The sequence below is a fragment of the Microbacterium jejuense genome (genome assembly GCF_019511665.1).
Taxonomy (GTDB): domain Bacteria; phylum Actinomycetota; class Actinomycetes; order Actinomycetales; family Microbacteriaceae; genus Microbacterium; species Microbacterium jejuense_A.
The window spans coordinates 1-53,994 of the sequence record NZ_JAEUAW010000018.1; the positions used below are offsets into that span (position 1 = coordinate 1).

General features: G+C 70.6%; 59 protein-coding genes, 1 tRNA gene and 1 pseudogene (1 of these 61 only partly in view). 30 read left to right on the forward strand and 31 right to left on the reverse strand.

All coding sequences use genetic code 11. The features are described from left to right. Both JNB62_RS16945 and JNB62_RS16950 read left to right on the forward strand, forming a co-directional pair. The coding region (locus tag JNB62_RS16945) for a transglutaminase family protein (protein WP_220302080.1) at window positions 1-1,639 on the forward strand (1,639 nt) is incomplete at its 5' end. After that, a tRNA-Ser gene (locus JNB62_RS16950) sits at window positions 1,625-1,711 on the forward strand. The genes JNB62_RS16945 and JNB62_RS16950, both read left to right, overlap by 15 nt. Before the next feature lie 28 nt (window positions 1,712-1,739). Here the strand turns inward: JNB62_RS16950 and JNB62_RS16955 are convergent. The 4 genes and pseudogenes from JNB62_RS16955 to JNB62_RS16970 all read right to left on the reverse strand — a co-directional run. Continuing rightward, window positions 1,740-2,138 (reverse strand): annotated as a pseudogene (locus JNB62_RS16955) (arsenate reductase ArsC); the annotation flags it as partial. A gap of 42 nt (window positions 2,139-2,180) precedes the next feature. Beyond that, window positions 2,181-3,080: a metalloregulator ArsR/SmtB family transcription factor gene (locus tag JNB62_RS16960; RefSeq protein WP_220302081.1), complete on the reverse strand. Its 900-nt coding sequence runs from the start codon at window positions 3,078-3,080 to the stop codon at window positions 2,181-2,183. A 57-nt stretch (window positions 3,081-3,137) separates the two neighbouring features. Beyond that, window positions 3,138-3,659 (reverse strand): GNAT family N-acetyltransferase, encoded by a 522-nt coding sequence (locus tag JNB62_RS16965; protein ID WP_223231227.1) that lies wholly within the window; start codon window positions 3,657-3,659, stop codon window positions 3,138-3,140. Further along, complete coding sequence (locus JNB62_RS16970; protein WP_220302082.1) at window positions 3,647-4,963, reverse strand: FAD-dependent oxidoreductase; 1,317 nt, start codon at window positions 4,961-4,963, stop codon at window positions 3,647-3,649. Before JNB62_RS16970 ends, JNB62_RS16965 begins: the two co-directional genes overlap by 13 nt. An 87-nt stretch (window positions 4,964-5,050) precedes the next feature. On the opposite strand from JNB62_RS16970, the gene JNB62_RS16975 reads away from it, so the two are divergent. From JNB62_RS16975 to JNB62_RS16985, 3 genes are all read left to right on the forward strand, one after another. Further along, on the forward strand, window positions 5,051-5,401 hold the full coding sequence (locus JNB62_RS16975) for an ArsR/SmtB family transcription factor (protein WP_220302083.1): 351 nt from the start codon (window positions 5,051-5,053) through the stop codon (window positions 5,399-5,401). Then, complete coding sequence (locus JNB62_RS16980) at window positions 5,398-6,087, forward strand: aquaporin (protein WP_220302084.1); 690 nt, start codon at window positions 5,398-5,400, stop codon at window positions 6,085-6,087. Before JNB62_RS16975 ends, JNB62_RS16980 begins: the two co-directional genes overlap by 4 nt. A 105-nt stretch (window positions 6,088-6,192) precedes the next feature. Then, complete coding sequence (locus JNB62_RS16985; protein WP_220302085.1) at window positions 6,193-6,624, forward strand: YkvA family protein; 432 nt, start codon at window positions 6,193-6,195, stop codon at window positions 6,622-6,624. Between the two features lie 60 nt (window positions 6,625-6,684). Here JNB62_RS16985 and JNB62_RS16990 read toward each other — a convergent pair whose 3' ends face one another. Further along, entirely contained in the window at window positions 6,685-7,029 is a 345-nt protein-coding gene (locus JNB62_RS16990; RefSeq protein ID WP_220302086.1) for a hypothetical protein, read from the reverse strand. Window positions 7,030-7,146: 117 nt separating this feature from the next. Here JNB62_RS16990 and JNB62_RS16995 point away from each other — a divergent pair, with 117 nt between their 5' ends. After that, window positions 7,147-7,626 (forward strand): VOC family protein, encoded by a 480-nt coding sequence (locus tag JNB62_RS16995; RefSeq protein ID WP_220302087.1) that lies wholly within the window; start codon window positions 7,147-7,149, stop codon window positions 7,624-7,626. A gap of 57 nt (window positions 7,627-7,683) precedes the next feature. Continuing rightward, the gene (locus JNB62_RS17000) at window positions 7,684-8,040 is read left to right on the forward strand and encodes a DUF6804 family protein (RefSeq protein WP_220302088.1); all 357 of its coding nucleotides are present in this window, start codon (window positions 7,684-7,686) and stop codon (window positions 8,038-8,040) included. A 4-nt stretch (window positions 8,041-8,044) separates the two neighbouring features. Here the strand turns inward: JNB62_RS17000 and JNB62_RS17005 are convergent, their stop codons facing one another. Continuing rightward, entirely contained in the window at window positions 8,045-8,428 is a 384-nt protein-coding gene (locus tag JNB62_RS17005; protein ID WP_220302089.1) for a nuclear transport factor 2 family protein, read from the reverse strand. Window positions 8,429-8,528: 100 nt separating this feature from the next. Between JNB62_RS17005 and JNB62_RS17010 the strand changes: the two genes are divergently transcribed. The 4 genes from JNB62_RS17010 to JNB62_RS17025 all read left to right on the forward strand — a co-directional run bounded on the left by JNB62_RS17010 (window position 8,529) and on the right by JNB62_RS17025 (window position 11,137). Next, a complete protein-coding gene (locus JNB62_RS17010; protein ID WP_220302090.1) occupies window positions 8,529-9,197 on the forward strand; it encodes a winged helix-turn-helix transcriptional regulator in 669 nt (222 codons plus the stop codon). Continuing rightward, complete coding sequence (locus JNB62_RS17015) at window positions 9,194-9,559, forward strand: TfoX/Sxy family protein (RefSeq protein WP_220302091.1); 366 nt, start codon at window positions 9,194-9,196, stop codon at window positions 9,557-9,559. The genes JNB62_RS17010 and JNB62_RS17015 overlap by 4 nt, the downstream gene beginning before the upstream one ends. Before the next feature lie 9 nt (window positions 9,560-9,568). Continuing rightward, window positions 9,569-10,507 carry an RNA polymerase subunit sigma-70 gene (locus JNB62_RS17020; protein WP_220302092.1) on the forward strand — a complete coding sequence of 313 codons (939 nt, stop codon included), beginning with the start codon at window positions 9,569-9,571 and terminating at the stop codon, window positions 10,505-10,507. Between the two features lie 66 nt (window positions 10,508-10,573). Next, entirely contained in the window at window positions 10,574-11,137 is a 564-nt protein-coding gene (locus JNB62_RS17025; RefSeq protein ID WP_220302093.1) for a dihydrofolate reductase family protein, read from the forward strand. A gap of 68 nt (window positions 11,138-11,205) precedes the next feature. Here the strand turns inward: JNB62_RS17025 and JNB62_RS17030 are convergent, their stop codons facing one another. After that, window positions 11,206-11,730: a TetR/AcrR family transcriptional regulator gene (locus JNB62_RS17030; protein ID WP_220302094.1), complete on the reverse strand. Its 525-nt coding sequence runs from the start codon at window positions 11,728-11,730 to the stop codon at window positions 11,206-11,208. A 91-nt stretch (window positions 11,731-11,821) separates the two neighbouring features. Here JNB62_RS17030 and JNB62_RS17035 point away from each other — a divergent pair, with 91 nt between their 5' ends. Then, window positions 11,822-12,535 (forward strand): MBL fold metallo-hydrolase, encoded by a 714-nt coding sequence (locus JNB62_RS17035; protein ID WP_220302095.1) that lies wholly within the window; start codon window positions 11,822-11,824, stop codon window positions 12,533-12,535. Window positions 12,536-12,556: 21 nt separating this feature from the next. Here the strand turns inward: JNB62_RS17035 and JNB62_RS17040 are convergent, their stop codons facing one another. From JNB62_RS17040 to JNB62_RS17050, 3 genes are all read right to left on the reverse strand, one after another. After that, entirely contained in the window at window positions 12,557-13,948 is a 1,392-nt protein-coding gene (locus JNB62_RS17040) for an FAD-binding oxidoreductase (protein WP_220302096.1), read from the reverse strand. 85 nt (window positions 13,949-14,033) lie between these two features. Next, complete coding sequence (locus JNB62_RS17045) at window positions 14,034-14,525, reverse strand: bifunctional nuclease family protein (protein ID WP_141893719.1); 492 nt, start codon at window positions 14,523-14,525, stop codon at window positions 14,034-14,036. Between the two features lie 70 nt (window positions 14,526-14,595). Then, complete coding sequence (locus JNB62_RS17050) at window positions 14,596-15,813, reverse strand: MFS transporter (RefSeq protein ID WP_220302097.1); 1,218 nt, start codon at window positions 15,811-15,813, stop codon at window positions 14,596-14,598. Between the two features lie 122 nt (window positions 15,814-15,935). Between JNB62_RS17050 and JNB62_RS17055 the strand changes: the two genes are divergently transcribed. After that, on the forward strand, window positions 15,936-16,388 hold the full coding sequence (locus JNB62_RS17055; RefSeq protein ID WP_220302098.1) for a MarR family winged helix-turn-helix transcriptional regulator: 453 nt from the start codon (window positions 15,936-15,938) through the stop codon (window positions 16,386-16,388). A gap of 62 nt (window positions 16,389-16,450) precedes the next feature. Further along, window positions 16,451-17,479 (forward strand): LLM class flavin-dependent oxidoreductase, encoded by a 1,029-nt coding sequence (locus JNB62_RS17060; RefSeq protein WP_220302099.1) that lies wholly within the window; start codon window positions 16,451-16,453, stop codon window positions 17,477-17,479. 42 nt (window positions 17,480-17,521) lie between these two features. Here the strand turns inward: JNB62_RS17060 and JNB62_RS17065 are convergent, their stop codons facing one another. Further along, complete coding sequence (locus JNB62_RS17065) at window positions 17,522-19,219, reverse strand: Na+/H+ antiporter (RefSeq protein ID WP_220302100.1); 1,698 nt, start codon at window positions 19,217-19,219, stop codon at window positions 17,522-17,524. Window positions 19,220-19,383: 164 nt separating this feature from the next. Here JNB62_RS17065 and JNB62_RS17070 point away from each other — a divergent pair, with 164 nt between their 5' ends. Next, complete coding sequence (locus JNB62_RS17070) at window positions 19,384-19,719, forward strand: cupin domain-containing protein (protein WP_220302101.1); 336 nt, start codon at window positions 19,384-19,386, stop codon at window positions 19,717-19,719. A 16-nt stretch (window positions 19,720-19,735) separates the two neighbouring features. Here the strand turns inward: JNB62_RS17070 and JNB62_RS17075 are convergent, their stop codons facing one another. From JNB62_RS17075 to JNB62_RS17125, 11 genes are all read right to left on the reverse strand, one after another. Continuing rightward, on the reverse strand, window positions 19,736-21,979 hold the full coding sequence (locus JNB62_RS17075; RefSeq protein WP_220302102.1) for a glycoside hydrolase family 31 protein: 2,244 nt from the start codon (window positions 21,977-21,979) through the stop codon (window positions 19,736-19,738). Continuing rightward, a complete protein-coding gene (locus JNB62_RS17080) occupies window positions 21,976-23,139 on the reverse strand; it encodes a glycoside hydrolase family 15 protein (protein ID WP_220302103.1) in 1,164 nt (387 codons plus the stop codon). The genes JNB62_RS17075 and JNB62_RS17080 overlap by 4 nt, the downstream gene beginning before the upstream one ends. A gap of 70 nt (window positions 23,140-23,209) precedes the next feature. Continuing rightward, window positions 23,210-24,460: an ABC transporter substrate-binding protein gene (locus JNB62_RS17085; RefSeq protein WP_220302104.1), complete on the reverse strand. Its 1,251-nt coding sequence runs from the start codon at window positions 24,458-24,460 to the stop codon at window positions 23,210-23,212. A 55-nt stretch (window positions 24,461-24,515) separates the two neighbouring features. After that, window positions 24,516-25,331, reverse strand: a complete 816-nt coding sequence (locus JNB62_RS17090; protein ID WP_220302105.1) for a carbohydrate ABC transporter permease — start codon at window positions 25,329-25,331, stop codon at window positions 24,516-24,518. Beyond that, complete coding sequence (locus tag JNB62_RS17095; RefSeq protein ID WP_220302106.1) at window positions 25,324-26,280, reverse strand: carbohydrate ABC transporter permease; 957 nt, start codon at window positions 26,278-26,280, stop codon at window positions 25,324-25,326. The genes JNB62_RS17090 and JNB62_RS17095 overlap by 8 nt, the downstream gene beginning before the upstream one ends. Then, window positions 26,277-27,485, reverse strand: a complete 1,209-nt coding sequence (locus tag JNB62_RS17100; RefSeq protein ID WP_220302107.1) for an ROK family transcriptional regulator — start codon at window positions 27,483-27,485, stop codon at window positions 26,277-26,279. Before JNB62_RS17100 ends, JNB62_RS17095 begins: the two co-directional genes overlap by 4 nt. Window positions 27,486-27,580: 95 nt before the next feature. After that, window positions 27,581-28,087, reverse strand: coding sequence for a GNAT family N-acetyltransferase (locus tag JNB62_RS17105; protein WP_220302108.1), 507 nt, complete (start codon window positions 28,085-28,087; stop codon window positions 27,581-27,583). Window positions 28,088-28,120: 33 nt separating this feature from the next. Continuing rightward, complete coding sequence (locus tag JNB62_RS17110; RefSeq protein WP_220302109.1) at window positions 28,121-29,200, reverse strand: DNA glycosylase AlkZ-like family protein; 1,080 nt, start codon at window positions 29,198-29,200, stop codon at window positions 28,121-28,123. Then, complete coding sequence (locus JNB62_RS17115; RefSeq protein WP_220302110.1) at window positions 29,197-29,817, reverse strand: dihydrofolate reductase family protein; 621 nt, start codon at window positions 29,815-29,817, stop codon at window positions 29,197-29,199. Before JNB62_RS17115 ends, JNB62_RS17110 begins: the two co-directional genes overlap by 4 nt. A 99-nt stretch (window positions 29,818-29,916) precedes the next feature. Next, on the reverse strand, window positions 29,917-30,702 hold the full coding sequence (gene erm / locus JNB62_RS17120) for a 23S ribosomal RNA methyltransferase Erm (protein WP_220302111.1): 786 nt from the start codon (window positions 30,700-30,702) through the stop codon (window positions 29,917-29,919). Window positions 30,703-30,932: 230 nt separating this feature from the next. Continuing rightward, window positions 30,933-31,295, reverse strand: a complete 363-nt coding sequence (locus JNB62_RS17125) for a winged helix-turn-helix transcriptional regulator (protein WP_220302112.1) — start codon at window positions 31,293-31,295, stop codon at window positions 30,933-30,935. A gap of 107 nt (window positions 31,296-31,402) precedes the next feature. Between JNB62_RS17125 and JNB62_RS17130 the strand changes: the two genes are divergently transcribed. Beyond that, entirely contained in the window at window positions 31,403-32,278 is an 876-nt protein-coding gene (locus tag JNB62_RS17130) for an NAD(P)H-binding protein (protein WP_220302113.1), read from the forward strand. 69 nt (window positions 32,279-32,347) lie between these two features. Here the strand turns inward: JNB62_RS17130 and JNB62_RS17135 are convergent, their stop codons facing one another. After that, entirely contained in the window at window positions 32,348-32,749 is a 402-nt protein-coding gene (locus JNB62_RS17135; RefSeq protein ID WP_220302114.1) for a PPOX class F420-dependent oxidoreductase, read from the reverse strand. 61 nt (window positions 32,750-32,810) lie between these two features. Between JNB62_RS17135 and JNB62_RS17140 the strand changes: the two genes are divergently transcribed. After that, window positions 32,811-33,389 (forward strand): DUF2510 domain-containing protein, encoded by a 579-nt coding sequence (locus tag JNB62_RS17140; RefSeq protein ID WP_220302115.1) that lies wholly within the window; start codon window positions 32,811-32,813, stop codon window positions 33,387-33,389. A 6-nt stretch (window positions 33,390-33,395) separates the two neighbouring features. On the opposite strand, the gene JNB62_RS17145 is transcribed toward JNB62_RS17140, so the two are convergent. Continuing rightward, window positions 33,396-34,097, reverse strand: a complete 702-nt coding sequence (locus tag JNB62_RS17145) for an NUDIX hydrolase (protein WP_220302154.1) — start codon at window positions 34,095-34,097, stop codon at window positions 33,396-33,398. A 75-nt stretch (window positions 34,098-34,172) separates the two neighbouring features. Beyond that, a complete protein-coding gene (locus JNB62_RS17150) occupies window positions 34,173-35,474 on the reverse strand; it encodes a M18 family aminopeptidase (RefSeq protein WP_374451158.1) in 1,302 nt (433 codons plus the stop codon). A 247-nt stretch (window positions 35,475-35,721) separates the two neighbouring features. Between JNB62_RS17150 and JNB62_RS17155 the strand changes: the two genes are divergently transcribed. Further along, window positions 35,722-36,690: a lytic transglycosylase domain-containing protein gene (locus JNB62_RS17155; RefSeq protein ID WP_220302116.1), complete on the forward strand. Its 969-nt coding sequence runs from the start codon at window positions 35,722-35,724 to the stop codon at window positions 36,688-36,690. Window positions 36,691-36,780: 90 nt separating this feature from the next. On the opposite strand, the gene JNB62_RS17160 is transcribed toward JNB62_RS17155, so the two are convergent. Then, on the reverse strand, window positions 36,781-37,125 hold the full coding sequence (locus JNB62_RS17160; protein ID WP_220302117.1) for a DUF2200 domain-containing protein: 345 nt from the start codon (window positions 37,123-37,125) through the stop codon (window positions 36,781-36,783). A gap of 166 nt (window positions 37,126-37,291) precedes the next feature. On the opposite strand from JNB62_RS17160, the gene JNB62_RS17165 reads away from it, so the two are divergent. From JNB62_RS17165 to JNB62_RS17185, 5 genes are read left to right on the forward strand one after another with little or no spacing between them, the layout of a single operon-like run. Further along, window positions 37,292-38,923: a plasmid pRiA4b ORF-3 family protein gene (locus JNB62_RS17165; protein WP_220302118.1), complete on the forward strand. Its 1,632-nt coding sequence runs from the start codon at window positions 37,292-37,294 to the stop codon at window positions 38,921-38,923. Next, window positions 38,917-39,207: a type II toxin-antitoxin system Phd/YefM family antitoxin gene (locus JNB62_RS17170; protein ID WP_220302119.1), complete on the forward strand. Its 291-nt coding sequence runs from the start codon at window positions 38,917-38,919 to the stop codon at window positions 39,205-39,207. Before JNB62_RS17165 ends, JNB62_RS17170 begins: the two co-directional genes overlap by 7 nt. Beyond that, entirely contained in the window at window positions 39,204-39,617 is a 414-nt protein-coding gene (locus tag JNB62_RS17175; RefSeq protein WP_220302120.1) for a type II toxin-antitoxin system VapC family toxin, read from the forward strand. The genes JNB62_RS17170 and JNB62_RS17175 overlap by 4 nt, the downstream gene beginning before the upstream one ends. Before the next feature lie 50 nt (window positions 39,618-39,667). Then, window positions 39,668-39,964 (forward strand): DUF503 domain-containing protein, encoded by a 297-nt coding sequence (locus JNB62_RS17180; protein ID WP_220302121.1) that lies wholly within the window; start codon window positions 39,668-39,670, stop codon window positions 39,962-39,964. Between the two features lie 27 nt (window positions 39,965-39,991). Then, window positions 39,992-41,074: a hypothetical protein gene (locus tag JNB62_RS17185; protein ID WP_220302122.1), complete on the forward strand. Its 1,083-nt coding sequence runs from the start codon at window positions 39,992-39,994 to the stop codon at window positions 41,072-41,074. 12 nt (window positions 41,075-41,086) lie between these two features. On the opposite strand, the gene JNB62_RS19645 is transcribed toward JNB62_RS17185, so the two are convergent. Then, window positions 41,087-43,102, reverse strand: coding sequence for an acyltransferase family protein (locus tag JNB62_RS19645; RefSeq protein WP_308291839.1), 2,016 nt, complete (start codon window positions 43,100-43,102; stop codon window positions 41,087-41,089). 161 nt (window positions 43,103-43,263) lie between these two features. Between JNB62_RS19645 and JNB62_RS17195 the strand changes: the two genes are divergently transcribed. Continuing rightward, on the forward strand, window positions 43,264-44,766 hold the full coding sequence (locus JNB62_RS17195; RefSeq protein ID WP_220302123.1) for a SulP family inorganic anion transporter: 1,503 nt from the start codon (window positions 43,264-43,266) through the stop codon (window positions 44,764-44,766). A 9-nt stretch (window positions 44,767-44,775) separates the two neighbouring features. Here JNB62_RS17195 and JNB62_RS17200 read toward each other — a convergent pair whose 3' ends face one another. Continuing rightward, complete coding sequence (locus tag JNB62_RS17200) at window positions 44,776-46,437, reverse strand: alpha-amylase family protein (protein ID WP_220302124.1); 1,662 nt, start codon at window positions 46,435-46,437, stop codon at window positions 44,776-44,778. Beyond that, window positions 46,434-47,399, reverse strand: a complete 966-nt coding sequence (locus JNB62_RS17205) for a TIGR03885 family FMN-dependent LLM class oxidoreductase (protein WP_220302125.1) — start codon at window positions 47,397-47,399, stop codon at window positions 46,434-46,436. Before JNB62_RS17205 ends, JNB62_RS17200 begins: the two co-directional genes overlap by 4 nt. A gap of 174 nt (window positions 47,400-47,573) precedes the next feature. On the opposite strand from JNB62_RS17205, the gene msrB reads away from it, so the two are divergent. From msrB to JNB62_RS17230, 5 genes are all read left to right on the forward strand, one after another. Further along, entirely contained in the window at window positions 47,574-48,041 is a 468-nt protein-coding gene (gene msrB / locus JNB62_RS17210) for a peptide-methionine (R)-S-oxide reductase MsrB (protein WP_220302126.1), read from the forward strand. Further along, a complete protein-coding gene (gene msrA / locus JNB62_RS17215) occupies window positions 48,038-48,592 on the forward strand; it encodes a peptide-methionine (S)-S-oxide reductase MsrA (protein ID WP_220302127.1) in 555 nt (184 codons plus the stop codon). Before msrB ends, msrA begins: the two co-directional genes overlap by 4 nt. Window positions 48,593-49,147: 555 nt before the next feature. Further along, a complete protein-coding gene (locus JNB62_RS17220) occupies window positions 49,148-49,351 on the forward strand; it encodes a cold-shock protein (RefSeq protein WP_141885348.1) in 204 nt (67 codons plus the stop codon). Between the two features lie 160 nt (window positions 49,352-49,511). Further along, window positions 49,512-50,627: a fatty acid desaturase family protein gene (locus tag JNB62_RS17225; protein ID WP_374451163.1), complete on the forward strand. Its 1,116-nt coding sequence runs from the start codon at window positions 49,512-49,514 to the stop codon at window positions 50,625-50,627. Between the two features lie 85 nt (window positions 50,628-50,712). Beyond that, complete coding sequence (locus JNB62_RS17230; protein ID WP_220302128.1) at window positions 50,713-51,168, forward strand: SRPBCC family protein; 456 nt, start codon at window positions 50,713-50,715, stop codon at window positions 51,166-51,168. 43 nt (window positions 51,169-51,211) lie between these two features. On the opposite strand, the gene JNB62_RS17235 is transcribed toward JNB62_RS17230, so the two are convergent. Together JNB62_RS17235 and JNB62_RS17240 are read right to left on the reverse strand one after the other, a co-directional pair. Beyond that, window positions 51,212-52,903, reverse strand: coding sequence for an ABC1 kinase family protein (locus JNB62_RS17235; protein WP_220302129.1), 1,692 nt, complete (start codon window positions 52,901-52,903; stop codon window positions 51,212-51,214). Window positions 52,904-52,978: 75 nt separating this feature from the next. Then, on the reverse strand, window positions 52,979-53,542 hold the full coding sequence (locus JNB62_RS17240) for a PadR family transcriptional regulator (RefSeq protein ID WP_220302130.1): 564 nt from the start codon (window positions 53,540-53,542) through the stop codon (window positions 52,979-52,981). A 114-nt stretch (window positions 53,543-53,656) separates the two neighbouring features. On the opposite strand from JNB62_RS17240, the gene JNB62_RS17245 reads away from it, so the two are divergent. Next, a protein-coding gene (locus JNB62_RS17245; protein WP_220302131.1) for a MarR family winged helix-turn-helix transcriptional regulator crosses the window boundary here: on the forward strand, window positions 53,657-53,994 show its 5' portion. Its footprint extends 208 nt past the window's final position; 338 of the gene's 546 nt are visible here — the first part of the coding sequence; its start codon is at window positions 53,657-53,659; its stop codon lies beyond the right edge, outside the window.

Genomic DNA, 53,994 nt, shown 5'->3' on the forward strand with positions numbered 1-53,994 from the left:
GTCGCGTCGATCCCGGCGCCCGGCCCGCGCGGGCGGCGGCGGGTTCGGCCCGGGCGCCGGGATCGACGCGACCCTTCAGCTCGGCGACGACCTCCGCCGACCGCAGGACACCGTCGTCATCGAGCTGCGCACCGACGCCCCCGCCGTGCCCTACCTGCGCGCCACCACCCTCAGCAGGTTCGAGGGCGACGTGTGGGAGCCGGACCGTTCGCAGACCGTGGCGCTCACCAGCGACCGCGCGTTCGGCGAGATCGACCTTGCGGACGACATCGAGACCGCCGAGTACACGACCAAGATCGACATCGTGAGCCTCGACACGGTGTGGGCGCCGGTGCCCTACCCGGCCCAGGCGGTCACGGGCCTCGACGGACTGTGGGGAGCCGTCCCGTACAACCGCACCGTGGCCACGGCCAGCGGCACGACACAGGGCCAGTCCTACGAGGTCGTGTACGACCCGCCGCGCCCGTCGCTCGAGCAGATGCGCGCGCTCGTCCCGGGCGGCGATCAGGTGCGCGACGACACGACCCAGCTGCCCGAAGACCTGCCTCCGATCATCGGCGAGACGGCGGCGCAGGTCACCGCCGACGCCGCGACCGACTACGACAAGCTGATCGCCCTGCAGCGGTGGTTCCGCGGCGGCGAGTTCACCTACTCGCTCGAAGCGCCCGTCGAGGACGGCTTCGACGGCAGCGGGGCCGATGCCGTCGCGCAGTTCCTCGACGTGAAGAAGGGCTACTGCGTGCACTTCGCGTCGGCGTTCGCACTCATGGCGCGCACGCTCCACATCCCGTCGCGGATCGTGGTCGGGTACCTTCCCGGCGAGGCCACCACCGAGACCGTCGACGGCGAGACCGTCTACGCGGTGAAGAGCTCGCAGCTGCACGCGTGGCCCGAGGTGTACTTCGAGGGCGTCGGCTGGATCTCGTTCGAGCCGACGGTGAGCCTGGGTGTGCCGACCACGTTCTCACCCGCCGCCGCGGTGCCGGGTCAGGGCCAGGGCGCCGACACGCCGACGCTGGGCGCGACTCCGGCCCCGACCCGGTCGGTCGACCCGAACGCACTCGAGCCCGATCAGCAGCGCAGCGCGTCCGGATCCGGCGCGACTCGCTCCGCCATCGACCCGCTCCCCTTGTTCGGCGTCGTCGCTCTCGTGGTGTTCGTGCTCGCCCTGCCGTTGCTCGCCCGCGAGCTGCGGCGCCGGCAGCAGGATGCGGCCGCCCGTCGCGGCGATGCGGCCGCGGCCTGGCAGTCGGTCCAGGACGCCGCGATCGACATCGGCATCGAGGTGCCTTCGAGCGAGACGCCGCGTGCCTTCGCACAGCGGCTCATCGCGCAGCACGGGGTTCCGGCATCCGACATGAACACCGTCCTCATCGCGATCGAACGCGTCAGCTATTCGAAGGCGGGAACGCGCTCGTACTGGATGGGGGATGCCGCAGCCGACGCGGCGGCGGCGGTCCGCGCCGCGCTGCTCGCCTCGGTGCCGCCGTCGCGCCGCATCGTCGCGATCCTCGCGCCGCGTTCGCTCGTCATCCGCCCGGGCAGCGTCTATGCCGGCACGGCGCCGGTGCAGGGACGAGAGCCGCGTCAGGGTAGGATGTTCTCTGGTCCTCCGGGACCGCCCGGAGGATTCGCCTAGTGGCCTATGGCGCACGCTTGGAAAGCGTGTTGGGGATGAAACCCCTCGGGGGTTCGAATCCCCCATCCTCCGCACCTGAGATCCCTGCACTGTCGTGCGTCGGCAGCAGATCAGCCAGCAGCCCCTCGACACGCGCCCGGATCGCGTCGCGGATGGGGCGCACAGCATCGATGGGCTGACCGGCCGGGTCATCCAGCACCCAGTCCTCGTACCGCTTGCCCGGGAACACCGGGCATGCGTCTCCGCAGCCCATCGTGATGACCACGTCCGATTCACGGACCGCATCCACCGTGAGCGCCTGGGGCGTCCCGCCGGCGATGTCGATCCCGTCCTCGGCCATCGCCGCGACGGCCACCGGGTTGATCTCGTCTTTCGGGGCGGAGCCCGCAGAGAGCACCTCCACGGCGCCCCCTCCAAGGGCGCGCAGATAGCCCGCGGCCATCTGCGAGCGGCCTGCGTTGTGCACGCAGACGAACAGAACGGTTGGCTTGTCGGTCATGGCGGCCTCGCTTTCTCTCACAAAGCATAGACCATGGTCTATTTATCGCGAGGATCCGGCAGCTGGACTCGCGGCCAAGAGCTCCGCGAGAAGCGCGCGGACCCTGTCCTCGATGTCCTGCCGGATCACGCGGACCTGTTCGAGCGACCTGCCGACCGGGTCCTCCAGGTCCCAGTCCAGATAGCGGCGCCCGGGGTAGATCGGACACGCGTCACCACAGCCCATCGTCACCACGACGTCCGCAGCCCGCACCATCTCGTCGGTCAGCGGCTTGGGGAACTCGGCCCCGAGGGAGATCCCGATCTCGTCCAGCGTCGTGACGATCGCCTGGCGCACGTCACTGGCGGGCTCAGACCCCGCCGTATGCACGGACACCCGGTCGCCTCCCAGCTGCCGCAGGACGCCCGCTGCCATCTGCGAGCGCCCCGCGTTCTGGACGCACACGAACAGAACCGTCGGGACGCCGGAAGGAGTGCCCTGGGCGCGATGCATGGCATCGAGCCGCTGCGCGGCGAACGCCGCCGTGCGGCTCGCCAGCAGCGGCGACTGCGAGCGGGCCGCGAGCAGCTGATAGCTCTCCTGAACCTTGGCTCGCACGCTCTCGCGGCTGAACACACCCGCGAATCGGACGGCGAGATCGTTCGCGATCCGTTCGAAGTCAGGCTCAACCGGAGCGCTGCGCGGCGCGCCGAGCAGGGCATCGACCCGTGCGGCGTGGTCATCCGAGATCGAATACCAGACACGACGCCCCTCGGGCCGCCGCACGACGATCCCTTCATGGTGCAGCGCCTTCACGTGATGACTGACCGTCGGCTGCGTGAGCTCCAGTTCTGCCGCGAGGCGTCCGACGAGCTCGCGACCGTCGTCGGCGTCCCGAATCAATCGAAGGATCCTCGCGCGGGTCGGATCAGCCAGAGTCGTGAGGTCCGCCGGCTGATTCATAGACGAAAGTCTATCTCTCAGGCGAGTCGCGCCGGCCTGGTCGACTCGTCGGCGGCGTCAGTCTGCCGCCACGACGGCGCTGCGACGCTCGATCAGGATGGTGTCACGCCACGCGCCGGCGCGGGGACCGACGGTCGACCGGGCGATGCGCTCGCGTCGGCCCACCACCCGGAAACCGGCGGCCTCATGCAGGCGCAGGCTCGCGGCGTTCTCGGGGAAGACGCTCGACTGAATGGTCCAGATCCCTCGGGCCTCGGCGGCGTGGATGAACGTGTCCAGAAGCAGGCGACCGATCCCCTGACCTCGGGCATCGCGAGCGATGTAGACCGAGTGCTCGGCGACACCGCGGTACGCCGGCCGGGTCGACACGGCGGCGCCGGCGACCCAGCCGACCACGATCCCCGCAGGATCGAGGGCGACGAAGCGCGAACCGGCGAGGCGGCCTGCATCGAACCCCGCCCACGTGGGAGTGGCCGACTCGAACGTCGCCTCGCCGTCCTCGATCCCCTGGGCATAGATCTCTTCCACGGCCGGCCAGTCTTCGGCTGTCATCTCGCGCACATCTGTCACGAGCAACATCCTCCACCGCTTACGGCGCCGGTCGAGCACACACCGGTGGCGGGAAGCACGAGTTCCACATTCGACGCGGAAGCCGTGTCGCCCGCGAGCCACGCCGTCACCGAGCGCACCTGCTCGTAGCCGGTCGCGAGGAGGAAGGTCGGCGCACGCCCATAGGACTTCATCCCGACGATGAAGAATCCCTTCTCGGGGTGAGCGAGTTCGCGGAAGCCGTGAGGCTCCACCGTCCCGCAGGAGTGCACGTTGGGATCGATGAGGGGCGCGAGGCGCTTGGGCGCCTCGACGATGTCGTCGAGCTCGAGGCGGATCTCGCGAAGCATGTCGAGGTTCGGCCGGAAGCCGGTCGCGTTCACCACGACGTCCGTCTCGTGCGTCACCACCTCCCCGCGGCGATGGCCGACGAGCTCGACGGTGTCGCCGACGCGACGGGCACGGATCGTCTCGAACCCGTCGACGAGTGCGATCTCGCCACGCTCGACGGCCCGGTCGACGCGACTGCCCAGGTTGGCGCGGTCGACGAGTTCGTCATCCGGCGACGATGACACGCGCACCGCTTTCGCGTTGCGGATCAGCCAGGTGACCTCGGTGCCGGGCTCTTCGCGGGCGAGCCGGACCAGCGCGAGAAGCGTGTTGGCCGCCGAGTGCCCCGCACCGACCACCGTCACGCGCCGACCGGCGAACTCCCCACGATCCCTTCCCGTCACATCGGGCAGCGCCGGAGTGACGCGATCGGCGATATCGGTCATCCCGAGCAGCTCCAGACCACTGGACGACAGCGAGTTCGGCGAGAGGTAGGTGCCGGAAGCGTCGATGACCGCACGCGCGGCAACGTCCTCCACCGCGCCGTCCACGGTGCGGACGCGGACGGCGAACGGTGTGGCAGCACGCCGCGCCGTCCGCGTCCGGTCCATTCCTTCACGCGTCACGCCGACGACCTCGACGCCTGTGCGGACCCGCGAGGCGATCTCGGGAACCTCGGCCAGCGGAGCGATATAGCTCTCGACGAGCTCCGTCCCTGTTGGTGCCCTCTCCGGATCAGGCAGTTCCCAGCCGCGCTTCTCCAGAAGACGCCGCGACGCCGGGTCGACCAGGTGCTTCCACGGCGAGAACAGTCGCGTGTGCCCCCAGGAACGAACGCTGGCCGCCACCTCATCGCCGGCTTCGTACACGATGAAGTCCATGCCGCGCTCGGCGAGGTTCGCGGCGGCGGCGAGCCCGATCGGGCCGGCGCCGATGATCGCGACAGGAAGAGCGGGGAGCGTGTCGGCTTCCGCGACACGAGCGGTGAGGTCGAGCAGGGTCACAACATCCTCCAAGAAATATCGATGAACTTCGATAGCTGATTCTGATCACATCTATCGACGCATGTCAATATCGACTACTATCGATATATGACCACCATGCTCGACGTGACCGATATCACCCCCCGCGCCTGCTGCGCCCCGCTGGTCCGCGAGCCGCTGACCGCCGAAGAAGCCGAGCAGCTGGCCGCGACGATGAAGGCGCTGGCCGACCCCACCCGCCTGCGTCTGCTGTCGATCGTCGCGGCCTCCGAGGATTCCGAGGCGTGCGTCTGTGATCTGATCGAGCCCGTGGGCCTGAGCCAGCCGACGGTGTCGCATCATCTGAAGATCCTCACGGCGGCAGGGTTCCTCACTCGCAGCAAGCGCGGCACGTGGGCGTACTTCAGGCTGGTCCCCGGCGCGCTCGACCGCGTCTCGCAGCTCCTCGTCGCCTCGTGAGCCAGACGGTCCGCGCCTGCGTGGGTGAGTTCCTCGGCAGCGCGGGGTTGGCAGCGGTGGTCGTCGGGTCCGGGATCGCGGCGCAGCGCCTCTCCCCCGCCGACGTCGGCCTGCAACTGCTGGAGAACGCGTTCGCGACCGCGCTCGGGCTCGCCGTGCTCATCCTCGTGTTCGCGACGATCTCGGGATCCCACTTCAATCCCGTGGTCACCCTCGTCGACATCGCGCTCCACCGGCGCAGGCGGGTGATCGCGGCGACCTACCTCCCCGCACAGATGATCGGCTGCATCGCCGGGGGGATCCTGGCCAATGCGATGTTCGCGGAGCCTGCCGTGGCGTGGAGCACGACGGATCGCTCGGCGTGGCCCGTGCTGCTGTCCGAGGTGGTCGCGACCGCCGGGCTCATCGTGCTGATCTTCGCGCTCGTACGGACGGGACGCTCGCAGCTCGCCGCACCCGCCGTCGGTGCGTACATCGGCGCGGCATACTTCTTCACCTCCTCGACGAGCTTCGCGAACCCGGCCATCACGATCGGACGCATGTTCAGCGACACGTTCGCCGGCATCGCCCCGGAGTCCGTGGGTCCCTTCATCGGAGCGCAGCTGTTGGGCGCCGCGCTCGGCTACGCGGCCGTGCGGGTGCTTTTCCCGGTCGCGATGCCCGAGCCCGCGGTCGCGCAGAACTGACACGCCGCGGTCAGCCCGCCGACCGGACCAGCCGCCGTTGACCGACAGGTTCGGACCCCGCGTGCGGTTGGATGATGGGTACGACACGGATCGAGCGGAGCGGATATGCCGGAGTGGCTGATCGTCGTACTCGGCGTGGCCGGCGGATTCGTCCTGCTGTGGCTGGTTCTTCTGCTCGTGCTGTGGATTCAGCAGCGTCGAGCCGGCTCGGATGTGGACTGGAAGGGGATGCTGCGGCTCGTGCCGGACGTCATCCGGCTCGTCAGGCGTCTCGCGGGTGACCCCGCCGTGCCGCGCGGAACCCGGTGGTGGCTGGTCGGACTGCTCGGCTACCTGCTGTTGCCGATCGATCTCGTGCCGGACTTCATTCCCGTGCTCGGCTACGCCGACGACGCCATCGTCGTCGCGATCGTCTTGCGGTTCGCGATCCGGCACGCCGGCATCGAGGCGATACGGCGCCACTGGGCGGGCACTCCGGCGGGCCTGCAGAGCGTTCTCACCCTGGCGGGATACGGGAAGGCGAACAGCGGCGTCTGACGCACGCCTGTCCGAGCACGGGAATCCACCACAGCCCCGTGTCTGTGGCGACGCCGTGCGTCAGCCCTGCTCGCCGTCCAACCGGGGAAGGGACGGCAGGCCGGACTCGTCGATCGGGCGCGCCACAGGAGGGGTGCGGATCAGAGCGATCTTCTCCCGAAGGTACTCGACGGCGACGGCGTTCGATGGCGGCACCATGTCGGAGTTGGTGGATTCTCCGGCCATGCTGGTAGCCGCGTTCAGAACGACGGTGAGATGGACCTCGTTGCCGTCCTGCGCCACGGCGCGCACGGTGACGGTATCGCCGCCCCGTTCCGCGGCGAGCAGACCGGTGTACTCCAGCAGGAGGTCGGCGGTCTCGTCATCGAGGAAGACAGCCTTGTCTGAGTAGGAGAGATGCTTCATGGGGAGAGGTCTACGTGCCGGGCGACGACATCGACCAGCGTGTTGACACGTGGGCCGTCGTGTGTGTGTCGCAGCGACGCTCGTGCTCTTGTCGCTGCGGGCCGTTGCACTGTGTCGGTGGCCCCTGCGATCGTGGTCGCGACACGGGAGGCGGGTCGGCTCATGGTGACACTCGGCAACATCACGTTCTACGCAGACGATCCACGTGCGCTCGCGCACTTCTGGTCGGCGGTGTTCGGGTATCCGGCCGCGGAGTGGGAGGAGCCGCTGCGTCAGGAGCTGCTGGATGCCGGCCTGACGCCGGACGACCTCGACAAGCGAGCGGTCGCGGAAGACCCGGATGGACGCGGACCGCGGCTGTACTTCCACCACGCCCATGGCTCGAAGTCCGGGCGCAACCGGATCCATCTGGACGTGACAGTGGCGCGGGAGGCGGACGACAGCCGTCCCTTCGACGAGATCCTCGATGCCGAGAAGGATCGACTCGTCGGGCTCGGTGCCACCGTCGTGAGGCTGGTCGACCAGCAGTGGGGGCCCTGGGGCGAGCGCTACTACCAGCTGCGCGACCCCGAGGGCAACGAGTTCTGCCTCCAGTGACGCTGCGACGCTGACGCTGCGGCGGGGTACCGCGCGCCGGGGTGAAAGGATCGAGGCATGAGTGCACGCACCCCGCAGCCTGTCGCCTATCAGCGAAATGCGCTCGCCCCCGGCGTGCTCGCCGCGATCGCACTGTTCCTGGCGCCGCTGCTGATCGGCAACGACTGGTTCCTGCTGATCCGATTCGTCGTCGCGATCCTCGCGATCATCGTCGCGTGGTTCGCGGTGCAGGCGAAGCAATGGTGGTGGCTGCCGGTGTTCGCGGCCATCGCCGTCATCTGGAACCCGATCTATCCGTTCGACTTCAGCGGTCCCGTCTGGATCGCGGCGCAGCCTGCGGCCGCGGTCGTGTTCCTCGTCGCGGGCGGGATGATCAAGTACCGTCCGACCGAGGGCGACGCCGCAGAGCGCTGAGAGGTCAGCGCCCGCCCTTCGCGACGTAGTCGGCCGCGTCGTACTGGATCCGCAGCTCGGAGATCCGGTCGCCGTCGAAGACGAAGAACTCAGAGAACCGCACCGGGCCGCCGGGCATCTCGGCGTCATAGAGCACGGCGGCTGCGGCATCCCCGATCACGACCTGCAGGGGCGTGATGTCGCCCGCGTTCTCGATGAATCCCCGGACGCCGTGCGCGAATCGGGCAGCACCGGTCACGCGCCCAGCGATCGGGCCGTCGAACACGAAATCGTCGGCGAGCAGCGGCAGCAGGTCACGGCCGTCGCGATATGCCTCGGCGGCGGCGCCGAGCACGTCGTAGTACCGCGCGAGGGTGGCGTGCTCGGTCACAGATGTGTTGATGGTCATGGCGTCCTCCGTTCGCCCTTCCGCGACGCTCTCGTCGCGTCACTTGAAATACTCAAGTGGGCACGTTTCTTTGTCAACCCCTGTCCGCTATGCTCGCCGCATGAGGTCGTATGGCCAGTACTGCGCGCTCGCCCGCGGGCTCGATGTGGTGGGCGACCGCTGGACGCTCCTGATCGTTCGCGAGCTGCTGTCGCTCGGCCCTTCTCGGTACGCCGACCTGCAGCGTGGGCTCCCCGGCATCGCGACCAACCTCCTCGCGACGCGACTGCGTGAGCTGGAGGCAGCGGGTCTCGTGGTCCGCACGCAGCTTCCCCGGCCCGCGAGCGTGGTCGTGTTCGAGCTCACTCCGCGCGGCGCCGCCCTCGAGGGCACGCTCCGCGAGCTCGTCAAGTGGGGAGCGCCGATGATGAGCCCGCCGTCTGCGCACGAGGAGTTCCGGGCCCATTGGCTGCAGCTGCCGCTGCGCGGGCTGTGCCGCGACAACGCGCCGGGCGCGCCGCCGCAGGTCGTCCGCGTCGGCTCGCTCGACGACGGCTGCGACATCGCGGTCGGCGGCGGGCACGTCGAGGTGGCCGCGAGCACGTCCGCCGCCGAGCCGGACGCTGTCGTCGACGGCGATCCCGGCGCACTCGTCGCCCTGTTCACCGGACAGCTCCCGGTCGACGCCGCGGCATCGGCCGGCATGATCTCAGGGGACGTCGAGGCGGTTCGTCGCGTGGTCGGCGGATACCCCGCAGGGATGCCGCAGCCCGAGGAGGCTCTGCCATGAACGTCGACGCGCACATCCTCGACGAGGTCGCCGCGCAGCTCGAGCACGACGGCCCGCTGACGATCGGCACGATGTTCCGCAGTCCCGGCATCCGCGCGAGGGGCAAGATCGTCGCATTCCTCGGACACGAGAACCGCCTCATCCTGAAGCTGCCGCGCGACCGCGCCGTCGCACTCGTCGCAGACGGCGACGCGCAGGAGGTCACGATGGGCACCCGGACGATGCGGGAGTGGATCGCGGTGCCGGCTCGCGCCGACCACGAGGCGACCCTCGCGAGCTGGGCGGCGCTCGCACAGGAGGCACTCGACTACGTCGTGTCGCTGATCGGCGACGACGAGACGGATGTCGACGCGGGCCTCTAGGCTCGCGCTGTGACCTCGTTCGACGCCGAAGCGCTGGCGGGGCTCCGACCGCGCCTGCTGGCTTTCTGCTACCAGATGCTCGGCTCGCCGTTCGAGGCAGAGGATGCCGCACAGGACGCGATGGAGCGTGCCTGGAAGGCACGTGCGACGTTCGATCCGGCACGCGCCGGCCTCGCCACGTGGGTCTTCCGCATCGCCCGCAACGTGTGCGTGGACCGCCTCCGCGAGACGCCGCGCCGCCCGCTCCCCCGCGACCTGCAGGAGCCGGGCATCGAGATCGGCGCACCGCTGGTCCCCGCGTTCGACGTGCCGTGGCTGATGCTGGCGCCGACGGGGTGGGTGGCGGCATCCGAGGTCGAATCAGCCGCCGAGCGGCGCAGCGACGTCCGCCTCGCCGTCACCGCCATGCTCCAGTCGCTGTCACCGCTGCAGCGCGGCGCCTATGTGCTGCGCGAGCTGATCGGACTCTCGGCGGCGGCGACCGCGGCGGTGCTGGACGTGTCGGTCGCCTCGGCGAACTCGGCGTTGCAGCGCGCGCGCAGCGCGATCGCGGCGGGCACGCATCGGCCCCACGAACTCGCGCCGGCCGCCGTCGAGCGTTACGCGCGGGCGATCGAGCGCGCAGACGTCGATGCGCTCGCGGCGCTCGTCTCGGACGACCTCGTGTTCGAGATGCCGCCGGTGCCGGCGTGGTCCACGGGCCGCGACACGTATCGTGCGTTCATGGAGGAGTTCTTCGCGCGCCGGGGCACAGCGTGGCACGCAGAGCCGATCTCGGCCAACGGCCAGCCCGGCATCCTGCTGTCTCGCGCGACCGCGGACGGAGCGGAGCCGCACACCGTGCAGCTGTTCGACGGCGACGCCTCCGGGGCCATCGGGCACGTGCTCGTCTACCAGGACCCGCGGCTCTTCGCGCTGCTGCAGCGGGAATCGGCCGCACGGCGATGAGTTCGCGGCATCCCATCCGTATATCCCTCCGAACCCGCCCCGAGCGGGAGACATGAGGAGGATGACATGGGACGACTGATCGTCGTGCAGTACATCACGCTGGACGGTGTGGTCGAAGACCCGGACGGCCGCGGCGGCACGCCGTTCGGCGGCTGGGCGATGGCCTACGGGCCGGAGGGGGTCGCGGGAGACAAGTTCCGCCTCGGCAGCATCTTCGAGACCGGGGTGTTGCTGTTCGGTCGCCGCACGTGGGACCACTTCTCCACCCTGTGGCCGTCGCGCGACAACACCTTCGCGCAGGCGATGAACCGGGCCGAGAAGGCCGTCGTGACGAGCCGCCCGCTTCCGGACGCCGCGTGGGCGAACTCCCACGCCGTGCCGGGATCGCTGCTCGACTGGGTCGGTGCGACCCTCATCACCCGGGATGTCGTCGTGATCGGCAGCCACGCGGTCGTCGACGCGTTGCGTGCGGCGGATCTCGTGGACGAGTACCGCCTGATCACCTTCCCGACCGCAGTCGGAGAGGGACGCCGGCTGTTCCCGAACCCGGTGCGGCTCGAACTGCTCTCGTCCGAGCTCACCGGTCCGGCCAGCCTCACGGTGCACCGCCCACGCCGCGACGCGGCGTGATCGGTTTCGCGGCCGCGGTTCTCGCACAGAGCGCCGCGGCCGCGGATCGTTCCGTGCGGGCGGCTGCGTCAGGACGCCAGGCCGCGCCGCATTGCCGCGAGGCCGTAGTCGAAGGCCGCGTCGACATCGCCGCCCATGCGGAACGCCCCTGAGAGCTCCATGTGGAGGAATCCGGTGACCCACGCGGTCACCAGTCGTGCGGCATCCAGTGCATGCTCCGCACCTGCGAGCTCACCTGCACTGTGCACGATGAGACGACCCGCACGGTCGAGTGATTCCTGCGGCGCCGCCGATCCGAACAGCAGGCGGAACGCCTCGGGCCGGTCGTGGGCGAACGCGCGGTATTCGCGCGCAAGGCTCTCGAGGGAGCGATCGGATGCCTCCAGCCGCCCTATCAGGTCGGCCACGGTGGCCTCGGCCACCGCCGCGATCAGTGCGTCGCGGTCGCGCACGCGCTTGTAGAGCGACGGAGCACGCACTCCGACGCGCTGGGCGACGCTCTGCATCGTGAGCCCGGCAAGGCCCGACTCTTCGAGGAGGTCCCGCCCTGCGGCGATGATCTCGGCGGTCGTGGTGCGCTCAGGAGTCGGCATCCGGGATTCCTCTCGATGGCTATTGACGTGAGCCATGATAGCTACGTATCGTAGCCATGCCAATCCCCACGGCGACCGAGAAGGACACCCCATGAAGCTCGCACCCCACCTGCACCGCATCGGCAACGACATCGTGGCCGTGTACCTCATCGTGACCGACGACGGGGTCACGGTCGTCGACGCCGGACTGCCCGGCCACTACGGCGACCTCGTCCGCGAGCTGAAGACCCTCGGCCTCACGCCCGGCGACGTCAAGGGCGTCGTGCTCACCCATGGCGACAGCGACCATATCGGATTCGCCGAGCGCCTGCGCCGCGATCACGGCGTTCCTGTCTACGTGCACGAGGCCGACGCCGTGCGCGCCCGCACCGGCGAGAAGGGCAAGGTCGAGATGCCCCCGATGAAGCTCGGCCCCACGCTCGGGTTCTTCGGCTACGCGCTGCGCAAGCGCGCGATGCCGACGAAGTACGTGAGTGAGGTCGTCGAGGTGCACGACGGCGACGTGCTCGACCTCCCCGGTTCGCCCGTGATCATCGGGATGCCGGGGCACTCGGCGGGCAGCATCGCCGTGTACTCCGAACTCGCCGACGCGGTCTTCGTCGGCGACGCACTGACGACGAGGCATGTGCTGACCGGCCGCACCGGCCTGCAGCCGGCCCCCTTCACGGACGAGCCCGCCGAGGCGCTGGAGTCGCTGGAGCGCCTGGCCGGAGTGAAGGCGTCGTGGGTGCTCCCCGGACACGGCACGCCGTGGCAGGGCTCACCCGACGACGTCGCCGCCGAGGTCCGCAGGGCCGCGGCCTGAGCCGCACCCCCACGGGCCGGGTCAGACCGGGCGGGCCGCCGCGAACAGGTTCGCGGGGTCGTAGTCGAGCTTGAGCTGGCGCAGGCGCGCCCGCGCCGCACCGAACCCGAGGGAGCGGTCGGCACCGGGCGCGTCGATGAAGGTCAGCGCCAGCGCATCGGTGTGCCAGGCGGCGAGCGCGGCGACCGCCGCGCGCACCGCCGCCGTCGCGGCCGGCGCCGCCTCGGGCACGGGCACCATCGCGACGGCGTGCAGGGCGTACTCCCCCGCGAGCGACGCGATGGCGCCGCCCCCTGCGGGGCGACGGTTCAGCGCACCGCCCAGGTGACGCAGCTCGTGCACGAACAGGCCGGGCTCGTCGGCCGACGCCACGAAGGCGTCCACCGCGTCGGCGGGAAGCTCACCGAGCATCGCGTGCCAGGTCGCCGACGGCGAGGGCTCGGGCGGATCCATGTGCACCTGCACGAGCGCCGGCGCCGGGATGCGCGCGAACGTGTCCATCTCGGGATGCAGCGCACGCAGCGGTTCCAGCAGAGCAGCGGCCGCGGCATCCGTCTCTTCGATCGCGCCGTCGATCACGACGAGCGAGCGACCCGACAGGAACGGCGGCAGCTCGGGAAGCGGGGGCACGTGCAGGATCCGCAGCGCCGTGGTCGCCGATTCGGGAGCCGTCGCGGTCCACTGCGCCCACGCGTGCGCCACCGTGCTCGCGTGCGAGGCGTCCCAGAGCAGCATCCCGGCGAAGATGTCGGCGATCGGCAGCAGGTCGATCTCGATCGCGACCACGACGCCGAAGGCGCCCGAGCCGCCACGGAGAGCCCAGAACAGATCGACGTTCTCGTCGGCGCTCGCGCGCACGACGGCGCCGTCGGCGGTGACCACCTCGACGGCGCGGACCGTGTTGACGGCCAGTCCGTGGGCGCGGCCGTAGAACGACAGCCCGCCGTTCAGCAGATAGCCGACCACCGACACGTCGCCGGCGCTACCGTGCGGCGCGGTCAGGCCATGCGGCGTCGCCGCCTCGAGCACGTCGTTCCACAGCGATCCGCCCAGCACGCGGGCGGTGCGCGCCTGCGGGTCGATCTCGACACCGCGGAGGTGCTTGAGCGACACGATCACGGTGTGGGTGAGGTCGGTCTCGCTGAGCGCGGCCGCCGCGTGGCCGGTCGACTGGGGCGCGATGCGCAGCCCCGAGAGCACCGCCGCGCGCACGACGTCGGCGACGTCGCCCGCGGTGCGGGGCACGGCCACAGCGAACGGGTTCTGCACGACGGCGAGGTTCCACGGCGTCCGGGCCGCGTCGAATCCGGCGTCGCCGGGAAGGAGCACCGTGTCGCCCAGTGCACGCAGGTCTGCGGCTGCGGCGCCTGCGGCCGCGTGCGGGACGTCGATGGCGAGGTCGTTCAACGACATGGGGATGCCTTTCGTTCGGGATGGTGCTGCGTCATCTGCGCAGCACACCCCGTGATGGAGCGGCATCCGCCGCTCCTGATACACCTCAGCCGTCGAAGTCCTCGGGTTCGACGTCGTCGAGGAACTTCTTGAACTCGTCCAGCCGCTCAGCGGCATCCGTGTCGGTGAGCACGTCGGGCACCCCCGCTTCGGCGATGACCTCATCGGCGACCCACATGGCCGCGCCCACGCGCGACGCCAGCGCGATCGCATCGGATGGTCGCGCATCGACCACGCGGTCGCCCAGGGCGGTCGACAGTGTGACCTCCGCGTAGAACGTGCCGTCCTCGACACGCGTGACCTCGACGCGCGTCGCGACGGCGTCCAGCGCGACGAGCATCGAACGCATCAGGTCATGCGCGAGCGGGCGGGGCACGTCGGCGTTCTCGACGGCGACGAGGATCGACGTGGCCTCCAGCTGCCCGATCCAGATCGGCAGCACGTACCCGTCGCCCGGCATCTGGTCGACGGGCTTGAGCAGCAGCACGTGCTGCCCCGAGGCATCGAGGGCGACGCCGGCAACACGGACCTGGACCATGGAGCCATCGTAGGCACGGCGCGCGCACCCGGACAGGGGTGCACACGCCGTGCCGGTCGATGTCGGACGATCAGCCGACGCGGACGGGCACCGTGCTCGTCGTGGCGGCGACGGCGGTCCGTGGCGCGCGCACGGCGGAGCGCACGCGACGTGCGGCGAGCGCCGCCACGACCATCACGACGAACCCGGCGGCCGAGATCACCGCGCCGATCCACACCGGCGCCGTGTAGCCCAGTCCTGCGCTGATGCCGATCCCGCCGGCCCATGCGCCGAGCGCGTTGCCGACGTTGAACGCGCCGATGTTGGCGCCCGATGCGAGCGTGGGCGCACCGTCGGCGTAGTGCATGATGCGGCTCTGCAGCCCCGGCACGGTGCCGAAGCCGAACGCGCCCATGAGCACCAGCGCGATGATCGTCGCCACCGGGGATGCCGCGAGCAGCGCGAAGGCGATCAGCGCCACCACGAGGGCACCGATGAAGACCACGAGCGTCAGGTCCAGACGACGGTCGGCGAGGCGCCCGCCCAGCCAGTTGCCGGCGACGAGCCCCGCGCCGAAGAGCACGAGCAGCCACGGCACGGCTCCGGCCGCGAAGCCGGTCACCTCGGTGAGGGTGTAGGCGATGTAGGTGAAGGCGCCGAACATGCCGCCGAAGGCGAGCACCGTGACCGCCAGCGACAGCCACACCTGCGTGGAGCGGAATGCGCGCAGCTCACGCCGCAGGCTGATGCGCTCCTGCGGCCCCTTGGCCGCCGGCACGAGCGCGGCGATGCCGGCGAGGGCGAGCACGCCGATCGCCGAGATCACCCAGAACGTGGAGCGCCATCCGAACTGCTGCCCGATGAAGGTGCCGAACGGCACGCCGAGCACGTTGGCCGCGGTGAGCCCGGTGAACATGATCGCGATCGCGCCCGCGCGCTTCTCGGGCGCGACGAGGCTCGCCGCCACGACGGACCCGATGCCGAAGAACGCTCCGTGCGAGAGGGCGGCGAGCACGCGGCCCGTCATCGCGAGCGCGTAGTCGGGCGCGACGGCGGTGAGAACGTTGCCGATGATGAAGAGCACCACGAGTCCGAGCAGCACCGGCTTGCGCGGCAGCCGCGTCGTGGCCGCGGTCAGTCCCAGGGCTCCGACGACGACGCCGAGCGCGTATCCCGAGATCAGCCAGCCGGCCGCCGCTTCCGTCACCCCGAAGTCCTGTGCGACCGCGGGCAGCAGGCCCATGATGACGAACTCCGTGAGTCCGATGCCGAATGCGCCCATGGCGAGCGCGATGAGTCCGAGTGGCACGGGGGATCTCCTGTTACACTGACGATTGTTTGCACGCGCGGGATATTGCGCGAGTGAGATACATAGTTGCACACGCGTGGTATTTGCGCAAGCAACTACATTGACCAGACCGAGGAGGACCCATGGGCATCGCCGACGACGCCGTCGAAGTGCGCGCGCAAGGCTGGCGCACGCTCGCCGCCCTGCACGGACTCATCGACACCGCACTCGAACGCGCCCTGGCGGCATCCGTCGATCTGTCGGTCGTGGAGTACACGGTGCTCGACGCGCTCAGCCGTCAGGACGGCTGGCATATGCGCATGCAGCAGCTCGCGCGCGCGACGGCCCTCAGCCCGAGCGCGACGACCCGACTCGTCACGCGCCTGGAGGACCGAGCCCTCATCACCCGTGTCCTCTGCGCCGACGACCGCCGCGGCATCTACACCGAGCTCACGCCCGCCGGCCGCGCGCTCTACGAACGCGCGCACCCGATCCATGACGAGACCCTCGAGCGCGTCCTCGCCGAGGCCGCGCAGCAGCCGGAGCTGGCGCCGGTCGTCGAAGCCCTGCAGGCGGGCGTCGCTCAGCCGGCCTGACGCACCGGCCGCCAGCATCCATTCACCGGAATGGATGCTGCGAGCGTACGGTTGCAGTCGACATGGAACGCTTCGGAACCCTTTCGTTCGGCCACTACGGCCCGCTCGGCGGCGGACGCCAGCTGACCGCCGCGGACTCGATGCACCAGGCGATCGACCTCGCCCAGGGCATGGACGAGCTCGGCGTCAACGGCGCGTACTTCCGCGTGCACCACTTCGCCCGCCAGCAGGCGTCGCCCATGCCGCTCCTGGCCGCCATCGCGGCGCGCACGCGGCGCATCGAGGTCGGCACCGGCGTCATCGACATGCGCTACGAGAACCCGCTGTACCTCGCGGAGGAGGCCGCGGCGGTCGACCTGATCTCGGACGGCCGGCTCGCGCTCGGCGTCAGCCGCGGCTCACCCGAGTCCGTCGTGCGCGGGTATGAGGCGTTCGGCTACACGGGCTCGCAGGATCCGCGCGGAGCCGACATCGCCCGCGAGCACTTCGACCTGTTCCTGCGCGCGATCGAGGGCGAGGGTCTCGCCGAGCGCGACGCGAACTCGCCCTTCGGCGGCGGCACCGGGCTGCAGCGCATCGAACCCCACTCCCCCGGCCTGCGCTCGCGCGTGTGGTGGGGCGCCGGCAACCGCGACAGCGCGGAGTGGGCCGGTCGCGTCGGGGTGAACCTCATGTCGTCCACGCTCCTGACGGCGGCCGACGGACGCCCGTTCGACCTGCTGCAGGCCGAGCAGATCGACGGCTTCCGCGCCGCGTGGCGCGACGCCGGCCACGCCGGGACCCCGCGCGTGTCGGTGAGCCGCTCCATCTTCCCCATCACGACGGCCGAAGACGAGATGTACTTCGGCGGCCGTCAGGACGGCGACCAGATCGGCGTGATCGACGGCATCCGCTCGACCTTCGGCAAGACGTACGCGGCGGCGCCAGACGTGCTCGTCGAGCAGTTGAAGGACGACGCCGCGATCGCCGCGGCGGACACCCTCATGCTGACGATCCCGAGCCAGCTCGGCGTCGAGTTCAATCTGCGCGTCGTCGAGTCGTTCGCGAAGTACGTCGCCCCCGAGCTCGGCTGGCGCTCCACGCTCGCGTGACCTCACGCGGCTCGAGTGGATGCCGCGGCCCGCGGCATCCACTCAGTCCAGGATCTCGACGCCGGTGATGCGCAGCTCCTCCACGTCGAGCCGCGTCTGGATCTGCGTCACGACGGCGTCGTCGACCACTCCCTCGCGCCGCAGCCTGTACAGCACCTCGCGCTTGCGGTCGAGCACCGCGATGCGCAGCTTCGAGTACTCCTCGTCGCGCTCGCGCGGCGAGGGCAGCGGATCGGGCGCGGCCACCAGGACGGTCGTGCCCTCCAGCGAGGCCTCGGCGGCGGCATCCGTCTCTCCGATGCGACGATCGAGGTCGGCGATCTGCCGATCGACCTCCGCCTGCTGCCGCGCCTGCACGCGCTCGTTGTTGCGCTCGAGGTACTCGTAGTAGTCGCGCGTGAGGCGGTCGCGGGTCTCTTCGCTGATGCCGTGGTCGTGCGCGAGCTCTTTGACCGCCGTGAGGGCGGCGCCCGTGATCGCGCGCTCCGCGAGCTCGAGCTCCTGCTGCATGGCGACGTCGTCGGGGAACCGTGCCCACCGCACGACAGACGGCAGCAGGGGTCCCTGCACGAGGAGCGTCAAGACGATGACGCCGGCCGTGATGAACACGATCTCGTCGCGCCCGGGCAGCGCGTCGCCGGCCGACGTCGTCAACGGCACCGAGAGCGCGATCGCGAGCGACACGGCGCCGCGGAAGCCCGCCACCGCGCTCACGACGCGAGAACGCCACGTGGTGCGCCGCAGACGCTGCGACGGTCTGCGGTCCAGCATCCGGATGACCATCACCGATGCCGTCTGCACGACGAAGCGGGTGATCAGCAGTCCCAGCCACACCGCGACGGTCACGAGCACCAGCCAGCCGATCTCGCGGCCGGGGATCTCGTGGGCGACCGCCTGCACCTCGAACCCGATGATGACGAACAGCGACCCGTTCAGCAGGAACGATCCGAGCGGCCACGTCCACTGCGCCTGCCGCCGCGACGCCGCCGTGCTGATGCGCGGCATGATGTACGCCGCGATGAGCCCCGCCACCACAACGGCCAGCACGCCCGACGCATGGATCAGCTCGGCGAGGAGGAACGCCGTGAACGGCACGAGCAGCAGCGCGATGTTGAGGTTGAGGGTGTTGCGCACGCGGCGCATCACGAGGTACGCGACCCCCGCCACGACGAGTCCCGCGACGGCCCCGCCGATGTACGACAGCAGCACGAGCCACGTGATGTCGAGGGGCGTGTACTGCCCGCCCACGGCGACCCCGACGGCGACGCCGTACAGCACGAGCGCGGTGCCGTCGTTGGTGAGGCTCTCGGCCTTGAGGTTCATGAAGTTGCGGCGCGGCAGCATGCGGCCGAGCGCGGCCACGGCGGTCGCGTCGGTCGGCGCGACGGCGGCACCCAGGATGAGCGCGGCGTTCCACGGCAGTCCGAGCGCATAGGCGATCCCGGCGATGGCGAACGCGGTGGCGACGACGAGCACCGTGCTCGAGAGCACGATGCCGCGGAAGTCACGCCGGATCGACCGCAGCGACGTCGTGAGGCTCTCCCAGAACAGCAGCACCGGGAGGAACAGCAGCAGCACCGTCTCGGGCGGCAGCACGATCTCACGCACCTCGGGGATGAACCCCAGTGCGAGCCCGGCGACGAGCAGCAGCAGCGGCACAGCGATGCGCAGCCTCGGCGCCAGGATGGCGCCCGTCAGCACCGTGATCCCGACCAGGACGGTTACTTCGAGTCCGTTCATGGGGCGGCTCCCTTCGGTGCAATGATGCTCGCAACCGCGAGAGAAGCGCGAGGATTCCCGGGATGCCGGTCCGCCCTGTCTTCCGTGCGACCCGCGCCGGTAGACTCCGGGCCATCCGCCGCGACGAAGCGGGTCGAGGCGATGGGCGAACGAAGGCGATGCCGATGGACAGCACAGACCTGGCCGACCTGATCGACGAGCTGACGGCGACCGCGAAGGACGCCTCCAGCGGCCGCGCCGCCCGCACGATCAGGGGCGGCCACGAGCACGCGCTGCGCGAGACGGTCATCGCCCTGCGCGCCGGCCATGAGCTCGCCGAGCACGAGAGCCCGCACGAGGCCACGCTGCAGGTGCTGCGCGGCCGGGTGCGGCTCGTGGCGGGCGACGAGTCATGGGACGGCGTCTCGGGCGATCACCTCACGATCCCCTCGCGCCGCCGCAGCCTCGAGGCGCTCGACGACTCCGTCGTGCTGCTGACCGTCTCGAACCGCGTGCCCTGAGGCGGCCGGCGCGCGCTCAGTCGTCGGCGCGGAACAGCGCGCTCAACTCCGGCGCGGACGCCCCTCGGGCGAACACCGGAATGCGGTCCAACGGCGCGTCCACATCGACGATCCGCCCGCCCGCGAGCATCTCACCCGTCCACACGTCGGTCCACTCCCCGGGCGGCAGGTACAGCGTGCGCCGGACAGCGCCGGACTGCACCACCGGCGCGATCAGCAGGTCGTCGCCGAGGAGCCATTGCGCGTCGGACGTCCACACCGCAGGATCGTCCGGCCACTCGAAGAACAGCGGGCGCATGAGCGGCGCGTCGGTGGAGACCGCCGCTGAGGCCGCGCGCTGCAGATAGGGAACGAGCCGTTCGCGCAGCCGTGTATAGCGACGGAACAGTGGCAGCACGCGGTCGTCGCCGGTGCGCTCCGCGATGTTCCACGGCGTCCGATCCCGTGACGGTGTGCGGTGGTGGTTGAACTCGGAGTGGTACTGCATGATCGGCACGAACACGGAGGCCTGCGTCGCGCGGATGTAGAGCTCCGCCGTCGGGATCTCGCCTGAGAAGCCCGCGATGTCCCACCCCCAGTACACGAGGCCGGAGGCGGCCGCCGTGAGACCCGCGTTCATCGACCAGCGGAAAGCGTCCCATGTCGAGTTCTCGTCGCCGGCCCAGAACGCGCCGTGCGCCTGCGACCCGGTGAAGCCGGCGCGGCTGAACGTCACGGGCGCCTTGCCGCTCGATTCGAGCAGGCGCCCGTACGCGGCGGCGTACGCGACGGGGAACGTGTTGTTCTTCTCGTCCCCGCGCCCGCCGTCGAGGTACACCAGTTCGGCACCCCACGCGTGCTCGCCGCCGTCGGTCTTGAAGCCGTCGATGCCGATCTCGTCCACCAGGTAGCGGCGCTTCTCGGTCCACCACCGCGCAGCGCGCTCGTCGGTGAGGTCGGGCATGAGCCCGAGCGGGAACCACCAGCCACGGTTACGATACGGGCGGGTTCCGCCGCGCGGCTCGGGCTCGCGGATGAGAACGTCCTCGCGGATCGCCGCCCGCGCGTCCGCTGCCGCCTGGCCGTGCGGATGCGGCCGCATCTTGATGAGGGGGATCTGCCAGAGGTGCAGGCGGATGCCGCGCACGTGGAGTTCGTCGGTCATTCCCTTGGGGTCCGGCCAGGCGCCGTCGGCGGGGAAGGTGAAGTCTGAGAGCCGATGCGGAGCACCGTCGTCGCTCACCGCATAGCGGGCGTCACGGAACGCGGTGAAGGTCGACTCATCGCTCCATGCCTCGATCACGACGGACCCGACGGGGATGTCGTGCTGCCGGTGCAGCTCGACCTGGCGCATGACCTCGGCCTGCGTGTTCCACTCGTTGCCGCTCGCCCACAGTCGGAAGACCCACGCGGGCAGCTCGGTCGCCCGACCGACGCGATCGAGGAACCCACGCAGCACCTCCACCGGAGTCCCGGCGAACAGCCGCACGTCGACACGTCCGTCCTCGCCGACCTCGGCCTCGATGCCGATGCGAGCGGGGTCGGTGCGACCGAGGTCGAACCACACGCGACGTGATGTGTCGACGTGGAAACCCCAGCCCTCACCCCCGACCACGTGCGCGAACGGCATCGGCAGATACGTCTTGCGCTCGTCGCCCTGACTCTTGTACTGCTCGAACACCATCGAGTCGAGCTCGGCGCCGGTCTGATCGACGGCGTCGTACCGCTCGCCGAAGCCGGTGACCCGCTCGCCCGCGGCCAGCGGCAGGGCGAACCGCACGCGCCACGCGCGGCGCCCGTCGTGCAGCTGCTCGACGGTGCCCTCGACAGCACGCGCACCGCCGTGCTGGATGAGCGCGTCCGAGGCGGGGATCCAAGCCGCGGCGCGGAACTCGAACCAGCGCGTACGCTCCGTGGTGCCGTCCTCGCGGGTGCCGCTGAACCGGTAGCGATAGGTCCCGCCCGAGCGCAGTGCCGGCGTGACCACCTGCCAGCCTCCGACGGCGCGGGCCATGCGGCTCGCCGCCGACGCCAGGTGCCCGCCGTCGGTGACGCGTCCGCGCGACGTCGTCGCCACGCGGGCGAGCTCGAGCTCGTGCGTCTCGTGCGTCGGGTCGGCGGCATCCCCCCACCATTCCAGAGTGCACGAGACCGCGACGATGCGGGCGTCGGCGCGGATGCCGAGCGTCGTTGTGTCGCCGGCGAGCGGGACCACCGGCCAGCGCTGCTCGGTGTCGACGGAGTACGGGTGACCGGAACCGGCGGGGCGGTGGCGGATCATCGGGTGAGTCCTTCCTGCTGGGGTGCGGCGGCGGCATCGGACAGCTCCGCGACGTCGACGCGGCCGAGAGCGAGTCCCAGCCGGAGGAACATGGCGTGGCTCCACAGCAGGGGCGTCGCGGCGGTGCCCCACCGGTCGATCCACGGCTGCTGCATGCGGGGGGCGATGAGGTGCCCGTCGACCTGCTCGGGCAGATCGAGGTCCGCCGTCGCCGTGGCAGCGGCCCACTCGAGCAGTTCCTCTGCGCGCGTGCGGTCACCGGCGGCCAGGTGAGCCAGGCCGAGGAAGCACGAGAGCAGGGGCCAGCGCCCGCCGCCGAAGAAGGTGTCGCCGAGGTAGCGGTGCACTCCCCCGTCGACTGTCACGTGCGACTCGAGGACGTCGATCGTCGCCCGCGCGACCGGCGACGATGCGTCGACGAAGGCCAGCGGCGCGATGACCGCGGCGAGGCTCCCATCGACGGCGGTGCTGCCGATCCACTTGATGAGATGGCCGTCGGCGGTTCCCCGGGCGGCGACGAGGTCACGGATCGCGGGCACGATCCGCCGCGCCCCGTCCGCGCGTGCCGCGCCGATCAGACCGGAGCGCAGGGCGCCGTCCAGTCCGGCGGCGATGCACGCGAGCGTCGAGACATGCACGTGCTGGGAGTGCTCCTCCCACCAGTCGTAGCAGGGCCGCTGCCACGACGCGGCGAGGTAGTCGACGGTGAGCTCGACCGCCGGCCTGAAGGGAGCGGCATCCAGCCCATGACGCTCCAGATGCTCCGTGAGCGCCCACAGCCAGGTGCCGTACCCGTCGAGCTGGAAGTCCCACCACTCGTCGGCGCCGTCTTCGCCGGCGAATGTGAAGCGGGCAGGCAGCATGTGCTCTGCCGCGGGCGGACGCCCGGCGCGCGTCTCTGCCGCGATCCAGCGGATGTGATCGGCGCGCCGGCCGATGACGTCGGCGCACCACTGGAAGAAGCGGGTCGCCGAGTCGATCCGTCCGACCGCGGATGCGGCGTCTGCGATGAAGGCGCCGTCGCGCAGCCAGCTGTAGCCGACGTACGCCGAGAATGTCGGGCTGGCGGGGTACGCGCCCTCCGGGGTCTGAAGGTCGGTGATGAGTCTGATGCTGCGCTCGGCCAGGGCGCGGATGCGCACGTCGGAGGTATCGGTCACGGAGTGTCCTTCGGGGGATGGGCGGGGGGCCGGCGCGCCCGCGGCGGCACGCGCCGCGGGCACGCGGGCGTCAGTTCTTCAGCAGGCCGTCGACCTCGTCAGCGAGCGCCGGGATGGCCTCCTCTGTCGTCGCGCGGCCCGCCGCGATCTCGCCGAGCGCGTTGGTCACGGCGTCCTGGATCTGCTGGGCGTTGGCGCCGAGCTCAGGAGCCACCGCGATGTTCTCGAGCGAGTCGAAGACGGCCTGGCGGTTGGCCGGCGGGGTCTTCTCCAGGTAGGGCGCCAGCAGCGCGTCGTCGCTCACGGCGGGGAGCTCCCAGCCCGCGTCGAGGCGCACGTCCACCATCTCCTTCGAGCTGCTGAGGTACTCGGCCCACTTCTGCGCGGCCTCCTTGTGCTCGGAGTCCGCCGAGACGACGACGGCGTTCGAGAACGTGGCACTCGCCTGCTGGACGTCACCGGGCTCGACGGCGATGTCCCACGTGAACGGAAGATCGCCCACGAGGCCGATCATCCAGATCCCGGTGTGCCACATCGCGAGCTTGCCGTCCTTGAACAGATTCAGGTCGAAGTCGGGCGTGCCCGCGCCGTCGGCGGCGGTCGGCATGACGGTGCCCGACTTGCCGGCGAGCCAGTCGGCGGCGGCGTCGCCCGCGTCCGAGTCGAACGCGGCAGCAGAGCCGTCCTCGTTGAGGAAATCGCCTCCGGCCTGCTGAACCGCCTTGTAGTACTCGTAGTACGAGATCGGCTGGTAGTCGCCCCACACCCCTGCCGAGGCGTCGGTGAGCTTCTCAGCCGCCGTCTGCTCGTCGGCCCAGGTCCAGTCGGACGTCGGGTACGAGACGCCCGCGGCGTCGAACAGATCGGCGTTGTAGAACAGCACCACGTTCGAGAACGACGTGGGCAGGCCGTACTGGCCGCCGTCCACGTTGTACGTGTCGAGCACCGACGTGCGGTACGCCGCGTCGTCGACGTCGGAGAGCTCGGCGAGCACTCCGCTCGCCTGGATGTTCGCGAAGCTGCCGGCGTCGACGTCGAAGACGTCCGCTGAGGTGCCTGCGGCGAGATCGGTCTGCAGCTTCGTGAAGTAGTCCGCGTACGCCGACGTCGTGACGTCGATCGTGATGCCGGGGTTCTCCTCCTCGAACGCGTCGACGATCTTCTGCAGGTTCTCTTCATTGCCTCCGTTGGAGATGAAGTTCGAGTACGTCACGGTGACGGCGTCGCCGTCGCCGGAGTCGTCGCCGGCGGACGTGCAGCCGGTGAGGCCGACCGCCGCGAGGGCTGCGACGGATGCCGTCGCGATGAGCGTCTTCTTCATGTGAGTGCAATCTCCTTCGATCGTTGCGGTGAGGTGTTCGGGACGTGCTGCCGGGTCATTTCAGCCCCGTCCCCGCGACGCCCTGAACGATGTACTTCTGGGCGAAGACGTAGAGCGCGAACATCGGGATGATGCTGATGACGGATCCCGCCATGAGCACGTCCCACTGCGTCGAGTACTGGCCCTGCAGCGTCGACAGCGCGACGGGCAGCGTCTGCATCAGCGGGTCCCGCAGGATGATGAGCGGCCACAGGAAGCTGTTCCACGTGTTGAGGAACGCGAAAACCGCGAGGGTCGCGAGCGCCGGCCGGACCAGCGGCAGCACGATCACCCAGAAGATGCGGAAGTGGCCGGCGCCGTCGAGGGTCGCCGCCTGATCCAGGTCGTGCGGCACCGTGTTCATCGCCTGACGGAGCAGGAAGACACCGAACGCCGAGGCGATCGTGGGCAGGATGGCCCCCAGATACGTGTTGATGAGGCCGAGGGTCTTCATCTCGGCGAACAGCGGCACGATGAGCACCTGAAACGGGATCATCATCGTCGCGAGGTACAGCACGAAGATCGCACCGCGGCCCCGGAACGGCATGCGCGAGAACACGTAGGCGGCCATCGCGCTCGTGACGACCTGCAGCAGGGTGCTGACGACGGCGATGAGCAGCGAGTTGCCGATCACCCGCGCGAAGGGCACACGGTCGAACAGCTCCAGGTACGGCGAGAGCGACGGGTCGTCGGGGATGAGCTTGGGCGTCGTCGTGAGTGTCGCACCGGGCGTGATCGAGGTGACGACGGTCCACACGAACGGGAACACCATGATCAGCGCGCCGACGACGAGGACGACGTACAGCAGGGTCGTGCGCAGCGGCTTAGTCATAGTTCACCCACTTGCGCTGGCCGTAGAACTGGACGAGCGTGACGATCAGGATCACGAAGAACAGCAGCCACGAGAGCGCCGAGGCCATCCCGGCCTGCCCGTAGCGGAACGTCAGATCGTAGACCTGCTGCACCACCACCTGACTCGAGTTGTTCGGGCCGCCGCCGGTCATCACGAACACCTGGTCGAAGACCTGGAAGCCGTTGATGAGCGACAGCACGATGACGAAGAACGTCGACGGCGACAGCATCGGCAGCGTGATCCCGAACAGACGTCGCCACCACCCCGCGCCGTCGATCTCGGCTGCTTCGTACAGGTCGGGGTTGATGGCCTGCAGACCGGCGAGCAGGATCACCATGACGAAGCCGAGGTCCTTCCACGCCGACGCCACGATGATCGACGGCATGGACCATGCGGGGTCGGCCCACCACCCCGGCCCCTCGACGCCGAACCACGCGAGCACGGTGTTCACCACGCCCGTGCTCGGGTTGAGCAGCCAACGCCAGACGAGGGCGACGACCACCCAGCTCGTGATGACGGGCAGGAAGTAGACCCCGCGCAGCAGCGCGCGGCCGCGCAGGCGCGTGTTCAAGGCGAGCGCCAGCGCCAGGCCGCCGACGTACACGAGTGGCAGATAGCCGACGATGTAGTACACCGTGTGCAGGAACGCCTGGTGCGTCGCGGGGTCGGTGAGCAGGTGAGCATAGTTGTCGAGACCCACCCACTGCATGGCGCCGATGAGGTTCCACGAGTGCAGGCTCGTCCACGCCGCCGAGATCATCGGCCCGATCACGAAGGCGAGCAGCGGGATCAGGCTCGGCAAGAGGAAGACCGCCACCGTGAGGGCGTAGGTCGCCCTGCGACGCCGGGACCGAGGCCGCGGGGAGTCGGCCGGCTGGTCAGGTGGCGGGGACTCGGATGCCGCCGACCGCAGCGCGATGGTCGTCACGACTTCGCCTCCATCGAAGCCACGAGACGTTCCCGCACGAGGCGTCCCTGGTCGCCCGCGACGCCGCGCGCGTCGAACGGCGTCGCGAGCACGAGGGCGGCGGCGCCCTGCGCCCAGCGATCGTCCTCCCACTGCTCGACCACCACCGGTGTGCCCCGCTTTCCGGGCACGAGGGCGCTGCGCAGAGCACGGTCGAACGCCGCCGTCCAGTGCGACCACGCCTGCACTCCTTCGCCGAGCAGCACGACGATGTCGGGGTCCAGCAGGTTGACAGCGCCGGCGAGCGCGCGGCCGAGCTGGTGTCCCGCGTGGGCGAAGATCTCACGTGCGTCCTCGTTGCCGCCGTCGGCGAGTGACCGCAGTTCGTCGATGCCCTCCTGGGGGCCGACGAGCCGGATCGACCGGGCATCGTTGACGAGAGCGCCCTGTCCGATGATGGCCTCCAGACACCCCCGATTTCCGCACTGGCAGAGCGGGCCGTCCTCTCGCACGGGGATGTGGCCCAGGTCGCCGGCCCCGCCGGCGCGTCCGCGCACCATCGCGCCGTCCGAGATCAGCCCGGCGCCGACGCCGTTGCCGATCGTGACCACCAGTACGTTCCGGTGTGCGCGGCCCTGGCCGAACAGCTGCTCCGCGACGCTGAGGGCGTTGACGTTGTTCTCGACGACGACGGGAAGATCGAGTCCGCGTCGCAGGATCTCGCCGAGAGGCACCTGGTTCCAGCCGAGCTGCGTCGAGTCGACGATGCCGATGCCACGCTCGGCGACCGTGCCCGGCAGCCCGACGCCGACGCCGACGATGCGACCCGCACCGTCGGCGGCGACGAAGTCCCGCACGCGTTCGACGAGAGCAGACGTCGCCAGCGGCGAGATCGCGTCGAACCCGCTCGTCTCGGAACGCAGCACGTTCCCGTCGATGCCCACCTCGACGATCGCGAGGTGGTCGGGCGCCACTTTCACGCCGATCGCGGTCGCGTCCTGCGAGACCAGGCCGAGCATGCGCGCGGGGCGCCCCCCGCTGCTGCTCGCCTGTTCCAGTTCCTCCACGAGATCGTCCGCCAGCAGATCGCGCGTCAGCTGCGTGATGAGCGCCGGCGAGACGTCGAGGGCGCGCGCGAGATCGGCGCGCGACGCGGGACCGTGGGCACCGAGGTGCGCCAGGATCGCCGTCCGGGTGACGTCGGTCTGCGGTCGCGCTGCCGGCATTACTTCACTCCTTTGTTAAGTCGTGAAGAAACTGTAGGACGTGAGAGAGCCGCCGTCAAGCCGGACAGCGCCGACGGCGGATCAGGACGGCCGGATCAGGCCTCGAGCGTCGCGCTGAGCGCTCTCAGCGCATCGCCGGTGAGGCGCTGCGTGGTCCACTCGTCCATCGGCGTGGCGCCGATGGAGCGGTAGAACCCGATCGCAGGCTCGTTCCAGTCCAGCACCGTCCACTCCAGCCGCGAGTAGCCTCGCTCCTCGCACACGGCGGCGAGCGAGGCGATGAGCGCCTTGCCGTAGCCGGCGGCGCGGCACTCGGGCAGCACGATGAGGTCCTCGAGCCAGATGCCGTGCCGTCCGGTCCACGTCGAGTAGGTGACGAACCACAGGGCGATGCCGACGACGGCGCCACCGCGCTCGACGACGTGCGCGAACGCCTGCGGCGTCTGGCCGAAGAGTGTCTCGCGGAGCGCGTCCACGGTGTTCTCGACCGCGTCGGGCTCGCGCTCGTACTCGGCGAGTGCCCGGATGCAGGCCAGGATGCCGGGTTCGTCGCCCGGCCGGGCTTCGCGGAGGACGGCGTCATGGGCTAGCGTGCGGGGCATCACGCCGTCGAGCGTAGCCGCCTCACGTCGGGTTCACTGCAGGCCCGAGACTCCGACGCCGAGCCACTCGGCGAGGTCGGCGATCTCGGCGCGCACCATGTCCATCTCTTCGGGTTCGAACGGCAGGAACTCATGAATGGCATTGACGCGCAGCACCTCGTGGGCGCGGTCGACCTCGGCGTCCAGCATCCCGACGAAGCGATCCCCCAGCAGGATCGGATGCGCGAAGTAGCCGTAGATCCGCTGCGCCTTCGGCTTGAACTGCTCGAAGACGTACGTGAACTCGAACACCTCCTGCAGGCGGCGGCGGTCGAACAGCAGGCTGTCGTACGGGTTCAGGAACGCGACGCGGCCGCCGCTGTCGTCATCGAGGGCGGCGAGAGCCTCGGGGTCGACCCGGTACTTCGCCCCCTCGACCAGCGCGGGTTCGCCGGTCTCTTTCGCGATGCCCGACCACCACCAGTGCGCACGGGCGACCCCGCCGGCCTGCAGCCGTCGCTCCGACAGCATCCGCGCGGCCTCCTCGTCGCCGTACTCGGGAAGGTCCTTCGGGTAGACGCGCTCCGCGAGGTCCCACCGTCGATGCCGGCCCTCGCGGCCGACGACCGCGACCTCCCCTTGACGCAGCAGGAAGTCGAGCATGTGCGGCACCTGGTTCGTGCCCGACCACCCGTCCGGCGCACGGTTCACCTGTGCGGTGTCGGGGATGTCGCTCGTGAGGAGAGGTCCCTCGTCGCGGAGGCGCGCGAGCACCTCGGCGCGGAACACCGCGTTGGCCTCGAGCCATTCCCGGCTGCTCTCGCGCTGCGGCCACCTCCGCATGGCCGGCAGCATGAGGGGCAGCAGGCTGATGGGGCGGAACGCACCGTCGAACTCGAAGAGCAGCCGGTCTTGCTCGGCCGCCTTGCGCAGCTGACCAGGCTCGTACGACCAGCCGATCCGAGACCACGGGATGGTCTGCTCGCTGGGGGCGATCGTCGCGGTCGGGTCGATCTTGATCGCGGTGAGCTGCTCGGCCACCTCGATCACGTCGCCGGGCCGGTCGGCGTCGAGCAGCTGCGCACGGACGATGAGGCGGCGTGCCTGATCGCGCGTGAGCTCGTGCGGCGTCACGGGACGGTCGCCGCCCCGTCGGCCGGCAGCACGCGGTACCGCACGTGAGTGACGAGGGATGCCGCACGCCCCGCGATCTGCTCCAGCCGCAGCGGGCCGACGCCGTCGAAGAGCCGCAGCCCGTCGCCGAGGATGCTCGGCGAGATCTGCAGGGCGAGCTCGTCGACGAGGCCGGCGGCCAGGTAGGCGTTCGTCGTCGTCGGCCCGCCGGCGATGTGCACCGGCAGGTCGCCCGCGGCGTCCTTGGCCCGATCGAGAGCCGCGTGGATGCCGTCCGTGACGAAGTGGAACGTCGTGCCGCCCTCCATCACGAGCGGGTCGCGCGCATGGTGCGTGAGCACGAAGACAGGCCGGTGGTACGGCGGGTTCGGCCCCCACCACCCGCGCCAGTCGCGATCCCACTCGCCGCGCACCGGACCGAACATGTTGCGCCCCATGATGAAGGCCCCGGCCGCCACGATGGCGTCGATCTCGGCGCGGTTCTCGTCGGGAGTCTCGAACATCCACCGGTGCAGCGCTCCCTCGGGCACATCGCCGAACGGTCGCTCCTCGGTCTGGTGGTGTCCCGAGCCGATCCCGTCGAGCGAGATCGACATCGTGGCGACGACGGATGACATGGGCACCTCCGGTGCGGTCAGCGGGCTGTCCGCCCCACGCTAGCGTCGCCATCCGACAGCGCGACAGTCCTCCATCGACGGCGGTCCGGCCGCGACGCGTCACGCCTCGCGCCCGCGCAGTGCCTGCGCGACCCCACGCCACACCGCAGCCCATTGCTCGGGGCGCAGGTCGCGGGGCAGCGCGTCGGACGCGAGCCCTGCCTGCCTCACGACGGCGCGCGCCTGCGCCCTCGTGAGGCGGGTGCTGTGCTGCAGCAGCGCCGGGAGGCCGCTCCCCCGCGCCGTGAACATCGCGCGGACGAATCCTTCGTAGTCACGCCGATCGTGCGGATCGACGAGCGGTGTCGATCGGCGGTCGATGCGCAGCACACCGCCGTCGACGCTCGGCATCGGGGCGAAGTGCCGCGCGGGCACGCGGCCGTGGAGCGAGAAGGAGAACCACGGCGCCGCCTGCGCGGTCATCATCGTCGCGCCGCCGACGCCCGCGCGCTTGCGCGCCACCTCCCACTGCGTGAGGAGGATCGCCTGCTGCCACCCTCCCCCTGCGAGCAGGCGCCGCAGGATCGGCGTGGTGACGTGGTACGGCACGTTCCCGACCACGACAGCACTGTCCAGAGGATGGCGCAGGGCGTCGGCATGCTCGACGCGCACGTGCGGCAGGCGGCGCCGCAGGCTCCGCACGCGGTGCTCGTCGAGGTCGATCGCGACGAGTTCCCGACCCAGTCGGGCGAGAGGATCGGTCAGCGCGCCGTCACCGGCGCCGATCTCGAGGATCGGTCCGCGCGTGGCGGCGACGAGATCGACGATCCCCTGGATCGTCGCACGGTGGATGAGGAAGTTCTGGCCGAGCTCGTGTCGGCCGCCGTGGAGTGAACGGTTTCGCATGGGAGCGCTCCGGAGAAGAAGTCGGAGCACCCGGCGCACGCCGTGGGTGTGCGGTCCGTGGACGGACCAGGGGCGCGCGACGGATGCCTGGGCATCCGGATGACGGCGCGCTGCCGCGTGTGTCGCGAGGGCGCCGTCAGGCGCGACGGTCGCGGACGAAGAACGGGCACGCCATCATCGGCGCGCTCTTGATCATTCCCATGCCGACCACCTTAGCGCGGCGCGACGGCTCAGCCGGCGACGATCTCCCGCGCGTTCACGCCGATCCAGGCCATGAGCGGCATCATCCGCTCCATGAGCTCATCGCCGAGGGGCGTCAGCGCGTACTCGACGCGCGGCGGCACCTCCGGATACGACGTGCGCGAGACGAAGCCGTCCTTCTCGAGCGTCCGCAGCGTGGAGGCGAGCATCTTCTCGCTGATGCCCTCCACCCGACGCCGCAGTTCGCCCCAGCGCGTGGTCCCCTCGGTGAGCGCCATCAGCACGAGCACGCCCCACTTGCTCATGACGTGATCGAGCACGACGCGGGTCGGGCATGCCTCGTCGAAAGCGCCGGGCACTTCGGCGCGGATCTCCGCAAAACTCACCACCACGTGGGTACCTTACCTGAAAGTGGGTACCTCCGTCGCGGAATGCATCTGCACGACAGCGGCGTTGGCGTCGGTGATCGCGAAACGCGACCCCCGTCGAAAGGATCCCCATGACCATCCTCGTTACCGCCGCCGGCGGACAGCTCGGCCACCTCGTCATCGACGCCCTCCTGGATCGCGGCGTCGCCCCGGGCGACATCGTCGCCGGAGCCCGCACGATCTCGAAGGTCGCAGACCTCGAAGACCGCGGGATCCGCACCGTCGCACTCGACTACTCCGTGCCCGAGACGGTGGCCGCCGCCCTCGACGGCGTCGACACCGTGCTGCTCATCTCGGGGTCCGAGCCGGGCACGCGGTACGACGGCCACAAGAACGTGATCGACGCGGCCGCGGCGGCGGGGATCGCGAAGCTCGTGTACACGAGTCTGGCGCACGCGGACACGATCGACTTCGTGCTCGCCCCCGAGCACAAGGCCACCGAGGAGTACCTCGCGGCCAGCGGCGTCCCCGCCGTCGTGCTCCGCAACAACTGGTACATCGAGAACTACACGCCCGATGCGCTGCGTGCCGCAGAGACGGGCGTCATCGCGGCGTCCGTCGGCGACGGCCGCGTGGCCGCCGCGAGCCGCGCCGACTATGCCGACGCGGCCGCCGTGGTGCTCGTCGAGGACGGGCACGTCGGCCGCACGTATGAGCTCTCGGGCGACACGGCCGTGTCGTACGCCGAGCTCGCCGCGGCCGCAGCCGAGGCCGTCGGCCGCGATGTCTCCTACGTGCCGGTGACGCGCGAGCAGTTCGAGGCCGCGCTTACGGAGGCGGGCCTCGACGCGGGCACCGTCGGCTTCGTCGCCGCGATGGAGGACGGCATCGCCCGCGGCGTGCTCGCCGACGCCGACCCCACGCTCGCGCGCCTCATCCGTCGTCCGACCACCTCGGTCGCCGACGGCCTGCGCGCCGCCGTGGCGGCCGCGCGCGTCGACGCCTGACGCCCCGACACCGGACGAAGGGGGATGCCGCGAGCCGCGGCATCCCCCTTCCGTGTTCGGCGGGGCGGACTACTGCGCCGTCGCGCGCTCGATCGACATCACGAGGATCACGCGGTCGGCCTTGTCGCGCGGCGGAGTCGTGCTGGGGTTGCCGTAGCGGTTCTGCAGCCGCACGTAGAACGCTCCCTCGGGGTCGGGGATCACCTCGACCAGCCGGCCTGCGACCTCGAGGTAGTGGAACGGCTGCTCGGGGTCGATGATCGACAGCGCCATCGAAGGATTGCGCTGCAGGTTGCGGTACTTCTGCCGGTACGTGGTGTGGGTGAAGCGCACCTGATCGCCGACGACTTCGAACCACATCGGGTTCACCTGCACGGTGTCGTTCGGACGGATGGTGCCGAGGTGGCCGTAGACGGGCAGCTCGAGCAGATGGCGGCGGTCGGCGGGGACCAGTTCGTCGATCGAGGGCATCGCCCCAGTCTGCCGCGACCGGCAGGGGACGAGGGCCGCCGACACGAACTACTCTCGGACCATGGCGACGCAGCCCGCACCGGGGTGGTACGACGACGGAACCGGCAAGCAGCGCTGGTGGGACGGCACGCACTGGACCGACCAGTACATCGATCTGCGCGAGGGCGAGATCGAATTGCGATCGGATGCCGGCGTCCGCGGCTCAGGTCCGGCACAGGCCGGCTGGTACGACGATCAGCGCGGGCGCACCCGCTGGTGGGACGGTCGGCAGTGGACCCGCGACGTGCGGTACAGCGGCCAGCAGCAGGAGTTCGCGGGCATCGTGGTCGACGGACGCTGGATCCACTTCGGCGATCTCAGCCGTCCCGTGAGCGAGGTGACGGCGAGCGTCGCGACCGGCGACGCGCTGCTGCGCGACCCCGCGTTCACCCGCACGGCGGTCGAACGACGCCTGTTCGGGCCGTCGGGTCCGATCACGCCGCGCAGCCTCCATCGTGAGGTGGTGCGCACGCTGCCGCATCTGGTGGTCAGCAGCACAGCCCAGGTGTGGGCCGCGCCGTTCTCGCCGGGGAACGAGACCGCGGCAGAGCGCTTCGCGACGTGGGTGCGCTCCAGCGCCGACCACTACCGCTACCGCTGACGCGGGTCAGTCCTGGCCGGGCAGGACGAGGGGCAGCTCGCGCCGGTCATCCCACGGCTCGGTCCAGCCGAGGCGGTCGAACAGGCCCTCGAGCAGCATCGCGGTGAACCCCCACACCAGATGATCGCCGGACGGGTGCGGCACGAGGAAGCCCGGGCCTCGGAACTCCTGGCCGTCGCGGCGGATGACCGTGACGCCGCGGTTCTCGGGAGCGAGCAGGTCGGCCACGGGGGCCCGGAACACGTCGGCGGACTCGGCCTCGTCGACGACCCGGACCGGCGAGGGATGCCGCCACCACGCGAGCACGGGCGTCACGAGGTGCCGCGAGAACGCGAGCGGGATCTCGGGCAGCTCGCCCAGCACCTCGACGCCCGCCGGGTCAAGCCCGGTCTCTTCCCGCGCTTCACGAAGTGCGGCGGCCACGGGCCCGTCGTCGCCGGGGTCGAGCCGACCGCCCGGGAACGCCACCTGGCCGGGATGCGCGCGGAGCGTCTCGGCGCGCGAGAGCAGCAGCACATCGAGATCGCGAGAGACCGCGTGCGCCTGCGCCTCGTGGTCGCTCGGCAGGCCGTCGAGCACACCGAAGAGCATGAGCACCGCCGCGGGCCGCGGCTCGTCGACGGCGGGCAGATCGATCAGCGGCCCGGCAGACGCCTCGGCGAGCGCCGCGAGCTGCGCGCGGGCGCCGAGCACCGTCCCGGAAGTCATGGACTGCGGCACCCGTTCAGGCTACGCCCGGCCGGCGACACCGGGCCGGGCGACACCGGGCCCGCGCAGGACGGTTCAGCCGCGGAAGAACGTCTCGGCGACGCGCGTGAGGTCCCACAGATCGCTGACGCCCGCGAGCTCCCGTGCCGAGTGCATCGACAGGATCGGGATGCCGACGTCCACGGTCCGGATTCCCAGACGGGTCGCCGTGATGGGGCCGATCGTCGACCCGCACGGCACCGCGTTGTTCGAGACGAACTCCTGGCTCGTCACGCCGGCCGCCGCGCACCAGCCGTTCCACGCCGCGGCTCCGGCCGCGTCCGTGGCGTACCGCTGGTTCGCGTTGATCTTGAGGATCGGCCCCGACCCCAGCAGCGGCCGCACCACCGGGTCGTGCTTCTCGGCGTAGTTGGGGTGCACCGAGTGCCCGACGTCGCTCGACACGCACCACGACGCGGCGAGCGCGCGCAGCTGCTGCTCGCGGTCCGCGCCGAGCGACAGCCACACCCGCTCGAGCACATCCGACAGGAACGGACCGGCGGCGCCGGAACGGGTGCCCGAGCCGACCTCCTCGTGGTCGAAGACCGCGAGCATCGCGATGTGCCCGGCGTCGAACCCGTCCGCGGCGCGTTCGAGGGCGACGACGCCGGCATGTACCGAGGCGAGGTCATCCAGACGGCCCGAGGCGAAGAACACGCCGTCGCGTCCGAAGCGCGCACCGGGCGCCGCATCGGCGGTCACGATGTCGTAGCCGCGGATGCGGGCCGCGTCGACGCCGGCCTCGCGGGCGAGCTCGGCCAGCAGGTCGGCCGAGTCGGCCTCACCGAGCCCCCACACCGGCTGCGTCTGTGACTGCTTGTCGAGGGCGAGGTGGTCGTTGGCCTCACGGTCGAGGTGGATCGCGAGCTGCGGCAGCCGCAGCAGCGGGCCGGTCGCCGCGAGCGCGGTCGTGCCGTCGTCGAGCACGAGACGGCCCGCCAGGCGCAGCTCGCGGTCGAGCCACGAGTTGAGCAGCGGCCCGCCGTACACCTCGACGCCGGCCTGCAGCCAGCCCAGGCGTCCTGTCGTCGGGCGCGGCTTGAGCTTGAACGCCGGCGAGTCGCTGTGCGCGCCGAAGATGCGCACCGGCGTCGATGCCGTGGCACCGTCCGGCACGACCCACGCGATCGCCGCGCCGTCGCGGACCACCACGAACCGGCCGCCCGGGGCCGCGGGCCACCCGGCGTGTTCGTCCAGCCGCGTGAACCCCGCGTCTTCGAGGCGTCGCGCGACCTCCGCCGCGGCGTGGAAACTCGACGGCGAGGCCGTGACGAACGCGGAGAGATCGTCGGCGTGGGCGGCAGCGGAGGCTGAAGCGGCGGGGGCGGTCACAGGCACGGAGGAGCCTCCTGAGTCGGGTCGGACGGTCTCTCGATCGTAGTTCGGAGGGGGTTCCCAGGCGGCGCCGGCTGCAGGACGCAGCGTCGTGATCTGGCCTTTTCGACAGAACCGCTCACATGTAACGTTCAGGTAACGCACCGGAAGCGTCCAGAAAGCGGGGCAAGACTCGGGGACTTGTGTCCGCCCGAACGGGCACGACGCGTCTCCCGATGACGCATTTCGCTGATACGGAACCCGGTTTTTCATGCGCTCCCATACGACATTCCTGCCCGCCCGCCGCACGCTCCGCCGTGCCGAACGCCGTCTGCGCCGCCGCCCCGTCCTGATCGTCGCGACCCTCGCGCTGGGTCTCGTCGCTACGGCCGGATTCACCACGGCCGCCCCCGCTTCGCTGGCTTCGGCCTCCGGTTCCCAGCCGGACTTCGCCCTCGCCTCCTACTCCACCCCTCTCACCGCCGACATCGCGGGCGCCGACGCCCCGGCCGGCGCGGACGACGCCGTCACCGCCGCCACGGCAGCCATGACGGCCGCCTCGACCGTCACCTCTGACATCGCCGCGTCCGGTCTGGACGTCGGCACGCCCGACACCACCGTCGACACGAGCGAGCTGCAGACCGCCGTCGAGCAGCTGCAGCGCGCCGAGGCGTTCCCGGCCCTGTACGCGGACGACTTCACCGCCGCCGTCACGAGCCTCACCGCATCCGTGAACGAGCAGGCCGCCGGGCTGCGCGGCAAGCTCGACGCCGCCGTCGCCCTCAAGGCGCAGCAGGAGGCGGAGGCGAAGGCCCGTGCCGAAGCAGAGGCCGCCGCCGCGGCAGCTGCCGAGAAGGCGAAGGCCGCTCAGGCGGCCGCGCCGAAGAAGTCGAGCGGCTCGTCCGCCCCCGCGCCGTCGTACGCCGCCAGCGGCACCAGCGCCGGCGAGGCGCAGGCGACCGCCCGTGCCATGATCGCCGGCTACGGCTGGGGCGACGACCAGTTCGCGTGCCTCGTCTCGCTGTGGAACAAGGAGTCCGGCTGGCGCTACAACGCGTCCAACCCGAGCGGTGCGTACGGCATCCCGCAGGCGCTGCCCGGCAGCAAGATGAGCACCTACGGCGCCGACTGGCAGACCAACCCCGCGACGCAGATCGCGTGGGGCCTGGGCTACATCTCGGGTCGCTATGGCACGCCGTGCGGCGCGTGGGGCCACTCGCAGTCGACCGGCTGGTACTGACTCACCGGCTCACCAGAGCCACCGCTTCATCCGGAGGGGACGCGTCCACAGGGCGCGTCCCGTCCGGCGTCTCGGCCGCGGCCTGCCTGCTCAGGCGCCGCGCAGGATCTTCTCCATCGCCTTGCCGCGCGCGAGCTCGTCGACGAGCTTGTCCATGTACCGGATCTTCTGCATGAGCGGATCCTCGATCTCTTCGACACGCATGCCGCAGATGACCCCCGTGATGAGCGAGGCGTTCGGGTTGAGGTCGGCCTCAGCGAAGAAGTCCTCGAGCGTCGTGCGCTCATCGATGTGCTGCGCCAGCGCCGCGTCGTCGAAGCCGGTGAGCCACTCGATGACCTCGTCGAGCTCGGCGGTCGTGCGCCCCTTCTTCTCCACCTTCGTGACGTAGAGCGGATACACCGAGGCGAACGGCAGCGAGTAGATCCGATGCATGCCCTCAGGCTACGCGCCCGCGGCCGGACGGCTGAGGGAGAGTGGATGCCGCGGCCGCCAGCATCCACTCTCCCGAGCTTCCTCCCCAGGCGGGCACGAAGGCGCGTCCTCCACCGATCGACGGAGCGGCGACCGTGAGCCACCGCGCGAGTCGTAGCTTTTCGCCATGCGTTCCCCCGTTCTGCGCCATGTCGTCCACCTGAAGCTCACACTTGCGAGTCATTCCGCCACGATCTGGCGCGAGGTGGTGGTCGATCGAGATCTGACGCTCGCAGACCTCCACCGCGTCGTCAGGGTGCTGCTCGACGGCCCGCGATGCGCTCACCATCTGTTCACCGACCGCATCGAGCGATCAGGCGGGTTGCGGCCACGACGGCGGTGGGGCGACAAGTGGACGATGATCGACTTCCGCGACCCGACGGTCATCGACGAGGCCACAGCTCGGATCGGCACGACGCTTGCAGAGGCGGGCACGCTCGTCCTCGCTCACACGTGCGACACCGGCTGGGCGGTCACCATCGCGCCCGGCATCGACGACATCGTGGCGGCTTCCGAACCACCTGCCCGGGTGGTCGATGGTGAGGGACGCGCTCCACTGCCATGCTCACGCGGCGAGTACGAGCACACGGTCCTCGCTGACGCCCTCGACGATCCCGAGCATCCTCAGCACGCGGTGTTCCTGCAGCATCTGTCCTGGCTTCGCGGACCATGGGCCCCGACCGAGACTGAGGCGTTCGATGCTGCGTCCATCCAAGATCGGCTCGACGAGATGCTCGGTGCGGGCCCGCTCACGGCCCCGGGCCTGCCCTCGTTCGTCGCGCAGCTCCCGGTTGTCGCCCAGCCGGGTGCGCGCGCACGCATCGCGGCCGCAGGTCTCGATCTTCCGACTGTGGTCACGACCGACGAGATGACGGAGTTCGTGCGCGTTCTGGGGTGGATCGTGGGGCGCGCGCACACCGACGGGATCCCCCTGTCGGACGGCACCCCCGAGACGTCGTTCGCGACCGATGCGGCACTCGTCCTCGGCGTCGGCGAGGATCGGATTCGGTCCACCGCGGCGATCGCGAAGAGGCTTCGGCTGCTGTACACCCGACACGGTCGCCTGCGGGCGAAGAAATCCGCAGCCGACGTCATCACGTCAGCCCCCGCACTGTGGTCGGCGCTGGCCGAGGCCGTGCGGCAGAGCGGCAGCCTCGGTACACCACCACCTGCTGCTGAACTGCTGTTGCTCGCAATCGCGGACGGCAGCCTTGCTGATCCGCGAACCGGCACTCGCGATGTCGCCCACGCGTACGAACTCCTGAACGCCAGGCATGCCGTCGCAACCGAGTACCGATGGCCCCGGGAGGCGGACGACTGCGGCCAACGGTGCGAGTGCCTTGCCTCTCCCGCGGGAACCTGGCACGACCTGGTGACGACCACGATCCAGAACGCAGTCCTCGAGGCCCGAGCCGCGGGCGTCGAGCATGTGATCTCGACCGTCGAGGCCGACGGCCTCGGCCTGCCGTGGGACTGGAGGCACGCGGGCGCGTCGGTGTCCGACGGCTATGGACCCGCCCACCCTGCAGCGACACGGGCGCGACAGCGAGCCGGCGACCCGGCCGGTCGATTCCTCGACGATGTCCGCGGGCTCATCGAGGTGCTGTCGGTGCTGGGCCTCGACCACGCAGACGACGGATCGTGGGTCGTCCCGCCCGTGCTGCGCGAGTTCGCGCGCGCCGCTCTGCAGCCTGACGTCTCGCGGCGGATTCAGGCTCGTACATCAACGTACAATTACGTACAATACGGGGCATGGTGACCATCAGCGCGAGCACGGCCCGGCAGACGCTCCCGGCACAACTCGACCGCGTCGCGCAGGGGGAAGAGGTGGCCATCACGCGTCACGGACGCGTCGTCGCGGTACTCGTGAGCCCGGAGGCTCTTCGCGCCCGGCGGGCGCCTCAGATGTGGGAACGGGCGGACGAGCTGGGGGCGCGCCTCGCGAGCTTGCGCGCCCAGCCCGCCTCACCGGCGGAGATCGACCCGACTCGCGTAGGCGAGCTCACCGCCGAGGCCCAACACTCGAGGTCGCGCGGACGGTGACCATCGCGTTCGACGCCGACGTGCTGATCTATGCGGCCGTCCGCGACCATCCACTCGGCGCACGGGTCCGGGGTGTCCTCGACGATGCACGGACCGACAGTGTCGGATCGGTGCTGCTCCTTCCCGAGGTGCTGGCGAAGCCGTTGCGCGACGGTCCCGGCTCCGCCGAGGTCGAGGCTCTGCTGAGCGTCCTCGCCCGCATGGACCTCCGCCCGTTCGACGAGCCCACCGCGCGCCTGTCGGTGATCCTTGCCGCCGAGCACAACCTGCGTGCAGCAGACGCCGCCCATCTCGCAACGGCGATCGCCTCCGAAGCCGACCGGTTCGTGACGAATAATCGCAAGGACTTCCCCCGCTCCATCCCCGAGATCGAGATCGTGTATCCCGACGACCTTCCCGCAGTCGGCTAGTCAGTTCCAGCGGTTCGCCCCTCGACCCGGTTCGGGGCAGACTGATGCCCATGTGGATCGGATGGATCGAGTTCGACCTGCTGCTGGGCGACGTGCACTCGCTGAAAGAGAAGCGCGGCCTGCTGCGCCCGCTGCTGGCCGATCTGAGTCGCCGGACCGAGGTGGCGGTGGCCGAGGCGGGTGCGCACGACCTGCACCGACGCGCCGTCGTCGGGGTTTCCGCCGTCGGCGCGGACCTGCCCCACGTGCGGGACGTGCTCGATCGGGCCGAACGGCTCGTCGCCGACGAGCATCCGGAGTTCACCATCCTCTCGACGCGCCGCGGCCTGCACTCCAGCGAGGACTGAGCGCTGTGCTCGGCTAGCGTGAAGGGCGTGCTGGCGACCTCCCTCGACACGTCGGCGTTGACGGAGCCGGTGGACCGCGACGGCCTTGCCGCGTACCGCGAGACCCTCCCCGCCGCCATCCGCGGCCCCGTCCACGCGATCTGGTGGCCCCGCGTCGTGCTCGCGGCGGCGTCGGCCTTCCTGGCGGGATTCTTCGCGTGGCTGCTGCTCGGCACGGGCGAGGTCACCGTCGACGATGTCGTCGTCGCAGCCGGGGCGATCGGACTCGCCGTCGGTCTCATCGCCCTGACCGCCGTCGCCGTCGCGCGAGACCTCGCGCGCCGCAGCGGCCGGCGGCAGTGGCGCCTGTCGCGCTTCGCGGCCGGGAACGGACTGACCTACACGCCTGTTGCGGGCCGCCTGGAGCTTCCGGGGATGATCTTCGGCGCGCGGGATGCGCAGGTCGCCTGGGACGTGGTGAGGGATGCCGGCGGCCTCGTGGTCGGCAACCAGACCTTCTCCACCGGCAGCGGCAAGAACCGCCGTACCCACCGCTGGGGGTTCGCCACCGTGAGGCTCGGGACGACGCTCCCCCACCTGGTGCTGGATGCGACAGCCAACGATGCGCTCACGTTGTCGAACCTTCCGGTCTCACTCGACCCGGCGCAGCGGCTCAGCCTGGAGGGCGACTTCGACCGCCACTTCACGCTGTACGCGCCGGCGGGCTACGAGCGCGACGCCCTCTATCTGTTCACACCGGATGTCATGGCGCGATTCGTGGACCGCGCTGCCGCCCTCGACGTCGAGATCGTCGACGACCGGCTGCTGCTCTACTCGCGCAGCGACCTCTCGACGCTCGAGCCGGAGGTGTGGGAATGGGTGTTCGCGACGATCGCTGCGCTCACCGCCCAGGTCGCGCAATGGCAGCGCTGGCGGGACGCGCGCCTCGGCGAGACCCGCGTCGTGACGGACGGCGCCCGAGTGCGCATCCTCCGGCCGCCCCGCGGCGTCGCCGTCCCGGGGCGGCGGCTCACCGAGCGGGTGCACTGGATCTGGATCGTGCTCGGACTGGTGTTCGCGGGGATGGGCCTCTTCGCGATCCTCGACGACGCGTTCGGGCTGATCCCGTGACCTGCCGCCGCGTCACGGCGCCGGCGTGACCAGCAGCGGGCGGAGCGCATCGCCCAGCACGCCCGAGAGGTCGCCGCTGATCGCCGCCGTGAGGTGGTGCGAGTCGCGGTAGACGAGGGTGTTGCCGAGGATCGGCGGGCACTGCGTCGCATCGCACAGATAGCCGTTGAGATCCAGGAGCGGGATGCCGCGCTCCGACGTCGCCGTCACCTCCGCCTCGCGGGCGGGACCCGAGAGCGCGACGGCGCGGTCGCGTCCGCACGTCTCGGCATCCGACAGGTGCGCCGACAGGCAGGGCGCCGGATCCTCCCGCAGGTCGGGCGTGTCGGCGATCACGGCGGTCGGCGCGTGCAGGGCGTCGAGGGTGCGGCCGAGTGCGGCATCCCAGGTCTTCGCGTCGTCGTCGACGCCGGGTGCGAGCTGCGCGCCTCCGTACGTCGCCACGAGGACGAGCGCCGGAGGGTCGGCGTTGATGCGGTCGATGACCGCGTCGCGCCAGGTCGGGCACTGCGGGTAGGGCGCGCCGCGGCGCAGCGTCTCGATGTCGGCCGCGGGGCATGAGCTCTTGGTCTGCACCTCGACCGCGTACCCCGCCGACTCGGCGAACCGCTGCAGCGCGGGGAACCACTGCGCCGCGTGCGAGTCTCCGAACAGGACGATGACGGGCGCCGCCTCGTCGCCGTAGCGGCAGCCGCGGGCGTCCGTGGCGGCGATGCCGCGCATGCAGCCGTCGTCGTACACGGCGGGAAGGCTCTCTCGCGCGTCGCGCAGGTCGGGCGCGAGGTTGTCGGGCACGAAGTCGGTGCCGCTCGGGAGCTGCCTGATCACGGTTCCCTCCGCCGCCTTCTCGGCGTGCAGGGCCTTCGTGTCGGCGACCGCGTACGCACCGCTCGCGATGCCCAGGCACGCCAGCGACCCGGCGAGCGCGCCGACCAGTGTGACGCGCGCCCGCCGCTTCGTGAGCACGGGCGCCCGGCGGACGGGGTCCTCGACGAACCGGTACAGCAGCCACGCCGCCGGCACGCATGCCGCGGCGATCAGCAGCGTCGCCCACAGCGGCAGCGGCCCCGGCACCACCGCTCCCGGCAGCACAAGCGCGGGCCAGTGCACGAGGTACAGCGAGTACGAGATCGTGCCGATCAGCACCATAGCCCGCGTCGACAGCACGCGGGTCGGCCCGCCACGGGTCTCACCGGCGGCGATGACCGCCGCGGTTCCGAGCACCGGCAGGGCGGCCGCGACGCCGGGGAACGTCGTGTCGGACGAGAACAGGACGATGGATGCCGCCACCCCCGCGATCCCGGCCCACCCGGCGATCGGCGCCCACCGCGCGCTGCCCAGCCGTGGGCGATGCTGGAGCAGGGCGGCGACGAGGCCGCCGACTCCGAGTTCCCACGCACGGGACGGCAGCGAGAAGAACGCCCATGGCTGCGCGGCGGCCGTCAGCCAGACGCACCAGGCGAAGGAACAGACCACGATCACGGCGAGGACGACGACGAGGACGCGCCGTGACCGCACCAGCGCCCACACCAGCGCGAGCAGCGCCGGCCACAGCAGGTAGAACTGCTCTTCGACACCGAGCGACCAGTAGTGCTGGAACAGCGACGGGTTGGACGACTCGGCGAGGTAGTCCGAATCCGCGAGCGCGAAGAAGTAGTTCGGAACGTACAGCGCGGTGGCGACGGCCGCCGCCCAGACGTCCTTCATGAGCAGCGGCGGGTACCAGACGAGCGCCGCCGCGACGGTCAGTGCCAGCACCACGAAGGCGGCGGGCAGGATGCGCCGCGCGCGCCGCGCGTAGAACGTGCCGAAGCGCAGCCGGCCATGCTGCTGCAGCTGCTGGAGCAGGTGCGTCGTGATGAGGAAGCCCGAGATCACGAAGAAGACATCGACGCCAACGTATCCGCCCGGGAGGAACGGGACCCCGGCGTGATACAGCAGCACCGCCCCGACCGCGATCGCACGCAGTCCCTGGATATCGGCGCGAAAACCCGAGTGGTCGGGCTGGGCGCGGGCTCGGTCCACCACTCGTCCGACTGTAGGGAGCCCTCGCCCACGGAGACACCCCCTTGACGCACCGCACGGCCGTCGATTATCGCGGCGACTAGAGTCGTGGGGGCCGCGCGGGTCGCGGCATCCCGCCTGAACATCCTCTGCGGCGCAACGGCGCGCACCCGACTGGAGTCCCCGTGTCTGCCGCCACCGCTGAACCCCACGACCGCTACCGTGTCACGCCCACCGTGCTGCAGGCGCTGCGCAGCCCCCGGCTGCTGACGCGCGAAGTCGTCGCGGGGCTCGTCACGGCGCTCGCGCTGATCCCCGAGGCGATCGCGTTCTCGGTCGTCGCGGGGGTCGACCCCCGCGTGGGCCTGTTCTCGTCGTTCGTGCTGGCCGTCGTGATCGCCTTCACGGGCGGGCGCCCGGCGATGATCACCGCCGCAGCGGGTGCCGTCGCCCTCGTGATCGCCCCGGTCGCGCGTGAGCACGGGCCCGACTACCTCATCGTGACGATCGCGCTCGCGGGGCTGATCCAGGTGCTCTTCGCCGTGCTGGGCGTCGCCCGCCTCATGCGCTTCATTCCGCGCAGCGTCATGGTCGGCTTCGTCAACGCGCTCGCGATCCTCATCTTCCTGTCGCAGGTGCCGCAGCTCATCGACGTGCCGTGGCCCGTGTACGTCCTCGTCGCCGCGGGGCTGGGCGTCCTGCTGGTGTGGCCGCGCATCACGCGCGCGATCCCGGCCCCGCTCGTCGCGATCGTGCTCCTGACGGCGGCGGTCGTGGCCTTCGGGATCTCGGTGCCGGACGTCGCCGACCAGGGCGAGCTGCCGCGCAGCCTGCCCGAGTTGCTGATCCCGCACGTGCCGCTGACGTGGCAGACGCTGCAGATCGTCGCGCCGTTCGCGTTCGCCGCGGCGCTCGTCGGGCTGCTGGAGTCGCTCATGACCGCGAAGCTCGTCGACGACCTCACCGACACGCACTCGCGCAAGACGCGCGAGGCGTGGGGTCTCGGCGTGGCGAACGTCGTGTCGGCGTTCTTCGGCGGCACCGGCGGCTGCGCGATGATCGGCCAGACGATGATCAACGTCAAGACCTCGGGCGGCCGCACGCGCATCTCGACCCTGTTCGCGGGCGTGTGGGTGCTGGTGCTCGTCGTCGCGCTCGGCGACATCGTGGGGCTCATTCCGATGGCGGCCCTCGTGGCCGTCATGATCGTGGTGTCGGCCATGACGTTCGACTGGCACAGCATCCGCCCGGCGACGCTGCGCCGCATGCCGCTCAGCGAGACAGCCGTCATGCTCGTCACGGTCGTCGCCACGGTGTGGACCCACAATCTCGCGGTGGGCGTCGTCCTCGGCGTCCTGGCCGCCATGGTGCTGTTCGCGCGGCGCGTCGCGCATTTCACGACGGTGACACGCACCCTCGACGGCGCCACGGCGCGCTACCGCGTCGACGGACAGCTGTTCTTCGCCTCGAGCAACGACCTCACCACCCAGTTCGAGTACGCGTCCGATCCCCCGCACGTCGTGATCGACCTCTCCCGAACCCACGTGTGGGACGCCTCGACGGTCGCCGCGCTCGACGCCATCGTCACGAAGTACGCGCAGCGGGGCACCACGGTGGAGCTGGAGGGCATGACCGACGCTGCGGCCGCCTTCCACCGCCGCCTGAGCGGCGAGCTCGGGTCGGCCTGAATCGCCGCGTCACGACACTCTGCCGTCACCCGGGCGCGACACGCGCAGCCAGCGGTAGCCGTAGCCGGGGACCTCGATCTCGACCGCGCTGCGCCCGTCGAGCCCGATGCGCTCCGAGCCGAGCAGGTCGACCAGGCACGCACCCTCGGGCTCGTCCTCCAGGGCGAACCGGACCGTCGCCGGCACCTCGTCGAAGTTGTGGATCGCGATCATCCGGCCGACGTCGGCCCGCAGGGAGTGGACGAGCACCGCGGACTGGGGCTGCTCGATCACCTCGAACTCCCCCCAGCCGAGCTCGGGCGAGATGCGATACCGCGAGAGGAGATCGCGGAAGAAGTGCAGCAGCGATCCGCGGTCTTCGAGCTGCGCGGCGACGTTGACGTGCTCGGGCGCGTACCCGTCTGCGGGCGGCCGCGCGACCAGCCGCGAGGGGGGAGCCACCGAGAACCCGCCGTTGCGGTCGGCCGTCCACTGCATGGGCGTGCGCACGGCGCTGCGCCCTGGAGCCTCGATGTTCTCGCCCATCCCGATCTCCTCGCCATAGAACAGCACGGGGGTGCCGGGCAGGGTGAACAGCAGGCTGTACGCCATGCGGATGCGCCGCGGGTCGCCCAGCATCGGCGGCAGGCGCCGGGTGATCCCGCGTCCGTACACGCGCTGCCGCTCGTCCGGGGCGAACGCCTCGAACACCTCCTCGCGCTCGGCGTCGCTCAGCTTGTCGAGCGTGAGCTCGTCGTGGTTGCGCAGGAAGTTCGCCCACTGCACGTCCGGCGGCAGAGCCGGCCGCGACATCAGTGCCTCGACCAGCGGCGCGGGGTCGTGGCGCGCGAGCGACAGGTAGAACGCCTGCATGGCGATGAAGTCGAACTGCATCGTCAGCTCGTTCACCTGGTCGCCGCCGAAGAACTGCACCTGCTGCGCGTACGGCAGGTTCACCTCGCCGAGCAGCACCGCCTCGCTGGAGCGGCGCTGCAGGAAGCGGCGGAAGTCGCGCAGCAGCTCGTGCGGATCGCGCACCTCGGCGCCCGGCGGCATCTCGAGGAGGAACGGCACCGCGTCGACGCGGAACCCCGACACCCCCAGCTGCAGCCAGAAGCCGATCACGCGGGCGAGCTCGTCGCGCACGGCGGGGTTGGCGATGTTGAGGTCGGGCTGATGCTCGTAGAAGCTGTGCTGATACCACTGGCCCGCCACGTCGTCCCAGGACCAGATGCCGTCCGCCTCACCCGGGAAGACGGGGTTCTCCTGCCCCTTGGGCGGCGGATCGTCGCGCCAGATGTAGAACTCCCGGTACGGCGAGTTCGCGCTGCGGCGAGCCTTGCGGAACCACGGGTGCCGGTCCGACGTGTGGTTGACCACGAGGTCGACGATGACGCGCATGCCGCGGTCGCGTGCGGTGCGGATCACCTCGACGAAGTCGCCGTGGGTGCCCAGCCGCGGATCCACGCCGTAGTAGTCCGTGATGTCGTACCCGTCGTCGCGGTCCGGCGTCGGCGAGAACGGCATGAGCCACAGGCACGTCACGCCGAGCTGCGCGAGGTAGTCGATGCGCTGCGCCAGTCCCTGCAGGTCGCCGGCACCGTCGCCGTCCGAGTCGAGGTAGGTCTCGACGTCCAGGCAGTAGACGATGGCGCTCTTGAACCACAGGTCGCTCGTGTCGGTGATCTTCATCGTGCCTCCGTGAGTCGGGGAAGGATGCCGCGAGCCGCGGCATCGAGAAAGCCGTCCTGCTCGCGGCCGACGTGGTGCACGTACACGCGGTCGAAGCCGATCGCCGCGAGATCGGCGATCCGCTCGGCGAGGGCGACCGGATCGGACTCGATGAGGACGGCATCCCTCAGCTTCGCCTCGTCCACCTCGCCCACCGCGGCGTCGAAGTCCTCCGGCTGCTCGAGATCCCACGCCAGCGGCGGCGTCACGAGTCCGTTGCGCCACTGGTCCTTCGCGATCGCGTAGGCCGCGGCGTCCGTGTCGGCGAGGCTGACGTGCACCTGTAGGACGCAAGGCCCCGTGCCGTCCTGCGAGCGGTACGCGTCGACCACACGCTCGAGGGCCTCCGGAGCCTGCGCGACGGTGGCCAGGCCGTCGGCCCACAGCGCCGCCCAGCCGGCGGTCTCGGCGCTGACGGCGGTGGCCAGCAGCGGCGGCGGTGCCGCCGGCCTGGTCCACAGGCGTGCGCGGTGCACCTTCACCAGGCCGTCGCGCGACACCTCCTCGCCGTCGAACAGCCGCCGGATCACGTCGACGCACTCGGCCAGACGCGCGTTGCGCACGGACTTCGGCGGCCACGGCTCGCCGGTCACGTGCTCGTTCATGGCCTCGCCGCTGCCGAGCGCGGCCCAGAACCGCCCGGGGAACATCTCCTCGAGTGTCGCGAGCGCCTGCGCGACGATCACCGGGTGGTAGCGCTGCCCGGGGGCGTTCACCATGCCGATCGAGAACTCCGTGCGCGCCAGTGCCGCGCCCAGCCAGCTGAACGCGAAGCCGGACTCGCCCTGCCGCGGATTCCACGGCGCGAGGTGATCCGAGCACATCGCGCCGTCGAAGCCCGCGGCCTCGGCACGCTGCACGTCGTCGAGGAGTGCACTGGGCGGGATCTGCTCATGCGAGGCGTGAAAACCGACGAAGACCATGCGGCGAGTCTGAGCGGCCACCGCGGCCGACGCCAGGCTCTTGAGATCCGGCACGGGTTTGGGTAACGGGCACCAGAACTCACAGCCCGGTCCCAGGTTCACGGGACCAAAACCGCCGAGGCATCCGTTCTTCTTCATGACGCCGCAGCCAGCCGCGTCGATCCAGGAGGAATCGTGAACAACGACTACCGCAAGACCCCCGAGGCGCTCAGCCGCCTCACCCCCGCGCAGTACCGGGTCACGCAGGACGACGGCACCGAGCCGGCGTTCCGCAACGAGTACTGGAACAACCACGAGCCCGGCATCTACGTCGACGTGGTCTCGGGCCAGCCGCTCTTCTCGTCGACCGACAAGTACGACAGCGGAACCGGATGGCCGAGCTTCACCCGCCCCATCGATCCCGACGCGGTGACCACCAAGAAGGACCGGTCGCTGTTCATGCCCCGCACCGAGGTGCGCTCGTCGGGCGCCGACAGCCACCTGGGCCACGTCTTCCCGGACGGCCCACGGGATGCCGGCGGCCTGAGATACTGCATGAACTCGGCCGCACTGCGCTTCGTGCCCGCCTCGTCACTGGACGACGAGGGCTACGGCGCCTACCGACACCTCTTCACCACCGAGAACCAGGAGAACCGATCATGACCAGCGGACCCTTCGACACCGGAGAGATCACCCGCACACCCGGCACCGAGACGGCCGTCCTCGCCGGCGGCTGCTTCTGGGGCATGGAGGACCTGATCCGCCGCCAGCCCGGTGTGCTGTCGACGCGCGTCGGCTACACCGGCGGCGAGAACGCGCACGCGACGTATCAGCGCCATCCCGGCCACGCCGAGGCCGTCGAGATCGTCTTCGACCCGACGCAGACCTCGTACCGCGACATCCTGGCGTTCTTCTTCCAGATCCATGACCCGTCGACGCTCAACCGTCAGGGCAACGACATCGGCACGAGCTACCGCTCCGCGATCTTCCCGCTCTCGCCCGAGCAGGAGCGGGTCGCGCGCGACACCATCGCCGACGTCGACGCCTCGGGTCTGTGGCCCGGCAAGGCCGTCACCACGATCGAGCCCGAGGGCCCGTTCTGGGAGGCCGAGCCCGAGCACCAGGACTACCTGATCCGCTACCCCAACGGGTACACGTGCCACTTCCCGCGTGCCGGCTGGGTGCTGCCCAAGCGCGCCGACGCGACGGCGTAGCACCGGAAGAGAATCGGATGCCGTCACCCTCCCGCTCCGGCGGGCAGTGGTGGCGGCATCCGCCGTTCACGGGTGCCGTGCTAAGGTTGAACGCTGCCCGATCGGGCCCGGCGTCCATTCACTGCCTCATTGCGGAGCGCTTGACGCCTCTTCACCGCCACCGCGGTCCCGCTCTTCCATCACTCCCGCGAGCGGACGTCTTCCTCCGCTCGCCGTAAGGCTCTCTTGACGTTCGTCACCCCCACAGCACCACCCCGCTCCCCGCTCGGCCTCCATTGGCGGCAGGCCGACCACGAGGTCTTCGTCGCGACGGCGGCCGGCGAGTACGCCGGGTTCGTCAGCGCGACCGCGGACGGCTTCGAAGCGCACGGCGCCCGCGGCGAGCGCCTCGGCGTGCACGCCGCCCGGACCGACGCGGAGCAGGCGGTCGCGGCATCCCTCGCTCCCCTGCCGCTCTCTCGCACGCATGTCGTGCCCACTCCACGTCCGCTCCGCACACGACGCAGCGGCACCCCGGGTCGCACTCGCGGCCCACAGAATAAGAGGAAAGACACGATGGCCACTGGCACCGTGAAATGGTTCAACTCCGAGAAGGGCTACGGCTTCATCGCTCCCGATGACGGCAGTGCCGATCTCTTCGCTCACTTCAGCGCTATCGCCGGCGACGGCTTCAAGGAGCTGCGCGAAGACCAGAAGGTGGAATTCGACGCCGAGCGCGGCCCGAAGGGCATGCAGGCAGCCAACATCCGCCCGCTGTGATCCGCACGTCAGCCGGGGCGCGACTGCGTCCCGGCTGACGATCGGCTGGCAGGGTCCGGTGTAGTCCGGCCCCGACATACCGGTGCACGTAGCCTGGCACCAGCGATCGGCATCCGCCTTTGGCTTTCACGGCCAACGCGGTCCCGATCGGAATCCACAGGTGCACCCCATCTCTGCTCTCACCCTCGAGCCCACGCTCGGCCCCGTCCGTCAGACGTACGCAGGGACGAAGGAGTTCCCCCCACTGACCCGCGCCTACACCGACGTCGCGCAGGTCGTGCGAGAGACCGGCCTCATGCGGCGCACGCCGTGGTTCTACGCCACGGTCGGGTTCGTCCTCGCCCTCGCCTTCGGCGGCGCGACCACCGGCTTCGTCCTGCTGGGCGACAGCTGGTATCAGCTGCTCATCGCCGCCGCCCTCGGCGTGCTGTTCACCCAGGTGGCGTTCCTCTCGCACGAGGCCGCGCACCGGCAGATCCTCGTCTCCGGCCCCGCCAACGACCGCCTCGCCCGACTGCTGGGCAACGGCGTGGTCGGCATGAGCTACTCGTGGTGGGCGCACAAGCACACCCGCCACCACGGCAACCCCAACCGCGTCGGCAAAGACCCCGACATCGAGGTCGACACGATCTCGTTCCTCGAGTCCGACGCCGCGCGGGCGCGCGGACTGCAGCGCCTGATCACGGGACGCCAGGGCTGGCTGTTCTTCCCTCTGCTCACGCTCGAGGGCCTCAACCTGCACTTCCTGGCCTTCCGCCACCTGCTCGGCCGCGAGCCCGTCAAGGGGCGCTTCGTCGAGCTCGGTCTGCTGGCGGCGCGGTTCGCCGTCATCTGGACACCCGTGTTCATGTTCCTGCCCCTCGGCATGGCGTTCGCATTCCTCGGCGTGCAGCTCGCCGTCTTCGGTGTCTACATGGGCGCGTCCTTCGCGCCCAATCACAAGGGCATGCCGGTCATCGCGCATGACGCGAAGCTCGACTTCTTCAGCAAGCAGGTCCGCACGTCGCGCAACGTGTCGGGCGGCGGGTGGGCGACGTGGCTCATGGGCGGCCTCAACTACCAGATCGAGCACCACCTGTTCCCGAGCCTGGCGCGCCCGCACCTGGCCCAGGCGCGGGCCATCGTCATCGACCACTGCCGCACCCTCGGCGTGCCCTACGCCGAGACGACGCTGTGGCGCTCGTACGGCATCGTGATCGCCTACCTCAACCGGGTCGGCCTGGCAGCCCGAGACCCGTTCGACTGCCCGGCCGCCGCCGCATACGGCCGCTCGTGACGAGGTGCGCGGCCGACGCATAGACGGCCGCACGCCGTTCGTCAACCCGCTGCCCCGGCCGCCGGCATCCGCGCACGCTGGAGTCATGACCCAGATCATCGAGACCATCGACGTCGACGTGCCCGTCACCATGGCCTACAACCAGTGGACCCAGTTCGAGAGCTTCCCGAAGTTCCTGGACGAGGTCGTGTCGATCACGCAGCTCGACGACACCCACAACCACTGGAAGGTGAAGGTCGGGCCGTTCGAGCGCGAGTTCGACGCCGAGATCACCGAACAGCACCCGGACGAGCGCGTCGCCTGGCGCAGCACGGGAGGCGACACCGCCCACGCGGGCGTCGTCACGTTCCACAAGCTCAGTGACACCAGCACGCGCGTCGCCGTGCAGATCGACTGGGAGCCGACCGACGCCATCGAGAAGCTCGGCTCGCTTGTGGGCGCGGGCACGCATGCCGTCAAGAAGGACCTCGAGAACTTCAAGGAGTTCATCGAGAGCGCGCCGCGCGAGACCGGCTCGTGGCGGGGCGACGTCCCGCGCTGAGCTCACCGATCGGGTGCCCGGGCGGCGCGCCGCCGTTCGACCGTCAGTCGCCCGGGCGCCGCAGGAACCCCGAGAACAGCGTGTGCAGCAGCGGCAGCACCGACAGGATCATCAGGCCGGTGCCGATCACCATGTCCTGTGACCGCAGCACGGCCCCGCTGATGAGCAGCCCGGCGAACAGCACCGCCGACACCGCCCGCCGGCCCATGCGCTCCAGCCGCCGCAGCTTCTGGTCGAGCTTGGGCACATCCGCGACCAGCCGGCCGTCCACGATCTGCGACACCATCTCGTCCAGGCGCCGCGGCAGCCGGGCCACGATGCCGGCGGCCGAAACGGCCTCCCGCGCGAACCCCTGCACGAGGCTTCCGCTCTGATCGCGCAGCAGCTGGTCGGCGTAGGGCTCGACGGCGTCCCACACGTTGAAGGCGGGATCCAGCGCGCTGCACACGCCGCTCGTGAGCGAGATGGCACGGACGATGAGGAGGAAGTTCTCGGGCAGCTGGAACGGCAGCGATCGCACGACGTGGCCGAACTCGGTCGCGAAGTCCTGGAACTCCCGGGGGTCGACCTTCTGCAGCTCGGCGAACCCCATGCCCCCGAAGCGCGCGAACAGGGCGGTCAGCGCCCGCTCGAGCTCGCCGGTGTCGGCCGAGGGCAGCAGCGCGCCGACGTCGCGGATGCTCGCGACCATCTTCCTGCTGTCACGCGCAGCGACCGCGATGATCAACTGCTGGAGTCCCGTGCGCAGGGAGTCGGGCACCTCGCCCATCATCCCGAAGTCGACGAAGGTCAGCCGCCACGCCCGCCCGGCCGCGGAGCTCGCGGGGGCGGGTGTCACGAAGATGTTGCCGGGGTGGGGATCGGCGTGGAAGTAGCCGTCGACGAACAGCTGGTCGAACATCACGTTGGCGAATTCCGTGGCCACCGCGGACGGATCGATGCCGGCGGCCCGGAGGCCGTCGACGTCGGTGATCTTGATCGCCGTCACGTCCGCGAGCACCAGCACGCGCCGCGTCGTGCGCTCCCACGCCACCCCGGGCACCGTGACGCGGTCGTCGTCCGCGAAGTTCTCTGCGAAGCGCGCCGCGTTGCGCGCCTCGAGCAGGTAGTCGATCTCGTCGCGGCTCGTCGCCGCGAACTCCTCGACGAGCGCCGGAAGGTCGACGTGCTCGCGCACGACGCGCACGCGGCTGAGCCAGGCGGCGACACGCCGCAGCGCCGCCAGGTCGACGTCGACGATGGCGTCGATGCCGGGGCGCTGCACCTTCACCACGACGTCCGCGAAGCCGGCGTCGGCGGCATCCTCCGGGGTCAATCGTGCGCGATGCGCTTGACCGAGGGATGCCGCAGCCACCGGGGTCTCGTCCACCCACGCGAACGCGCGCTCCAGGGGTCTGCCGAGCTCGGCCTCGGCCAGTGCGCGGATCGCCGGGAACGCGACAGGCGGCACCTCGTCCTGCAGCCCCTCCAGCTCGGAGGTGATCTCGGGCGGCAGCACGTCGAGCCGGGACGACAGGAACTGCCCCACCTTGATCATGAGGCCGCCGAGCGACACCGCGAGCACGCGGAACCGCTGCGCGGCGTGCTCCAGGCGCTGCGGCCGGTTGCGGGCGGCGAGCGCGCTCAGTCCGAAGCGCGGCAGCACGAGCTCGAACCACCACGCCTGCACCATGTAGCGAGAGGCGAACCGCAGGATCCGCCGATAGCGGGCGCGGGTGTTCCCGGCGTCTGCCATCGAACTCTCCTGGATCCCGCGTGCCCGCGTCGCCGATCGCGCTCCCCCGTCGCCGACGGGTTCCGCCGGCACCCCTCAGTCCTGAGCGAGGATGGAGTAGAGCCTACGCCGCGCCTCGTCGAGCACGTCGACGGCCTGCGCGACCTGGTCGGGCGTCCCGCCGCGGGCGACCTGCGCAGCGGCCTGGGCGAGCTTCGCGCCCGCCTTGGGGAGCGCGGTGGCGCGACCTGCCTCGTGCGTGCCGAACGCCTCCCACGGCGCCGTGCGCTCCTCGCCCGCCTCGGCCTCGGCGCGTCCGGCGTCCGTGAGCGAGTAGGTCTTCTTGCCGCCGGACTCCTCGGCGATCACGAGCCCCTCGTCGGCGAGCAGCTGCAGCGTCGGGTACACCGAGCCGGGGCTCGGCTTCCACGCGCCCCCGCTGCGCTCCTCGATCTCGTGGATGATCTGGTACCCGTGCATGGGCTGCTCTGCGAGTACCGCGAGGACGGCGGCGCGCACGTCGCCGCGGCCGACGCGGGGCGAGAATCGCTGCTCGAACGCCTCGCGCAGCTGGTCCATCGCCTCGAAGAGCCCTCCGGGGATGCCCTGACCCGCGCTGCCCCGATGGCGGGGTCCGAAGCCTGGATACGTACCGCTCATGACGACCTCCCGACGAGTGTCTTCCGATATCCCGACGATACATAGCGATATATCGTCAGGCAAGCATCCTTCCGATTTGGTTGCCTCAGGCAATTACCGGCGTAGACTCGGATCATGGATGCCGCACCGCGGGCCGAACTGCTCTCGTCGCTCACGCGACTCATGTCGCGATGGTCGTCCAGCAGCGTCCAGGAGCGCATCGCCGCAGGCGTCGGCGTGGCACTGGATCCCACCGAGATCCGCGCCGTCTACACGCTCGGCCTGCACGGCGGCACCGCCCGCCCCGGGTCGCTCGCCGACGAGCTGAACATCACCCGCCCGACGATGTCGAAGCTCGTCGCGCGGCTGATCGCCGACGACCTGGTCACGCGCGGCGCCCACCCGGACGACGGCCGCGGCGCCACCGTCGCCTTCACGCCGCGCGGCCGCGACGCCTACCGGCGGCTCGTCGC

What these genes read in the sequence shown, in the direction of transcription:
- JNB62_RS17035 (WP_220302095.1), top strand. Translation starts at nt 11,822, where the DNA reads ATGAAGCTCGCACCCCACCTGCACCGCATCGGCAACGACATCGTGGCC.
- JNB62_RS17045 (WP_141893719.1), bottom strand. Translation starts at nt 14,525, where the DNA reads ATGGTCCAGGTCCGTGTTGCCGGCGTCGCCCTCGATGCCTCGGGGCAG.
- JNB62_RS17155 (WP_220302116.1), top strand. Translation starts at nt 35,722, where the DNA reads ATGCGCTCCCATACGACATTCCTGCCCGCCCGCCGCACGCTCCGCCGT.
- JNB62_RS17170 (WP_220302119.1), top strand. Translation starts at nt 38,917, where the DNA reads ATGGTGACCATCAGCGCGAGCACGGCCCGGCAGACGCTCCCGGCACAA.
- JNB62_RS17220 (WP_141885348.1), top strand. Translation starts at nt 49,148, where the DNA reads ATGGCCACTGGCACCGTGAAATGGTTCAACTCCGAGAAGGGCTACGGC.
- JNB62_RS17135 (WP_220302114.1), bottom strand. Translation starts at nt 32,749, where the DNA reads ATGCCCTCGATCGACGAACTGGTCCCCGCCGACCGCCGCCATCTGCTC.
- JNB62_RS17025 (WP_220302093.1), top strand. Translation starts at nt 10,574, where the DNA reads ATGGGACGACTGATCGTCGTGCAGTACATCACGCTGGACGGTGTGGTC.
- JNB62_RS17065 (WP_220302100.1), bottom strand. Translation starts at nt 19,219, where the DNA reads ATGAACGGACTCGAAGTAACCGTCCTGGTCGGGATCACGGTGCTGACG.
- JNB62_RS17075 (WP_220302102.1), bottom strand. Translation starts at nt 21,979, where the DNA reads ATGATCCGCCACCGCCCCGCCGGTTCCGGTCACCCGTACTCCGTCGAC.
- JNB62_RS17105 (WP_220302108.1), bottom strand. Translation starts at nt 28,087, where the DNA reads ATGCCCCGCACGCTAGCCCATGACGCCGTCCTCCGCGAAGCCCGGCCG.
- msrA (WP_220302127.1), top strand. Translation starts at nt 48,038, where the DNA reads ATGACCAGCGGACCCTTCGACACCGGAGAGATCACCCGCACACCCGGC.
- JNB62_RS17085 (WP_220302104.1), bottom strand. Translation starts at nt 24,460, where the DNA reads ATGAAGAAGACGCTCATCGCGACGGCATCCGTCGCAGCCCTCGCGGCG.
- JNB62_RS17010 (WP_220302090.1), top strand. Translation starts at nt 8,529, where the DNA reads ATGAGGTCGTATGGCCAGTACTGCGCGCTCGCCCGCGGGCTCGATGTG.
- JNB62_RS17200 (WP_220302124.1), bottom strand. Translation starts at nt 46,437, where the DNA reads ATGAAGATCACCGACACGAGCGACCTGTGGTTCAAGAGCGCCATCGTC.
- JNB62_RS17070 (WP_220302101.1), top strand. Translation starts at nt 19,384, where the DNA reads ATGGACAGCACAGACCTGGCCGACCTGATCGACGAGCTGACGGCGACC.
- JNB62_RS16960 (WP_220302081.1), bottom strand. Translation starts at nt 3,080, where the DNA reads ATGAATCAGCCGGCGGACCTCACGACTCTGGCTGATCCGACCCGCGCG.
- erm (WP_220302111.1), bottom strand. Translation starts at nt 30,702, where the DNA reads ATGCGAAACCGTTCACTCCACGGCGGCCGACACGAGCTCGGCCAGAAC.
- JNB62_RS16990 (WP_220302086.1), bottom strand. Translation starts at nt 7,029, where the DNA reads ATGAAGCATCTCTCCTACTCAGACAAGGCTGTCTTCCTCGATGACGAG.
- JNB62_RS17130 (WP_220302113.1), top strand. Translation starts at nt 31,403, where the DNA reads ATGACCATCCTCGTTACCGCCGCCGGCGGACAGCTCGGCCACCTCGTC.
- JNB62_RS17040 (WP_220302096.1), bottom strand. Translation starts at nt 13,948, where the DNA reads ATGTCGTTGAACGACCTCGCCATCGACGTCCCGCACGCGGCCGCAGGC.
- JNB62_RS17090 (WP_220302105.1), bottom strand. Translation starts at nt 25,331, where the DNA reads ATGACTAAGCCGCTGCGCACGACCCTGCTGTACGTCGTCCTCGTCGTC.
- JNB62_RS17205 (WP_220302125.1), bottom strand. Translation starts at nt 47,399, where the DNA reads ATGGTCTTCGTCGGTTTTCACGCCTCGCATGAGCAGATCCCGCCCAGT.
- JNB62_RS17165 (WP_220302118.1), top strand. Translation starts at nt 37,292, where the DNA reads ATGCGTTCCCCCGTTCTGCGCCATGTCGTCCACCTGAAGCTCACACTT.
- JNB62_RS16965 (WP_223231227.1), bottom strand. Translation starts at nt 3,659, where the DNA reads ATGTTGCTCGTGACAGATGTGCGCGAGATGACAGCCGAAGACTGGCCG.
- JNB62_RS17160 (WP_220302117.1), bottom strand. Translation starts at nt 37,125, where the DNA reads ATGCATCGGATCTACTCGCTGCCGTTCGCCTCGGTGTATCCGCTCTAC.
- JNB62_RS16975 (WP_220302083.1), top strand. Translation starts at nt 5,051, where the DNA reads ATGACCACCATGCTCGACGTGACCGATATCACCCCCCGCGCCTGCTGC.
- JNB62_RS17180 (WP_220302121.1), top strand. Translation starts at nt 39,668, where the DNA reads ATGTGGATCGGATGGATCGAGTTCGACCTGCTGCTGGGCGACGTGCAC.
- JNB62_RS17030 (WP_220302094.1), bottom strand. Translation starts at nt 11,730, where the DNA reads ATGCCGACTCCTGAGCGCACCACGACCGCCGAGATCATCGCCGCAGGG.
- JNB62_RS17235 (WP_220302129.1), bottom strand. Translation starts at nt 52,903, where the DNA reads ATGGCAGACGCCGGGAACACCCGCGCCCGCTATCGGCGGATCCTGCGG.
- JNB62_RS17015 (WP_220302091.1), top strand. Translation starts at nt 9,194, where the DNA reads ATGAACGTCGACGCGCACATCCTCGACGAGGTCGCCGCGCAGCTCGAG.
- JNB62_RS17005 (WP_220302089.1), bottom strand. Translation starts at nt 8,428, where the DNA reads ATGACCATCAACACATCTGTGACCGAGCACGCCACCCTCGCGCGGTAC.
- JNB62_RS17115 (WP_220302110.1), bottom strand. Translation starts at nt 29,817, where the DNA reads ATGTCATCCGTCGTCGCCACGATGTCGATCTCGCTCGACGGGATCGGC.
- JNB62_RS17230 (WP_220302128.1), top strand. Translation starts at nt 50,713, where the DNA reads ATGACCCAGATCATCGAGACCATCGACGTCGACGTGCCCGTCACCATG.
- JNB62_RS16985 (WP_220302085.1), top strand. Translation starts at nt 6,193, where the DNA reads ATGCCGGAGTGGCTGATCGTCGTACTCGGCGTGGCCGGCGGATTCGTC.
- JNB62_RS17055 (WP_220302098.1), top strand. Translation starts at nt 15,936, where the DNA reads ATGGGCATCGCCGACGACGCCGTCGAAGTGCGCGCGCAAGGCTGGCGC.
- JNB62_RS17145 (WP_220302154.1), bottom strand. Translation starts at nt 34,097, where the DNA reads ATGACTTCCGGGACGGTGCTCGGCGCCCGCGCGCAGCTCGCGGCGCTC.
- JNB62_RS17240 (WP_220302130.1), bottom strand. Translation starts at nt 53,542, where the DNA reads ATGAGCGGTACGTATCCAGGCTTCGGACCCCGCCATCGGGGCAGCGCG.
- JNB62_RS17000 (WP_220302088.1), top strand. Translation starts at nt 7,684, where the DNA reads ATGAGTGCACGCACCCCGCAGCCTGTCGCCTATCAGCGAAATGCGCTC.
- JNB62_RS17100 (WP_220302107.1), bottom strand. Translation starts at nt 27,485, where the DNA reads ATGCCGGCAGCGCGACCGCAGACCGACGTCACCCGGACGGCGATCCTG.
- JNB62_RS17060 (WP_220302099.1), top strand. Translation starts at nt 16,451, where the DNA reads ATGGAACGCTTCGGAACCCTTTCGTTCGGCCACTACGGCCCGCTCGGC.
- JNB62_RS17140 (WP_220302115.1), top strand. Translation starts at nt 32,811, where the DNA reads ATGGCGACGCAGCCCGCACCGGGGTGGTACGACGACGGAACCGGCAAG.